At 44.8% G+C, this 57,671-nt stretch carries 43 protein-coding genes and 7 tRNA genes (2 of these 50 only partly in view); 41 read left to right on the top strand and 9 right to left on the bottom strand.

The genetic code is table 11. The features are described from left to right. The 4 genes in view from ABQ275_RS19380 to gatC are tightly spaced (at most 21 nt apart) and all read right to left on the bottom strand, a layout consistent with a single transcriptional unit that may run on beyond the window. Nucleotides 1-54, bottom strand: the 5' portion of a protein-coding gene (locus tag ABQ275_RS19380) for a riboflavin synthase (protein WP_349314807.1). It extends 555 nt beyond the left edge of the window; only the first 54 of its 609 coding nucleotides appear in the window; it begins with the start codon at nt 52-54; the stop codon falls past the left edge of the window. Between the two features lie 21 nt (nt 55-75). Then, nucleotides 76-636: a cob(I)yrinic acid a,c-diamide adenosyltransferase gene (locus tag ABQ275_RS19375; protein ID WP_349314806.1), complete on the bottom strand. Its 561-nt coding sequence runs from the start codon at nt 634-636 to the stop codon at nt 76-78. Nucleotides 637-651: 15 nt separating this feature from the next. Beyond that, the gene (locus ABQ275_RS19370) at nt 652-1,371 is read right to left on the bottom strand and encodes an ABC transporter ATP-binding protein (RefSeq protein ID WP_349314805.1); all 720 of its coding nucleotides are present in this window, start codon (nt 1,369-1,371) and stop codon (nt 652-654) included. A gap of 5 nt (nt 1,372-1,376) precedes the next feature. Further along, nucleotides 1,377-1,667 (bottom strand): Asp-tRNA(Asn)/Glu-tRNA(Gln) amidotransferase subunit GatC, encoded by a 291-nt coding sequence (gatC, locus tag ABQ275_RS19365; RefSeq protein WP_349314804.1) that lies wholly within the window; start codon nt 1,665-1,667, stop codon nt 1,377-1,379. A gap of 156 nt (nt 1,668-1,823) precedes the next feature. On the opposite strand from gatC, the gene trpS reads away from it, so the two are divergent. From trpS to ABQ275_RS19330, 7 genes are all read left to right on the top strand, one after another. Then, nucleotides 1,824-2,828: a tryptophan--tRNA ligase gene (trpS, locus tag ABQ275_RS19360; protein WP_349314803.1), complete on the top strand. Its 1,005-nt coding sequence runs from the start codon at nt 1,824-1,826 to the stop codon at nt 2,826-2,828. Nucleotides 2,829-2,876: 48 nt separating this feature from the next. Continuing rightward, on the top strand, nt 2,877-3,512 hold the full coding sequence (locus ABQ275_RS19355) for a deoxynucleoside kinase (protein WP_349314802.1): 636 nt from the start codon (nt 2,877-2,879) through the stop codon (nt 3,510-3,512). 194 nt (nt 3,513-3,706) lie between these two features. Beyond that, on the top strand, nt 3,707-4,495 hold the full coding sequence (locus ABQ275_RS19350) for a hypothetical protein (protein ID WP_349314801.1): 789 nt from the start codon (nt 3,707-3,709) through the stop codon (nt 4,493-4,495). Continuing rightward, on the top strand, nt 4,471-6,540 hold the full coding sequence (locus tag ABQ275_RS19345) for a helix-hairpin-helix domain-containing protein (RefSeq protein WP_349314800.1): 2,070 nt from the start codon (nt 4,471-4,473) through the stop codon (nt 6,538-6,540). Before ABQ275_RS19350 ends, ABQ275_RS19345 begins: the two co-directional genes overlap by 25 nt. Before the next feature lie 325 nt (nt 6,541-6,865). Next, entirely contained in the window at nt 6,866-7,180 is a 315-nt protein-coding gene (locus ABQ275_RS19340) for a DUF3467 domain-containing protein (protein ID WP_127040585.1), read from the top strand. Between the two features lie 10 nt (nt 7,181-7,190). After that, the gene (locus tag ABQ275_RS19335; protein WP_349314799.1) at nt 7,191-8,264 is read left to right on the top strand and encodes an Ldh family oxidoreductase; all 1,074 of its coding nucleotides are present in this window, start codon (nt 7,191-7,193) and stop codon (nt 8,262-8,264) included. A 78-nt stretch (nt 8,265-8,342) separates the two neighbouring features. After that, nucleotides 8,343-9,662 (top strand): aspartate kinase, encoded by a 1,320-nt coding sequence (locus tag ABQ275_RS19330; protein ID WP_349314798.1) that lies wholly within the window; start codon nt 8,343-8,345, stop codon nt 9,660-9,662. 117 nt (nt 9,663-9,779) lie between these two features. Here the strand turns inward: ABQ275_RS19330 and ABQ275_RS19325 are convergent, their stop codons facing one another. From ABQ275_RS19325 to dinB, 4 genes are read right to left on the bottom strand one after another with little or no spacing between them, the layout of a single operon-like run. Further along, on the bottom strand, nt 9,780-10,241 hold the full coding sequence (locus ABQ275_RS19325) for an RES family NAD+ phosphorylase (RefSeq protein ID WP_349314797.1): 462 nt from the start codon (nt 10,239-10,241) through the stop codon (nt 9,780-9,782). A 19-nt stretch (nt 10,242-10,260) separates the two neighbouring features. Beyond that, nucleotides 10,261-10,713 carry an antitoxin Xre-like helix-turn-helix domain-containing protein gene (locus tag ABQ275_RS19320; RefSeq protein WP_349314796.1) on the bottom strand — a complete coding sequence of 151 codons (453 nt, stop codon included), beginning with the start codon at nt 10,711-10,713 and terminating at the stop codon, nt 10,261-10,263. A 43-nt stretch (nt 10,714-10,756) separates the two neighbouring features. Next, nucleotides 10,757-13,708, bottom strand: coding sequence for a DNA polymerase III subunit alpha (gene dnaE / locus ABQ275_RS19315; protein ID WP_349314795.1), 2,952 nt, complete (start codon nt 13,706-13,708; stop codon nt 10,757-10,759). Nucleotides 13,709-13,728: 20 nt separating this feature from the next. Further along, nucleotides 13,729-14,943, bottom strand: a complete 1,215-nt coding sequence (gene dinB, locus ABQ275_RS19310; RefSeq protein WP_349314794.1) for a DNA polymerase IV — start codon at nt 14,941-14,943, stop codon at nt 13,729-13,731. Between the two features lie 314 nt (nt 14,944-15,257). On the opposite strand from dinB, the gene ABQ275_RS19305 reads away from it, so the two are divergent. Next, nucleotides 15,258-15,926 (top strand): SdpI family protein, encoded by a 669-nt coding sequence (locus tag ABQ275_RS19305; RefSeq protein WP_349314793.1) that lies wholly within the window; start codon nt 15,258-15,260, stop codon nt 15,924-15,926. Nucleotides 15,927-16,030: 104 nt separating this feature from the next. Here ABQ275_RS19305 and ABQ275_RS19300 read toward each other — a convergent pair whose 3' ends face one another. Then, complete coding sequence (locus ABQ275_RS19300) at nt 16,031-16,477, bottom strand: hypothetical protein (protein WP_349314792.1); 447 nt, start codon at nt 16,475-16,477, stop codon at nt 16,031-16,033. Nucleotides 16,478-16,587: 110 nt separating this feature from the next. On the opposite strand from ABQ275_RS19300, the gene ABQ275_RS19295 reads away from it, so the two are divergent. The 33 genes from ABQ275_RS19295 to ABQ275_RS19135 form a co-directional block, all read left to right on the top strand. Next, on the top strand, nt 16,588-17,340 hold the full coding sequence (locus ABQ275_RS19295; RefSeq protein ID WP_349314791.1) for a LexA family transcriptional regulator: 753 nt from the start codon (nt 16,588-16,590) through the stop codon (nt 17,338-17,340). A gap of 201 nt (nt 17,341-17,541) precedes the next feature. Further along, the gene (gene rpsU, locus ABQ275_RS19290) at nt 17,542-17,739 is read left to right on the top strand and encodes a 30S ribosomal protein S21 (protein ID WP_089920815.1); all 198 of its coding nucleotides are present in this window, start codon (nt 17,542-17,544) and stop codon (nt 17,737-17,739) included. Nucleotides 17,740-17,827: 88 nt separating this feature from the next. Next, nucleotides 17,828-18,757 carry a tyrosine-type recombinase/integrase gene (locus tag ABQ275_RS19285; RefSeq protein WP_349314790.1) on the top strand — a complete coding sequence of 310 codons (930 nt, stop codon included), beginning with the start codon at nt 17,828-17,830 and terminating at the stop codon, nt 18,755-18,757. Nucleotides 18,758-18,919: 162 nt separating this feature from the next. Continuing rightward, the gene (locus ABQ275_RS19280) at nt 18,920-19,219 is read left to right on the top strand and encodes an HPF/RaiA family ribosome-associated protein (RefSeq protein WP_349314789.1); all 300 of its coding nucleotides are present in this window, start codon (nt 18,920-18,922) and stop codon (nt 19,217-19,219) included. 232 nt (nt 19,220-19,451) lie between these two features. Continuing rightward, a tRNA-Thr gene (locus ABQ275_RS19275) sits at nt 19,452-19,525 on the top strand. Nucleotides 19,526-19,612: 87 nt separating this feature from the next. Further along, nucleotides 19,613-19,694: transfer RNA gene (locus ABQ275_RS19270), tRNA-Tyr, on the top strand. 199 nt (nt 19,695-19,893) lie between these two features. Continuing rightward, nucleotides 19,894-19,966: transfer RNA gene (locus tag ABQ275_RS19265), tRNA-Gly, on the top strand. Between the two features lie 20 nt (nt 19,967-19,986). Continuing rightward, nucleotides 19,987-20,058 (top strand) — tRNA-Thr (locus ABQ275_RS19260). A 111-nt stretch (nt 20,059-20,169) separates the two neighbouring features. Then, nucleotides 20,170-20,243, top strand: a tRNA-Lys gene (locus ABQ275_RS19255). A gap of 72 nt (nt 20,244-20,315) precedes the next feature. Continuing rightward, nucleotides 20,316-21,503 (top strand): elongation factor Tu, encoded by a 1,188-nt coding sequence (gene tuf / locus ABQ275_RS19250; protein WP_349314788.1) that lies wholly within the window; start codon nt 20,316-20,318, stop codon nt 21,501-21,503. 101 nt (nt 21,504-21,604) lie between these two features. Then, nucleotides 21,605-21,675 (top strand) — tRNA-Trp (locus ABQ275_RS19245). A gap of 109 nt (nt 21,676-21,784) precedes the next feature. After that, nucleotides 21,785-21,985, top strand: a complete 201-nt coding sequence (gene secE / locus ABQ275_RS19240) for a preprotein translocase subunit SecE (RefSeq protein WP_349314787.1) — start codon at nt 21,785-21,787, stop codon at nt 21,983-21,985. Beyond that, nucleotides 21,986-22,552, top strand: a complete 567-nt coding sequence (gene nusG / locus ABQ275_RS19235) for a transcription termination/antitermination protein NusG (RefSeq protein ID WP_349314786.1) — start codon at nt 21,986-21,988, stop codon at nt 22,550-22,552. A gap of 392 nt (nt 22,553-22,944) precedes the next feature. Next, nucleotides 22,945-23,388 (top strand): 50S ribosomal protein L11, encoded by a 444-nt coding sequence (rplK, locus tag ABQ275_RS19230; RefSeq protein WP_349314785.1) that lies wholly within the window; start codon nt 22,945-22,947, stop codon nt 23,386-23,388. A 44-nt stretch (nt 23,389-23,432) separates the two neighbouring features. After that, nucleotides 23,433-24,122 (top strand): 50S ribosomal protein L1, encoded by a 690-nt coding sequence (gene rplA / locus ABQ275_RS19225; RefSeq protein WP_349314784.1) that lies wholly within the window; start codon nt 23,433-23,435, stop codon nt 24,120-24,122. A 59-nt stretch (nt 24,123-24,181) separates the two neighbouring features. Beyond that, nucleotides 24,182-24,709, top strand: a complete 528-nt coding sequence (rplJ, locus tag ABQ275_RS19220; RefSeq protein ID WP_349314783.1) for a 50S ribosomal protein L10 — start codon at nt 24,182-24,184, stop codon at nt 24,707-24,709. 121 nt (nt 24,710-24,830) lie between these two features. Continuing rightward, on the top strand, nt 24,831-25,202 hold the full coding sequence (rplL, locus tag ABQ275_RS19215; protein WP_349314782.1) for a 50S ribosomal protein L7/L12: 372 nt from the start codon (nt 24,831-24,833) through the stop codon (nt 25,200-25,202). Between the two features lie 220 nt (nt 25,203-25,422). Next, on the top strand, nt 25,423-29,232 hold the full coding sequence (gene rpoB, locus ABQ275_RS19210) for a DNA-directed RNA polymerase subunit beta (protein ID WP_349314781.1): 3,810 nt from the start codon (nt 25,423-25,425) through the stop codon (nt 29,230-29,232). Nucleotides 29,233-29,354: 122 nt separating this feature from the next. Continuing rightward, on the top strand, nt 29,355-33,650 hold the full coding sequence (rpoC, locus tag ABQ275_RS19205) for a DNA-directed RNA polymerase subunit beta' (RefSeq protein ID WP_349314780.1): 4,296 nt from the start codon (nt 29,355-29,357) through the stop codon (nt 33,648-33,650). Between the two features lie 114 nt (nt 33,651-33,764). Then, a complete protein-coding gene (locus ABQ275_RS19200; protein ID WP_349314779.1) occupies nt 33,765-34,460 on the top strand; it encodes a DUF4397 domain-containing protein in 696 nt (231 codons plus the stop codon). A 181-nt stretch (nt 34,461-34,641) separates the two neighbouring features. Next, on the top strand, nt 34,642-35,253 hold the full coding sequence (locus ABQ275_RS19195) for an OmpH family outer membrane protein (protein WP_349314778.1): 612 nt from the start codon (nt 34,642-34,644) through the stop codon (nt 35,251-35,253). 85 nt (nt 35,254-35,338) lie between these two features. Next, nucleotides 35,339-36,763 carry an amino acid permease gene (locus ABQ275_RS19190; protein ID WP_349314777.1) on the top strand — a complete coding sequence of 475 codons (1,425 nt, stop codon included), beginning with the start codon at nt 35,339-35,341 and terminating at the stop codon, nt 36,761-36,763. 604 nt (nt 36,764-37,367) lie between these two features. Beyond that, a complete protein-coding gene (locus tag ABQ275_RS19185) occupies nt 37,368-37,973 on the top strand; it encodes a DUF4254 domain-containing protein (protein WP_349314776.1) in 606 nt (201 codons plus the stop codon). Between the two features lie 11 nt (nt 37,974-37,984). Continuing rightward, entirely contained in the window at nt 37,985-39,022 is a 1,038-nt protein-coding gene (locus ABQ275_RS19180; protein WP_349314775.1) for a glycosyltransferase family 9 protein, read from the top strand. Between the two features lie 109 nt (nt 39,023-39,131). After that, nucleotides 39,132-39,202 (top strand) — tRNA-Gln (locus tag ABQ275_RS19175). Between the two features lie 477 nt (nt 39,203-39,679). Further along, nucleotides 39,680-41,149, top strand: a complete 1,470-nt coding sequence (locus ABQ275_RS19170; RefSeq protein ID WP_349314774.1) for a sialate O-acetylesterase — start codon at nt 39,680-39,682, stop codon at nt 41,147-41,149. 49 nt (nt 41,150-41,198) lie between these two features. Next, nucleotides 41,199-44,441, top strand: a complete 3,243-nt coding sequence (locus tag ABQ275_RS19165) for a TonB-dependent receptor (protein WP_349314773.1) — start codon at nt 41,199-41,201, stop codon at nt 44,439-44,441. A 43-nt stretch (nt 44,442-44,484) separates the two neighbouring features. Continuing rightward, entirely contained in the window at nt 44,485-46,449 is a 1,965-nt protein-coding gene (locus ABQ275_RS19160; protein ID WP_349314772.1) for a RagB/SusD family nutrient uptake outer membrane protein, read from the top strand. Between the two features lie 47 nt (nt 46,450-46,496). Continuing rightward, entirely contained in the window at nt 46,497-49,616 is a 3,120-nt protein-coding gene (locus tag ABQ275_RS19155) for a SusC/RagA family TonB-linked outer membrane protein (protein WP_349314771.1), read from the top strand. Between the two features lie 32 nt (nt 49,617-49,648). Continuing rightward, on the top strand, nt 49,649-51,544 hold the full coding sequence (locus tag ABQ275_RS19150) for a RagB/SusD family nutrient uptake outer membrane protein (protein ID WP_349314770.1): 1,896 nt from the start codon (nt 49,649-49,651) through the stop codon (nt 51,542-51,544). 51 nt (nt 51,545-51,595) lie between these two features. After that, nucleotides 51,596-54,625, top strand: a complete 3,030-nt coding sequence (locus tag ABQ275_RS19145; RefSeq protein WP_349314769.1) for a glycoside hydrolase domain-containing protein — start codon at nt 51,596-51,598, stop codon at nt 54,623-54,625. Nucleotides 54,626-54,668: 43 nt separating this feature from the next. Further along, a complete protein-coding gene (locus ABQ275_RS19140) occupies nt 54,669-55,916 on the top strand; it encodes a hypothetical protein (RefSeq protein ID WP_349314768.1) in 1,248 nt (415 codons plus the stop codon). Between the two features lie 12 nt (nt 55,917-55,928). After that, on the top strand, nt 55,929-57,671 hold the 5' portion of the coding sequence (locus tag ABQ275_RS19135) for a DUF5107 domain-containing protein (RefSeq protein WP_349314767.1). 1,362 nt of this gene lie beyond the right edge of the window; 1,743 of the gene's 3,105 nt are visible here — the first part of the coding sequence; its start codon is at nt 55,929-55,931; its stop codon lies beyond the right edge, outside the window.

Raw genomic sequence — 57,671 nt, 5'->3', positions numbered from 1 at the left:
TTCTTCCCTGGTAGCTATTACTTCTCCCGATATTTCTATTATTCCTGTGAACATAGCGCGAATTTAAGGAAATTTCTACACCCTTGGTTTCCAGGGGATCTCGGCTACACCCAGTTTATGTCCTACCCAACGGGCCAGTACAAACAGGTAATCGCTGAGCCGGTTGATATACTTCAATACAAGTGGTTCTATAAACATATTATGTTCCTGCATGCCTACACAAAGGCGTTCTGTACGGCGACAGATACAGCGGGCAACATGACAGGTAGATACGGCTACGTGGCCGCCGGGCAGAATAAAGTGTTTCATGACAGGAAGCTCTTCATTCATCCGGTCTATATTGGTTTCCAGCAGCGTAATGTCTGCTTCATGGAGGTCAGGTATCTTCAGTTTTGTTTCTTTATCGGGATCACAGGCGAGTGCGGCGCCAATGGTGAAGAGACGATCCTGTATTTCTTTCAGCAGCAGTTTGGTATCGGGATCGGCTATATGATCATTGACCAGGCCGATGTAAGAGTTGAGTTCATCTACCGTACCATAAGCATCAATGCGTACATCGCTTTTTGGAACCTTTGTTCCGCCAATAAGAGATGTTTTTCCTTTATCGCCTGTTTTGGTGTAAATCTTGAATGACATCTGGATGGGTATCTTTTAAGGAGTTGTTACAATATGGCTGGTTACTTTCTCATTCACCCTGTCGGATTCTATAATGCCATCACGCAGGCGTATAACGCGTCTGGCGTGATCAGCAATATCTTCCTCATGCGTTACCAGTACCACTGTGTTGCCGGAAGCGTGGATGCTGCCGAAGATCTCCATAATTTCTACAGATGTTTTTGAATCGAGGTTACCGGTAGGTTCATCTGCCAGGATCAGGGAAGGATCATTTACCAGGGCGCGGGCAATGGCCACACGCTGGCATTGTCCACCGGAAAGCTCGTTGGGCTTGTGTTTATAACGATCGCCCAATCCCACTCTTTCCAGCATGATGCGGGCTTTTTCTTCTCTGTCCTTTTTATTTACGCCTGCATAAATGAGCGGTACTGCCACATTTTCGAGAGCAGTGAGGCGGGGCATCAGGTTGAACTGCTGAAATACGAAGCCAATTTCCTGTCCGCGTACATTCGCCAGGGCGTTATCTTCCATCTTGCTTACATCGTGTCCGCTCAGGATATACCTTCCGTTGGTAGGCGTATCCAGGCATCCCAGGATATTCATCAGGGTAGACTTTCCGGAGCCGGAAGGTCCCATCAACGCCACATACTCGTTCTTGAAAATGTCAAGAGAAATCCCTTTGAGAACGGGGAGTTCATTTTTTCCGAGGAAATAGCTTTTTCTGATATCTTCCAGGTGGATGACGGACTTTTGCATGTGGGTTATTTCTTTATGATTTTCGGCACTTTGAAATATTCTGTGGTGGCTGACGGCGCATTTTGCAACCCTTTTTCCCTGCTGATGGAGGGGATGACTTTATCTTCCCTGAAAACATTATAATCATCTGTCAGGTGTAATAAAGGTTTTACATTCGTTGTATCCAGCTCATTCAGCTTCTCCACAAAAGTGATCATCCGCTGTAGGTCTCCGCGGATATCCGCCTTTTCCTGCTCGTTAAAATCCAATCTTGCCAGATCAGCCAGTTGTTGCACCATGGCGTCGTTCACTTCCATAATCAAATTAAATCAAAAGATAATGAATTATAAATGGTAAATATGATAGTACCCCAAAAATAGGGATAAACGGTGGGAATTTTGTCTATTCCCCGGAAAGACAATTTCGGTGATGTTCAGATAATTTCCCCTTTATATTTTAAATTGCGCCCTGTTATGGCTACTGAAAAAGAAATTGTGGTGAGCGGCATCCGCCCCACCGGTTATTTGCACTTAGGCAATTATTTTGGCGCGATCCGGAATTATATCCGGATGCAGGAGGATTTTAACTGCTATTTTTTTGTGGCAGACTGGCATTCACTCACTACCCATCCTGATCCGAAAGATCTGCCGGGTAATGTAATGCGGGTGCTGGCGGAAAACATTGCGTCCGGCCTGGACCCTGAAAAGGTGACCCTGTACGTACAAAGTGATATACCGGAAATTTCAGAACTCTACCTGTTGATGAATATGCTGGCTTATGTCGGCGAACTGGAAAAAGTGCCCACCTTCAAGGATAAAGTACGCCTGCAACCGGAAAATGTAAACGCCGGATTACTGACCTACCCCGTGCTGATGAGCGTGGATATATTGATCCAGCGTGCGGTGAAAGTGCCGGTAGGTAAGGATCAGGGCCAACACCTGGAAATGGCGAGAAATTTCGCGCAGCGTTTTAATCATCGTTATGGTGACCTGTTCCCGGAACCGGTAGCCTTCAATTATGGCGATAACCTCGTGCGTGTGCAAAGCCTGGATGGTAAAGGAAAGATGAGTAAAAGTGAAAATGAGATGGCTACCCTGTACCTGTCTGATGAAGATGATAAGATCCGGCAGAAATTGAAGAAAGCTAAAACGGATAGTGGTAGCGGCGTTCCGGGCGAACCTATGCCGGAATCGGTGCAGAATCTTATTGAGTTGATGAAATTAGTATCAACACCGGATACCGTACAATTCTTTGAAGATGCCTATAACAACGGGTCTATCCGTTATGGTGATATGAAAACGCAACTGGGGGAAGATATGGTGAAATTCATTGCACCTATCCGCGAGAAAGCAAAAGATTTGCAGCAGGATACGGCATACCTGCGGGAAATTATGAAAGCGGGTGCTGAGAAGGCCAGGGCAAATGCGGCACAGACTTTGCACCAGGCGAAAAAACTTATCGGTATAAATTATTATTGAAAAAGTCACTACTTGTAGCTATTTTCAGTATTCACGACCTATCATCGCATGGCAAAACAGAACAAGATTAAACATATAGCCATCGCCGGCAATATTGGCGCCGGCAAAACTACGCTCACTGAAATGCTTTGCAGGCATTACAAATGGCATCCGCAATATGAAGATGTAGAGCATAATCCTTATCTGAATGATTTTTATGAAGACATGCCCCGCTGGTCTTTCAATCTCCAGGTATATTTTCTCAACGGCAGGTTAAAACAACTGCTGGAAATTCAGCATGGAAAAGAAACCGTGATCCAGGACCGCACCATTTATGAGGATGCGCACATTTTTGCGCCCAACCTTTATGAAATGGGACTGATGACGAAAAGGGATTTTGATAACTATTTCAATTTCTTTGAAACGCTGAAAAGTATGGTGAAACCACCGGACCTGCTGATCTATCTGCAGGCATCCGTACCTACACTGGTAGCGCAGATTCAGAAAAGAGGCAGGGAATACGAAGAGAATATCCGGCTCGACTACCTCAAACGCCTGAACGAATATTACAATAACTGGATCGAGAAGTACAAAGAAGGGCCATTGCTCATCATTAATGTCGATAAAAATAAATTTCCCGAAAGCGACGAAGACCTGGGCGAAATCATCTCCAAGGTTGATTCGCAGCTGTACGGATTGTTCTAAATAATTTGCATGAAAAATGTCCTGGCGGGGTAATCCCTGACCAGGACATTTTATTTTCTCCCCGTTAAGATCCTGTTAACAAATTACTCCTTCCCATTTTTTATTTTCGTTTTTGTAGAGATGACAGATAGTTGTTGTTAACCCGGATACGTGAAGTATCTGCCATTGTTTTATTGTTTAAACCCATTCATGAAATGAAACAGTTCATGTTGACCATTGTTTGTATCCACAGCATAGCGATGCTGTATGCCCAGCCATTTTGGGCGCCCCTTGGGAACGATGTGGGCGCCGGTGTCTATAGCCAACATTTCCAGGATGTATTCACAGCCAGTCAGAATCCGGCGGGGTTGTCGTGCCTGCGGGGGTTGACCGCCGGTATATATGGAGAGCGCCGTTTTATGCTGCAGGAAGCGCCGTTCTATATGGCGATGGCAGCCGTTCCTGTGGGCGCAGGTGCATTTAGTGCAGGGGTGACCCGGTTTGGTAGCAGTGCTTATTATCAGCAGAAAATAAGCGGCGCTTATGGAAGAAGTGCCGGCCGTAAAATAGGCGTGGGGGCGCAGTTCAATTACGAATCGGTTGTGTTGCCGGGGTATGGCAGCACTACTGCGTTTTCCTTTGATGCCGGATTGCTTTGGCACGTCAGTAAAAAACTGCATACCGGCTTGCATGTATACCGGTCGCAAGGGATGCCACTGATCTATAGTGCCGGTGCGGGTTTTGAAGCCTCACCTGATTTTCTGCTGACGACGGAAGCTGTAAAAGAAGGAGATGGTACCGCCTTTGTAAAAGCGGCGACCTGCTACCGGATAGCACCGCAGTTGGCGCTACTGTTGGGAATGGCCACCCGCCCGCCTTATAATAATGCCGGGGTATACTTTCTGATCCATGCATTGCGTATAGGTGTTTCCGTTAGTATTCACCCGCAACTGGGCATCACACCATCAACCACTATCATATGGCAACAGGCACCGGCAGAATAATTTTTTGCATGTTGCTGGCACTATGCAGCCGGCTGATAGTACAGGCCCGGCAACAGGAGGAGGCGTTGCCCGCCACACTTGAAAGTGAAGTGGAAAACGAAGCAGCAGGAACAGATGTAGTGCCGGAAGACGATGCCGACTGGCAAAGACTGCATGCATGGTCGAAGCACAGGATCCAGCTGAACGAAGCAGATGAGGCCACGTTGCAATCACTGGGCTTACTGACACCGTTGGAGATCAGCAACCTGTTGCAATACCGGCAGCTGCTGGGTGATCTGCTCAGTATTTACGAGTTGCAAGCCGTTCCGGGTTTTGAGCCGGAGGTGATACAACGCATCCTGCCGTATGTGCGCGTAGGCAACGATCTGGAACCACACTACCGGCTACAGGACTACTTCCGAAAAGGCGATCACGTGTTCCTGCTGCGGTATGGCCGGCCACTGGAAAAGGCAAAAGGGTATCTGCGTATAGACAGCACCCCACCTCATTATAGCGGGAGCCCGGATAAAGTGTTTATGCGTTACCGTTATAGTTTTCCGCGTTATACCAGCTGGGGGATTACGATGGAAAAAGATGCAGGAGAGTCCTTTTTTACAGGCGCACAAAAGCGGGGTTTTGATTTCTATAGTGCGCATTTATTTATACAACATTATGGGAAGATAAAAGCACTTGCTTTGGGCGACTTCACTATAAATATGGGACAAGGACTGCTCAACTGGCAGGCGCAGGCCAATGGGAAAGGAGGCGCCGTTATGCAGGTGAAGCGGGAAGGAGAAATATTGCGGCCATACACATCTGCGGGCGAATATTATTTTTACAGGGGCGCGGCTGTAACCTTGCAACAGCATGCCTTCCAGCTAACCGCCTTCGCCTCTCTGCGTAAGCTGGACGGCACCATACAGGAAGTGGATACCCTGATGGATGAGCTAACCGCTTCCGCTTTGATCAGCACCGGCTACCACCGCTCTCCCCAGGAAATAGCAAAACGGGCTTCCCTGCAACAGATCAGCAGCGGCGGTAATATCTGTTATCATGCCCGCAGGTGGCAGGTAGGCGGCAATGTGCTTTTCCACCAGCTCACACCACCCCTTCAAAAGAAGCAGGCGCCTTATAACCAGTTTGAGTTCAACGGTAAACAATTGCTCAGTGCCAGTATTGACTATGCCGGTAGCTGGAAAAACGTACACCTGTTTGGCGAAGCTGCCATGAGTGATAATGGCAAACCTGCTCTGGTACAGGGCTTACTCACCAGCGTGGCGCCTGCGGTAGACATGGCGCTGGTATACCGTTATTACGATAAGGGGTATCAGTCGTTGTACGCCAAAGGCTTTGGCGATAACTATCGAACCATCAATGAAAGCGGTTTGTATACTGCTGTTACTGTAAAAATGAATACACATTTACAGGTAGATGCTTTTGCAGATATCTTTCACTTTCCATGGCTGAAATATCGTGCAAACGCACCTTCGGGAGGGAAGGAACTATTGCTGCGGGCCACTTATACGCCCGATAAACGCAAGGCGCTGCTGGTGCAATATAAGTACCGGCAAAGCGCAGAAAATACCTTGTTGCCAGGCAATCCCGTAAAGGTACTTTCAGATATAACGTCTACACACATACGAATACAGTGGAACATGACAATGAATAAACAACTGGAAACTAAAACAAGGTTGGAGCGCAGCAGTTATCAAACCGTATCAGGCGCACAACAGGGCTGGATGATTTACCAGGATGCCAGTTACCGGTTCAAATGCATACCATTCAGTATAAATGCCAGGGTAGCGTACTTTTTTACCGGCAGCTACGATACCCGTATCTATGCTTATGAGCGTAGCGTGTTGTATGAAAATGCCGTATCCATGTTATATGGTCGGGGATGGCAATATTACCTGAATGTAAAATGGAAAATTAACCGGCAACTATCGTGTTGGTTCCGCTTTCATCAAACTGTATACCCTGGTGTCAGCAGTATCGGTAGTAGCTGGGATGCTATTGAAGGTGATAGAAAAACGATGTTCCAGTTCCAGGCATTGCATTCATTTTAAATATAGCAGATATGGAGGGTCTTGCCGTTTTATAGGTGCGATATTCCCTGTTTTTAGCCGGGGTTTTAACCCCCGTCCTTGGTGAGACGACAGGGGGGGCGTGATAACAACACACCCATCCACCAAAAGGGGAGCTTTCCAGGGTATATTGATCCGTAACACAAGACATTCCACTGAGAGGGCAGCCGGAATTGTCTGGAAGTGATACTATAAGCACCCGGAAGTGGTAGTATTATCGGGGTATTTGGCCTTTTAGCAGTTAAATAAAAAAAGAGGGCTCTTTTGAGTCCTCTTTTTCTATTTTTGTACCGCTAAATCATACAATATGGAAAATCAGCATGAAGAACAGAATCAGCTTAATATAGAGTTGAATGAAGAAATCGCAGAAGGGCAATATGCTAATCTTGCTATTATTACCCATTCCAACGCGGAATTTGTGGTGGATTTTGTGAATGTGATGCCTGGTTTGCCTAAGGCGAAAGTAAAATCCCGTATTATACTGACTCCACAGCATGCAAAGCGTTTCATGAAAGCGATGCTTGATAATATTAAGAAGTACGAATCTGTACATGGCACTATCCAGGACCAGGAACCGGTTTCTGTACCTATGAATTTTGGTGGTCCAACTGCACAGGCATAATTACGACTTAATGGAACATATCTATTCTTATCATCACTTAAGGGAGTTTACCCGGGAAGTTTTTATTCATATGGGATGCTCTTTGGAGCATGCCGCATTAGCCAGCGAAGTGTTGGTGTCGGCAGATTTGCGTGGCATTGATTCGCATGGAGTGGCCCGTTTGTCGGGGTATGTGCGTTTGTGGGAAGCGAAGCGGATCAATCCCCGCCCGGATATCCGCATTGTACATGAAACGCCCAGTACTGCCGTTGTAGATGGAGATGCGGGTCTGGGATTGGTGGTAGCACCTTATGCCATGGAAGTAGCGATGAAAAAGGCGGCAGCCGTAGGTACCGGCTGGGTAAGTGTAAAAAACTCGAACCACTTTGGTATTGCCGGTTACCATGCCATGAAAGCACTGGACCAGGATATGATAGGCATGGCGATGACAAACGCCAGCCCGTTGGTAGCGCCTACTTTCGCCAAAGAGCGGATGTTGGGTACCAATCCTATTGCAGTAGCTATTCCGGCAAAGGAGCAACCTCCTTTTGTTGCGGACTTTGCCACCACTACGGCCGCCAACGGCAAACTGGAAATTTTGCAGCGCAAAAATGAAGAAGCGCCTGTTGGCTGGATACAGGATAAAGCCGGTCATCCCAGCACCAATCCCTACGAACTCAAGGATGGCGGGGCTTTGCTGCCTTTAGGCGGCGACCGCGAACACGGAAGTCATAAAGGGTATTGTTTGGGAGCAATTGTTGATATATTTTCGGCCGTTCTTTCGGGAGCCAACTATGGTCCGTGGGCGCCACCTTTTGTGAGCTTTCTGCCATTGGCACCTGATCCGGTAGGAGAGGGACTGGGGCATTTCTTCGGCGCTATGCGTGTAGATGCATTCCGGCCGGCAGATGAGTTTAAAGCACATATGGATACCTGGATCAGCCGTTTCCGCAGCGCCACGCCGATTGAAGGTCAGCAGGTGCTGATACCCGGAGATCCTGAAAGGGAAATGCAACACTACCGGCTGGAAAATGGTATTCCCGTTGTTGCACCTGTAGTAAAAGACATGCAGGAAGTAGCCGCTAAATTTAAACTGAATTTTTAAATTTCAATCATTCATATAAACCACCTGGAATAAGGCTGTGCCGGATTTCAGGTAGATAGTAAAAATAAACATACTCAGATGAAAGTGTTAAAATTTGGTGGAACCTCCGTAGGAAAACCAGAGCGTATGCAGTCGGTAGTACAACTGATCACAGCAGATAAAGATCAGAAGATTGTGGTGCTGTCTGCTTTGTCAGGCACCACGAATTCTCTTGTGGAAATCAGTCAGTCACTGTCCGAAGGGAAAAAGGAAAAGGCGAAACAGCAAATAGATAAGCTGGAGAAGCATTACCGGGATTTTTGTGATGACCTGGTGAAGAAAGACCAGGGGCGCGCCAATGCCAAAGCTATCGTTGATGAACACTTCGAATTTCTGAACATCATCCTGAGGATCTCCTTTAATGAAGCACTGAACAAGGATATCCTCGCACAGGGTGAATTATTATCTACCCGCCTGTTCTGTGTATTCCTCGAAGAAGCCGGCATTCCCGCAGTATTGCTGCCCGCGCTCGACTTTATGAGCATCGATGAATATGAAGAACCTGAAATCCCGAAAATAAAAATCAAGCTGGCTAACCTGATCAGTCAGCATAAGGATCAGTATATCTTTATTACGCAAGGTTACATTTGCCGCAATGCAAAGGGCGAAGTAGATAACCTGAAACGCGGTGGTAGTGACTATTCTGCTTCCCTGATCGGTGCTGCTATCCAGGCTTCTGAAATACAGATCTGGACAGACATTGACGGTATGCATAACAACGATCCGCGTATCGTAAAGAAAACTTTTCCGATCGTACAGTTGTCTTTTGATGAAGCAGCAGAACTGGCCTATTTCGGCGCCAAAATCCTGCATCCTGCTTCTATCTGGCCTGCACAGCATTTCAATATTCCCGTGAAATTGCTGAATACCCTGCAACCGGAAGCAAAAGGTACCATCATTACAGAAATGCCTAACGGCAACGGCGTGAAAGCGATTGCTGCCAAAGACGGCATTATCGCCATCAAGATCAAATCCAGCCGCATGCTGCTGGCATATGGCTTCCTGCGCAAGATCTTCGAAGTATTTGAGAAATACCGCACACCTATCGATATGATCACTACATCTGAAGTAGCCGTATCTATCACGATCGACAACCAGCTACACCTGGATCAGATCCTGAAAGAATTACAGCCTTTCGGTACTGTAGAACTGGATCATCATCAAACCATTGTTTCTATTGTGGGCAATGAAGTAGCAGCTACTCCTTCTATCATCACCAAGTTATTTGATGCCCTGGATGAAATTCCATTGCGCATGATCTCTTATGGCGGTAGCAGGCATAACATCTCTATTCTGATCAATGGTCAGTTTAAAGAAAAGACCTTACAGGCGCTGAATAAAGGATTGTTTGGACTATAAAAGGATTTTTTGATTTACGATTTTTTGATTTTGAGATTTCGGGGTTTTGTTTCCATAATCTATATTCTGTGGAAACAAAACCCCGAAATCTCAAAATCAAAAAATCGTAAATATTTTTTATGCTTTTTTAAGCCGTTGATCAAACAAAAACGGCTGTGTATTGAGGACGGTAATTGTTTCTGCATCGGGATGTTGGGGATTGATGAGATAATTAAACTCTTCTGCAATTACTACAGACGGAATTTTCAGTACCGCATACCTGGCTGTTTCCGACCATTCATCGCCGATACATTGCAGTTCGGGAAAGGGTGCGAGCGATTGCCAGCCCGAAGGTAGTTCCTGTTTGGTTAAGGTTTTGATGGCAATATCATCCGGAATCTGAATGGTGGCGATGCAAAAATCCTGTACAATATTTTTCAGAGGAATATGTACCAGCACTTCCAGTGCAGCTAAAGCCCTGCTGCCTGCAGTATATACCATGGAATGCCCCGGGCTGTTCCAGCGGCCACCGTACAAACGTGCACCTGTTCCACTCAGATCATTGATGTAAGCGCACTTACTGATCCTGTATACTTCCATGAGGGAATGATTCGTTAATTTATGCAAATAGCCCGTGCTCAATGCGTCCCAGCTCATCCTGGATAAGCTGGAAGCCAAAAGTGGTGTCTAAAAGCGAAATAGGGAGTTGATAGTTAAAGGCAGGTAATGGAGTTCTCATCCATTCCTTGAAATTTTCGAGGTCACCGAATACTGCTGTACCTCTCTGATATAAGCGGGATAGTAAAATGGCACGTTCAGACGTGTCGGCAGAAAGCTTGGCATCGTCTGAATACCGTTGTAAGGTTCTTTCTGAAATATGCAGTACCTGCGCCAGTTCTGATAAGGAAAAGGAAAGCTGGCGGCTCAGGTTTAACAGGGCTCTTTTAAGGATGCCACTCCGGGAAAGCTGGATAAAATCAAAATATCCGCTACCGGCAACATAAGCGGCCCCCGGATCCTCCACGATCATTAATGCATTCTCCTGCACGTGGTATCTTTTAATATGTTTCATAATACCCGACATTTGACGCAAAAATACAACAATTTGTCCGGTATCAGAACTTTTTATCTTCAAAGTACCCAATCTTGCGCATCTGATTGACTTCCAACGTTAAAACCTTGTACTCCGACACCACTTTCCCCTGTAAAATATAAAAACCACTCTTCTGAAGGGGATATTGCCGCAGGCTGTCGGGGAAATGAACCGTATCCACAAAAGTACCTTCCCGGTCCAGGAAAGTGCCGAAACACATCGGCTCCCCTTTGGAAGTGCGCATAAATTTAGTGGTGACGAGGTATCCCAGGGTAGTCACATACTGACCGGTATATTTTCCGAACTCACGGGCAGGCATATACGTAGTTTGGTCATGTTGCAGTACTTCAAAGGGCGAATCCAGGGGGAAGCCCAACAAGTCTATCTCATCAAAAGCATCTTCATGTGCATGGTAAGCCAGCGCAGGTAGCTCACAGGAAACGGTGGCCGGCCTGAACAGCGATATGGCATTTGCACGGTGGGGATCTTTCTGTTTTACCAGCAGACTGCTTTTCCACAGCAATTCTTTTTTAGTATGACCGGTAAAATTAAAGCAGCCGATACGGATCAGTAATTCCAGTTGTTCCGGCCCCGGTGCTATTCTTGCCGTAAAATCTTCCAGGTGTAAAAACGGACCGTGGTGTTGCCGCTCTGTCAGGATACGCTCTGCCAGCGCCTGTTCCAGCCCTTCCAGGTGGATGAGCCCTACATATACGTCCTGTCCTTTTATTTTCGTAGGGTAGTCACTGTTATTAATACAGGGCGGATGTAATTGGATACCTGTTTTTTTCAGTTCCCTGAAATACAGCTCCCGGTTATAGAAGCCGCCAAAGTTATTGATCACCGCCACCATGAACTCTGCGGGGAAATAAGTTTTCAGGTACAGGCTCTGATAGCTTTCCACAGCAAAGCTGGCGGAATGTGCTTTTGAAAAAGAGAAGTTGGCAAAGCTGGCTATCTGCCGCCATATTTCGCAGGCCACCTCATAGTTGCGGCCCAACAATTCGCAGTTGGTAAAGTACCGCAACTGGATCTGTTCAAAATCTTTCGTTCCCCTGTATTTGCCTGCCATGGCCCGGCGCAGCGTGTCGGCATCTGCCAGTTCCATATTGGCAAACTCGTGTGCTACTTTAATAACATCTTCCTGGTATACCATGATCCCAAAGGTATCGCTCAACAGTTCTTTGATAATCGGGTCCAGGTAGGTCACCTTATCAGGATGACGGTAGTTGTGTATATATTGCTTCATCATGCCCGATTGTGCTACACCGGGACGGATAATAGAGCTGGCGGCTACCAGTGAAAGATAGTCGTCGCATTCCAGTTTTTGCAGCAGTTGCCGCATGGCAGGCGATTCTATATAGAAGCAGCCGATGGTGTTTACTTTTTTCAGGTTTTCTCTTACACGCGTATCTATCGTAAATGCTTTTACGTTGTGGATATCTATATCTACATGTTTGTTTTCCTTAATGATGTCGATGGCATCACGGATATGCCCAAGTCCGCGCTGGCTCAGGATATCAAACTTAAAGAGTCCGATACGCTCTGCCTGCCACATGTCCAGTTGCGCGGTGCAGAAGCCTTTGGGTGGTAAATAGGTGGTGCAGTAATGATGAATGGGTTCCTCGCTGATCAGGATGCCGCCGGCGTGGATGCTGAGGTGGTTGGGAAATGATTTTCCCTGATCCATCAGTTTGCTGAAGTGCAGGATCTTTTGCTGGATACTGTCTTCCGTTAGTTTGATATTAAAACTGTTCTCCAGTATTTTATCGATTTCTTTTTTAGGCAGCCCATATATTTTCCCCAGTTCACGTATGATGGCATTGGTTTGAAAGGTGGTAACCGTGCCCAGTAATGCTGTATGGGATTTGCCGTATTTCTGAAAAACATATTCAATGATTTCATCGCGGTCGCGCCAGGAGAAATCAATATCAAAATCAGGTGGGGAGCTGCGATGGGGATTCAGGAAACGTTCAAAGTAGAGGTTTAGTTCTATGGGATCCACATCCGTAATTTTCAGGCAATAGGCAATGATGGAATTGGCGCCGCTGCCGCGTCCTACATAGAAAAAGCCGCGTTCCTGTGCATAGCGGATAATATCCCAGGAGATGAGAAAGTAGGCTTCAAAATTCAGTTGCGCTACAATGGCCAGTTCCTTTTCGATGCGGCGGGTAGCTTCTGCATGGCCTTCCCCGTAACGGTACTTCATGCCTTCAAAGGCCAGCTGCCGCAGCAGTTGCCGGTCTTCTTCCACACTGTTGAGAAAATATTTTTTATTATGGGAGATGTGAAGATTCATTTCCACACTACATGCTTCCATCACCTGTAGTGTGTTTTGTACAATGTGCGGATAAGCTTCGAAATGCTCTACCAGCTTTGCGGGAGAAATGAATTTCTCATCGGCATGAGCGGTAGTATGGGGTTCCAGCTGGGTGATCAGGATATTCTGATCTACTGCACGCAGCAGGCGATGCAGTTCATAATGCTCATCATCCTGGAAGGTGATGGGGTGCATGATCACCAGTTTATCTTTTATCGCCAGGGTATCTACCCGGAATAATTTATTGATTTCACGGGGTTTGATACCCAGTAGTTCATGGGGCGCTAATGTAGCAGCAGGGCGGTTCCCCCAGGCATAGATCACAAAAGTGTGGGGCATAACAGGCGCCTGGTCAGGAAAAGGAATTTCCTGTTGCAGGTGTGCGGAAAGAAAACTGTTGATGTGATACCAGCCTTCCTGGTTACGCGCCAGTAAAATATATTTAAAGTCGGCTTCATTCCTGCATTCCAGTCCCAGTACAGGTTTTATGAGAAAGTTGCGGCATCGTTCTGCAAACTCCCAGGTATCGGAAGTGTTGTTGATATTGGTGAGCGCCATTGTTGTAATGCCCAGCTCATGTGCTTTTTCGAGGAGCATTTCCGCGGGCATGGTGCCATAGCGCAGGCTGAAGAATGTTTTGCAGTTGAGATACATAATATTACGGATAGATGGTTTTAGCCTTTGAAATACGGCATGATATCTTTTTTTAGTGCCGGTTGTTTCTTTTTATCCGGTGGTACCACATTGGTTCCTTTCATCAGGAATTCCCAGCCAAAGCGGTTTTTGATCTGGTCGATTGCCTGGTATAAGGCAATCATTTCCTGGCTGTCGTCGAAGAGACTGATCTGGTAGTTGCCTTGCACGAGGTGGCTGAAGCGCACGCCTATGAGGCGAACCAGCAGTCTGCGGTCGTATAGTTTTTTGAATAGTTCTTTTACTTTTTCCAGCAGCACATGATCTGAGCAGCAGTAAGAAATAGACATTTGTTTGGTGACGGTTTCAAAATCCGAGTAGCGGATTTTCAGGGTAACGCAGCCGGTGAGCTTATTCTGTTGCCGTAATTCGAAGGCAATTTTTTCCGTCATGCGTACCAGTTCTGCATGGAGGAATTGCATGTCAATGGTGTCGGCGGGAAAGGTACTTTCTGTGGAGATAGATTTTTGTTCGTAGAAAGGAATTACCGGTGATTCATCTATGCCGTTGGCTTTTTTCCAGAGAGCGATGCCATTTTTCCCCATCCAGGCTTCCAGCAGGGAGATGGGGACTTCGCTCAGTGTTTTTACGGTTTCTACGCCACGTTGTCTTAACTGGGCGGCTGTTTCGCGGCCTACCATGGGTATTTTTTCTACAGAGAGGGGTGCCAGGAATGATTTTTCTTCACCAAAAAGTATTTCCAGTTGGCCGTTTGGTTTGGCTTCATCGGTGGCTACTTTGGAGACCAGTTTATTGGAGGCGAGGCCAAATGAAATGGGTAGACCGGCTTCCCTGATAATGGTTTTCCGCAGTTCAGAAGTCCATTTCAGGGAGCCGAAGAATTTATCCATGCCGGATAGGTCGAGATAGAATTCATCGATAGATGATTTCTCATATAGGGGAGCTTTTCCAGCGATGATATCGGTTATTTCCCGTGATTTTTTGCTGTAGAGATCCATGTCGCCGCTGCGCACAATAGCGTGTGGACAAAGCCGCAGCGCGGTTTTCATGGGCATGGCGGAATGAATGCCATACCGCCGGGCTTCATAACTGCAGGCGGCTACCACTGCGCGGTCGCTGCTACCGCCTACCAGTAATGGTTTGCCCTGTAGGCGGCTATCCTGTTGGCATTCCACTGACACAAAAAAACAATCCAGATCAAAATGCGCAATAGCACGCTGTTGTAACGAAATCATATATTTTCCGGTTAGGGGTATCGATAAAAATCCATTCCCATTAATAGGCTGTAAAAAGCGATACGGATGGCAGGCCGGGCAGATAGATGGCGGGGTGCGGGCCAGCGGGGTCTGCCAGCCGGAATCACTTTTTTGCTGGGCTGCTAAGATACTAACAAATTTAGTATTACTAAATAAATTAGCAAAATTATTATCGCCTTATATTCAATTTTTATACTTTAACACAACATAACAGGCACGTAAAATGTAGTAGATAAGAGAATGGAAATGAGGGAAAAGTGAAAAGTGAACGATAACTTCTAAACGATCTTCCCATGAAAAAAACGGATTATGCTAAAGAATTCTTAATTCTCGCTTTATTGCTTTTACCGATGGCTTACCTGGCCATCATCTGGAATTATTTACCAGCTATTATACCAATTAATTTTAATGGAGCCGGGGTTCCGGGAAGAGTAGGTGGCAAAAGCGACTTTCTGCTGCTGATGATCTTCCTGTTCTTTACAAACGGCTTGATCTATTTCCTGTTCCGTTATATTCCAAGAACGGAGGACGATGATCATGTGCCTACGGCAGTGGAGCTGAAAGAGTATTATCGTATACGTTATATGATTCACGCTTACCTGGCGGTATTTACCTGCATCATTATCTTTATGGTGAGCAAGGGACAGCCATTTGCCATGGAACGTTGGGCTTTTGTGGGAGTGGGACTGCTGATAGCCGCTATCGGCTTTTATCTCCGGAAACTGGAACCTAATCACTATGTGGGGGTAAGAACGCCCTGGACGCTTCAGAGCAATGAAATCTGGACAGAAACCCATCGCATGGCGAGTACCTTATGGTTAAGTGCGGGGATTGTTATTATAATAGCGGGGTTCTTTCTACAGCTGATCACCGGGGTTTTTGTGATTTTCTTTGCCGCCATCGTATTAGCAGCACTACCATACATTTATTCTTTCCGGTTATATAATAAGGATAAAGGATAACCAGCATTTAGGGATTTATTGATTTAATTATTTGAAATGCAGCGAAGATCTACTGAAAATCTCCGCTGCATTTCAAATAATTAAATCAACAAATTTCAAAATATTTAAAACCAGCCCCTGCCTAATGCTTCGCGGAAAGGCCATGGGATGAGTACAAATACGAGGATCAGGGCAATACCGTAGAATATAAGCGCCAGTTTGTGTTTTTGTGCATCAGTAGCAGCTTTCTTTACTTTGGCTTTACCAATATGTACGAGGATAAAGGCGATGATGGCGAGGACTTCATGTTCCACCGTGAAAAACCGCAGTGTAGCATCTTTCATTGTAGCGGCCATGTCTCCCATACCGGCTTTCGCCAGCGGACTGAAAAAGAAGTACAGTGCGAGTCCTGCCAGCAGCTGTAAATCAAAAAAGATCATGAAAAAGAGTCCTGCTTTATTATCGGTAGCGGTAAAAGGTGTTTTTCCGGTAACGCCTTTCAACGCACGGATAACGGCCCATATCCCTGCCAGCACAATAGCCCATCTCAAAAATGAGTGTAGATGTAACATAGTTAGTTGGATTTATACCGGGCAAAAATAAGCGAAGCACCTTGAATATATTTGGGAATTTATAAAATTATTTGCTAATTTTGTTAGCAAGGTACTAAATTATTTAGGTTATGTCCGTAGTATGCCAGAATTTGAAATACCTGCGTAAGCAAAAAGGCTGGACGCAGCAAGAGTTTGCCGACAAGATGGGCATCAAGCGTTCTTTGCTGGGTGCATACGAAGAAGAGCGTGCAGAGCCAAGAACAGAGATCCTGGAACAGGTCAGTGATATGTTCCGGGTATCTATTGATGACCTGCTCCGGCGTGATCTGGGTTCCCAGAAAGACAATTTCCTGGAGAGGCGCCGTCAGCAGAAGCTGGGTAGTGCCCGTCAGGCTATTCAGTTTGTGCCGGTGAAAGCCGCTGCCGGTTACCTGGCAGGCTATAATGATGAGGAGTATATCGAAGAACTGAATACTTTTACCCTGCCGATGCTGGGCGCCGGTGATTACCGGGCTTTTGAAATTGCAGGGGATTCCATGCTGCCGGTTACTTCCGGATCCGTGATCGTATGCCATAAAGTAGATGGTTGGGATGATATCAAGAATAATGAAACCTATGTGGTCATTACTTCCCGGGAAGGCATCGTATTTAAAAGGATACTCAAAAGCAACCGCTCCAAGGCAAAGGTTACGCTTGTGTCTGATAATCCGCAGTTTGAGCCTTATCCTGTAGAAATGGAGGAGGTGCTGGAGCTATGGCAGTCTGATGCCGTTATCAGTAAAGCAGGGCAGCAAAGCCGTATGAGCGTCAGCCACCTGGCAGATATGGTCAGCCACCTACAGGACCAGGTGAGCCTGTTAAAGAAGAAGATCAAAGACTAGAGAAATATTTGGAGATTTTGAGATTTGGTTATTTAATTATTTGAGATGCAGCGGGTTATGATATTTTAAATAGGTTATTTATCCGCTGCATTTTCAAATAATTAAATAACCAAATCTCAAAATCCCTAAATCTTCAAGTCTTTTTTGTTTTTATAAAATGTTATTTTATCTTTGCGTTCCTAAAAATAAGAGGCAAAAATTATGTTGATCATTGATTCTAAAGATTGCGAGAACATAGACAAGGCGCTTAAAAAGTATAAAAAGAAGTTTGAGAAAGCACGCATATTATTGCAGCTGAGAACGCGCCAGTCTTTTACGAAACCATCTGTTAAACGTCGTAACCAGGTGTTAAAAGCCGTTTACAAACAGCAGTTGGCCAGTGGTAAATTTGAAGATTAATATTGTCTTAGCCATCGGCTAGGGACACTCAAAATATTTGATGATTGTAAGGTTATTGTATAACTTTACAATCATCAATCTTTTTGCGTTGAACGAAGAATTATACTCCTTAGCCGGACGATTCATCTCCTACCTTGAGCTAGAGAAGCGATATTCAGGTCATACCTGTACAGCCTATCGTAATGACCTCTTCCAGTTTATTGATTTTATTACCCTCAATTATGGTAGCACCCCTGTTGGAGACCTTACCCATGTAATGATCCGCAGCTGGTTGGCCAGGTTAATGGAAGATACCATGACCGCCAAAAGTGTTAACCGCAAGATTTCCACACTCAAGTCTTTTTTTAAATTCTGCCTGCGGCAGGAGTTGATCAAACAGTCGCCCATGATTAAAGTGGTGGCGCCGAAGATCAGCCGCCGGTTGCCGGGATTTATTGAAGAAAAAGGCATGCGTGCACTGGAAGATAACCGCAGTCCTGCCGACCTTCAGATCTTTACAGATGATTTCGAAGGCATTACCCACCGACTTATTTTTGAAATCTTTTACCAGACCGGCATCCGTTTGTCGGAGCTGATTTATCTGCAGGAGTTCCGTGTTGATAATGGCAACCTTAGCATTAAGGTGATGGGTAAAGGAGGGAAGGAGCGGGTGATCCCCATCAGTCCTGCCTTAGGCGCGCAAATCAATGCTTACACGGATTTAAAACGCAGTAACCTGGAAGTGTTTGAGCGGGGAGTACTCCTGGTGCATCCGCATAGCGGCAAGCGTTTATATCCTAAATATGTATATCTCATCGTACATAAATATCTTACAGATCATCAGATCACAACTTTAAAGAAGAAAAGTCCGCATGTGCTGCGACATACTTTTGCTACACATCTTGCCAATAATGGAGCAGACCTGAATGCTGTAAAAGAGTTGTTAGGACATTCCAGTCTTGCTGCTACACAGGTTTATACACATACTACAATAGAGCAATTAAAGAAGGTTTATAAGCAGGCGCACCCGAAAGCATAGTGCGCTGATTTTTCATTTTAACAAAATATTACGCATCGGATCATAAAGGCATCACAAAAGTGACTATATTAGTAACAAGTTCTTTAACATCAAAAGAGAATGCCTATGACTATGGTTTACTAACTAGAACCTAGATTGTTAAATATTTTAAAAATTAGAGCTATGAACGTTCAAATTCAAACTGTGCATTTCGATGCTGATTCAAAATTGATTGATCACGTGAACAAAAAAATCCAGAAGCTTAACATTTTCTATGATCGTATTGTCAGTGTAGATGTATTTCTCAAATTGGATAATTTAGCGCATCAGGTTAAAGATAAAATTGCCGAAATCAGAGTACGCATTCCCCGCCAGGATCTCTTTGTCAAGCACGAATCCAAGTCCTTCGAAGAGTCCTTTGATTTAGCTTTTGACTCCCTTGTTAGCCAGGTCAAAAAGCAAAAGGAAAAGAAATTTCAATAAAACCTTAAATTAATTTTGGAAATATTAATCTCTTTGCTACCTTTGCCATCCCGATTCAAAAAGAGGGTCGGTAAGGTAGCAAAGTTCTTTATGGTAGGGCGTTTTAGCGGAAACAAATAAATTTTAAATATTTGTAACAAACTGAAAAAAAGATTTTGAGAATTGATTTTTTCTCTTAATTTTGCGCTCTCTTTCAACGAGTTACTTTTTGAGAGAATGTTTTTTGAAAGATGCCAGCATAGCTCAGTTGGCCAGAGCTACTGATTTGTAATCAGTGGGTCGGGGGTTCGAATCCCTCTGCTGGCTCACCGGTTTTTATTTGGGTATTTAAAGATTTAGATATTTTATTATTTAAATACCTGAATAACCAAATGACAAAATCAAAAAATGTTAGGGCAGGTTCCAGAGCGGCCAAATGGGGTGGACTGTAAATCCACTGACTACGTCTTCATAGGTTCGAATCCTATCCTGCCCACAGAAACAGCGTGTTCCGCTTTTGCCCTTCGCAGAGGCGGAACATAGTTGTTGAGAGGAGGTGAGTAATTCAGAAGTTATAGTTGTTATTATACCCTAGCCCTGTGGTACAACAGCCTTTAAAGCTCTTTTTTTTATTCTATAATTCATAAAAGTGGAAAGTTGCTGAACGGTGTTCCGGAAACTTAGTGAATTAAAATGCGGGAGTAGCTCAGTTGGTAGAGCGACAGCCTTCCAAGCTGTAGGTCGCGGGTTCGAGCCTCGTCTCCCGCTCGTATTTGAAGCAATTTCAAGCTGTTGTAGCTCAGGGGTAGAGCACTTCCTTGGTAAGGAAGAGGTCGTGAGTTCAATTCTCATCAACAGCTCACTGAATTTTAGAAGAATAGTTGAGTGATTTTTTTCGCCCTCAACAAACTCCATAAAATTCGAATTTCGGAATTCGAATTTATAGATTCCGCACTCCGAAATTAAAACTTAGCGTTGTAGCTCAATGGAAGAGCGACCCATTTTTATTTGGGGTAGGGCATGAGTTCAATTCTCATCAACGGTACAAGTTTGTAAAACCGTTTTTTTAAAACAACAATCAATACAATCTTTACAAACCATCTAAAAAGAAAATACAATGGCAAAAGAAACCTTCAAGCGGGATAAACCCCACGTAAACATTGGTACCATCGGCCACGTGGATCATGGTAAAACTACTTTGACTGCTGCCATTACCACAATTTTGGCAAATAAAGGTCTGGCAGAGAAGAGAGGATATGATGAGATCGATGCTGCTCCCGAAGAAAAAGAAAGAGGTATTACTATCAATACAGCTCACGTAGAGTATCAGACACTTGCTCGTCACTACGCTCACGTTGACTGTCCTGGTCACGCGGATTATGTGAAGAACATGATTACCGGTGCTGCCCAGATGGACGGTGCTATCCTCGTGGTGGCAGCTACAGATGGTCCTATGCCGCAAACAAGAGAGCACATCCTGCTGGCTCGCCAGGTAGGTGTACCTCGTATCGTAGTATTCATGAACAAAGTTGATCTGGTAGACGATCCGGAACTGCTGGAACTGGTAGAGATCGAAATCCGTGATCTGCTGTCTTCTAACGGCTTTGATGGTGATAACGTTCCTGTAATCCAGGGTTCTGCAACCGGCGCTCTTGCTGGTGACGAAAAATGGGTGGCTGCTATCGACCAACTGATGGAAGCTGTGGATTCTTACATTCCGCTGCCTCCGCGTCCGGTTGATCAACCGTTCCTGATGTCAGTAGAAGACGTTTTCTCTATCACAGGTCGTGGTACAGTAGCAACTGGTCGTATCGAACGCGGTCGCATCAAAGTTGGTGAGAACGTTGAGATCGTAGGTCTGCTCGATGAGCCGCTGAAATCTACTTGTACTGGTGTTGAGATGTTCAAAAAACTCCTCGACGAAGGTGAAGCAGGTGATAACGCTGGTCTGTTGCTGCGCGGTATTGAGAAAACTCAGATCCGTCGTGGTATGGTTATCTGCCAGCCAGGTACTATTACACCGCACACTGAATTCAAATGCGAAGTATACGTACTGAGCAAAGAAGAAGGTGGCCGTCACACGCCGTTCTTCAACAAATACCGTCCTCAGTTCTACTTCCGTACTACTGACGTAACAGGTGAAGTTGAATTACCAGCTGGTGTTGAAATGGTGATGCCTGGTGATAACGTTGGTTTACAGGTAAAACTGATCCAGCCTATCGCAATGGATAAAGGTCTGAAGTTCGCTATCCGTGAGGGTGGTCGTACAGTAGGTGCTGGTCAGGTTACTGAAATCCTGAAATAAGCAACTCCTAATATTTGAAGCCATTAGCTTTGGCGATTAAATGTCAGTATTTTTTAATAGATTTGCTGGCTGCTGAAAGCTTACTGCTAATGGCTTTATACACGGGTATGGTGCAATGGTAGCATACGGGTCTCCAAAACCTTTGATCTGGGTTCGAATCCTAGTACCCGTGCAAGGTTTAATAAATAATTAAATGGTTGAATTGTTGTTATTACAAAATAAAACAAGTCAACCATTTTTTAGGCTTTAAACAATTGACCATAAATAGTTAACTTTATACAATGAATAAGATCAGAAACTATTTCCGCGAGTCTTATCATGAGTTGGTTTACAAGGTGTCCTGGCCTACGTGGCAAGAACTTCAGTCATCTACCATGATTGTGTTGATAGCAACTATTTTTGTTACTGCACTGGTATGGGGTATGGATGCCGCTTCCAATTTTGTGTTATCACATTATTACGAAATATTCAAAGCTAAATAAATGGATGCAGCCGATATTCCTGCTCAGGAAACAAAGTGGTATGTACTCCGCGTTGTTAGTGGCAAGGAAAAAAAAGTGAAGGAATACCTGGATATTGAAGTGCGCCGATCCGATTGGGGTAATACGATCTCCCAGGTTTTTCTGCCGGTAGAGAAAGTTTATAAAGTGGTTGCCGGTAAAAAGGTGATGCGCGAAAAGAACTTTTACCCGGGTTATATTATGATCGAAGCCGTAGACGGCAAAATGTCCGACGAAGTAATTCAGGCCATACGCAATGTATCCGGCGTGATTCACTTCCTGGGTAAGGATAAACCTATTGCCCTCCGCAAAGTGGAAGTTAATAAGATGTTAGGTAAAGTGGATGAACTGAGCGATCAGGGATTGACGATGAGCGAACCTTTTATTGTGGGTGAAACCATCAAGATCATTGATGGACCATTCAACGACTTCAACGGTGTGATAGAAGAAGTGATCGAAGACAAGAAAAAACTGAAAGTAACCGTGAAGATCTTTGGCCGTGCTACGCCGGTAGAACTGAACTTCATGCAGGTAGAAAAGCTTTCTTAAATTTTTATACTGACTTTATTGAAAAGCGTTCCGGTCTTCGGGACGCTTTTTTGGCGTTATCCGGTGCCAATATGAAGCGGGTGGCGGGGAAGCTGGTTTTTGTAACGTATATAATAAGATGGGAAAGTTGCCCGGTAAGGGGTTATTTTATAAATTGGTGATTTAGGTGTACCTTCGCGTACCTTGAATAATAAGGAATTTTCCCGGGAATGCAATGGATTTGTAAAAAAAAGGCCTCTATAAGCAAAAAGGATGCCCAATTTCAAATAGTTTTTGTCAATTTCATATTATTATTTACCTTTGCATCCCCTTTAAAAGGTTATTTTAGTTCCTTTTAGTTTTGGGAGTTCTCTGTTTAGCAGCGAACGCTTAACCAAATTAAATCAAAAAACATGGCAAAAGAGATTTCAACGTACGTGAAATTGCAGGTGAAAGGCGGCCAGGCCAACCCTGCTCCTCCAATTGGCCCCGCACTGGGTTCCAAAGGTGTGAACATCATGGAGTTTTGCAAACAGTTCAATGCCCGTACCCAGGATAAAATTGGGAAAGTATTGCCTGTATTGCTGACTGTTTACACTGACAAATCATTCGACTTCGTAATTAAAACGCCTCCTGCACCTGTACAGTTGCTGGAAGCTGCTAAATTACAGAGTGGTTCAAAAGAACCTAACCGTAACAAGGTGGGTAAGGTTTCCTGGGATCAGGTAGAAGCTATTGCACAGGATAAGATGGCTGATCTGAATTGCTTTACGTTGAACAGCGCCATGAAAATGGTTGCCGGTACTGCACGTAGCATGGGTATTACTGTTGATGGTAAAGCCCCTTGGGAAAACTAATTGTTTCACCCTGTTAAGGCAGGAACTTTAAATCATTTCGACAAATGGCAACTAAAAAGAGAAAAGTCGCTCAGGCTAAGGTGGACAAAAACAAGGTGTACACCCTGAAAGAAGCTGCTAACTTAGTTAAAGATATTAACTGTACTAAATTCGACAGTTCTGTCGATTTACATATCCGCTTAGGCGTTGATCCTAAGAAAGCTGACCAGGCTATCCGTGGTATGGTAACGCTTCCACACGGTACTGGTAAGACTAAAAAAGTGTTAGTGCTTTGCACGCCTGACAAAGAAGCAGCCGCTAGAGAAGCTGGTGCTGATTTTGTTGGTTTGGATGAATTTATCCAGAAGATTGAAGCTGGTTGGACAGATATCGATGTAATCGTAGCTACTCCTGCTGTAATGCCTAAAATCGGTAAACTGGGTAAGATCTTAGGTCCCCGTAACCTGATGCCAAACCCCAAAACCGGTACTGTTACCAACGACGTAGCAGCAGCAGTGAACGAAGTGAAAGGTGGTAAAATTACCTTCAAGGTTGATAAAGCTGGTATCATCCACGCTTCTATTGGTCGTGTATCTTTTGCTTCCGATAAAATTGAACAGAACTCACAGGAGCTGATCAACGCTATCATTAAGCTGAAACCAGCTACTGCAAAAGGTACTTACCTGAGAGGTCTGTCTATGGCCAGCACCATGAGCCCAGGTATTGTAATTGACACTAAATCTGTTCAAAACTAATTGATCACGAGTTGTAGCCCGTTATCTGTAAGGATGGGGCTTGCTACAAACGTTATAATATGAATAAAGATCAAAAAAATGAAGTGGTTGAGCTGCTGAAAAGTAAGTTCTCTCAATATAGTAACTTCTATATCACCAACACGGAGTCATTGAGCGTTGCACAGGTGAATACCCTGCGGAAGGTTTGCTTTGACAAGCAAGTGGAAATGAAGGTGGCTAAAAACACCCTGATCCGCAGAGCACTGGAATCACTGGATAGCAAAAAATACGAAGGTGTTTTTGATTCCCTGAGTGGTGTAACTGCACTGATGTTCTCTGACAGCCCGAAAGAGCCGGCTTTGATCATCTCTGCTTTCCGTAAGGCCAACAACAAACTGGAAAAACCTGTACTGAAAGCTGCATTCGTTGCGGATGAAGTATTCATAGGCGACAACCAGCTGGTTGCATTGACCAACATCAAGACCAAGAACGAGCTTATCGGCGAAGTACTGGGTCTGTTGCAATCTCCTGCAAAACGCGTGATCGCTGCTTTGCTGGAAAAAGGCAAGAAAGACGAAGTTGCGGTGGAAGCACCGGCAGCAGAGTAATTGGGATTTATGTATTTAGTTATTTTAATAACTAAGTAACAAAATTCCAACATGAACATGGCTTCCAAGTCACAATATAATCAACAACAACATTACAAACATTACATTAAAACATTATAAAATGGCAGACGTAAAAGCATTAGCCGAACAATTAGTAGGTTTAACTGTTAAGGAAGTACAAGAACTCGCCGATGTACTGAAATCTGAGTATGGTATTGAACCAGCTGCTGCTGCAGTTGTTGTAGCTGCCGGTGGTGGTGAAGCTGCTGCTGTTGAAGAAAAAACTGCTTTCAACGTAGTATTGAAAGCTGCTGGTGCCAGCAAACTGAACGTTGTTAAAATCGTTAAAGATCTGACCGGTTTAGGCCTGAAAGAAGCGAAAGAACTGGTTGACGGCGCTCCTAAAGCAATAAAAGAAGGCGTTAGCAAAGCTGAGGCTGAAGACCTGAAAGCTAAGCTGACTGAAGCTGGTGCTGATGTTGAAATTCAGTAATTCTTTGCTTAGTATACATCTTTTTAAAGGTCAAAAGTGCTTTTGCACTTTTGGCCTTATTCCCTTTGGGAAAGTGTCTTTTTCAGAGAGTCAAAACGGGGAATCACTACTGAGGTGACTTTGACAATGTGCAGAAGGCATAATTTAATTAGGATGGATATTGCCAAAGAAATCTTAATTTCCCTAATTCTTATAAGTCATATAACTGCTAACTTCGAATATGTCTCTAAAAAAAGCCCAAACAAGCGAAAGAGTAAATTTTGGAAAGATCAAACAAGTTACTGAGACACCGGATCTGTTGGCTATCCAAATCCAATCTTTCAAGGATTTCTTCCAATTAGAAACCACACCAGACAAGCGAAATAACGAAGGCCTGTTTAAAGTATTTAAAGAGAACTTCCCGATTACAGATACCCGCAATATCTTTAACCTGGAGTTTCTTGATTATTTCGTGGATCCTCCGCGTTATACCATCGAGGAGTGTATTGAACGTGGGCTGACTTACTCTGTACCGTTGAAGGCGAAACTACGTCTCAGCTGTAACGATGAGGAGCATGTGGATTTCCAGACTATTGTGCAGGATGTGTTCTTAGGTAACATTCCGTACATGACTCCAAGAGGTACTTTCGTTATTAATGGTGCTGAGCGCGTAGTTGTATCCCAACTACACCGATCGCCAGGTGTTTTCTTTGGTCAGTCTGTTCACCCGAACGGAACGAAGATCTACTCTGCAAGGGTGATACCGTTCAAGGGCGCATGGATGGAGTTTGCAACGGACATCAACAACGTGATGTACGCTTACATCGACCGTAAGAAGAAATTCCCGGTTACCACCCTGTTGCGTGCCATCGGCTATGAAACAGATAAAGACATTCTGCAGCTGTTTGGCATGGCAGATGAAGTAAAAGCAGACAAGAAAAGTCTTGATAAATATGCCGGCAAGAAGCTGGCTGCCCGTGTTTTAAGAAGCTGGGTAGAAGACTTTGTGGATGAAGATACCGGTGAAGTGGTGAGCATCGAGCGTAATGAAATTATGCTGGAACGTGATAGCATTCTGGATGAAGCGAATATCGAGACCATCGTAGACATGGGCCTGAAAAGCGTGTTTGTACAGAAAGAAGAGGTGAGCGGCGATTTCTCCATCATCTACAATACATTAAACAAGGATACATCTAACTCCGAGCTGGAAGCCGTTCAGCACATCTACCGCCAGTTGCGCGGTGCAGATGCGCCGGATGATGAAACAGCCAGGGGCATCATCGATAAATTATTCTTCTCCGACAAACGCTATGATCTCGGAGATGTTGGTCGTTATAAGATCAACAGAAAATTAGGTCTTCCTACACCGTTAGACATGAAAGTGCTGACGAAGGATGACATCATCTCCATCATCAAATACCTGGTACAACTGACCAACGGTAAAGCAGAGATCGATGATATCGATCACCTGAGCAACCGTCGGGTACGTACCGTGGGCGAGCAGTTATATGCTCAGTTTGGTGTTGGTCTGGCACGTATGGCACGTACCATCCGTGAAAGAATGAACGTTCGTGATAACGAGGTATTTACGCCGGTAGATCTGATCAATGCGAGGACCCTGTCTTCCGTGATCAACTCCTTCTTTGGTACTTCCCAGTTGTCACAGTTCCTGGATCAAACGAATCCGCTGTCTGAAATCACCCACAAACGCCGTATTTCTGCGCTCGGGCCCGGTGGTCTGAGTCGTGAAAGAGCAGGCTTTGAGGTACGTGACGTTCACTATAGCCACTATGGCCGTTTGTGTACTATTGAAACACCGGAAGGACCAAACATCGGTCTGATCTCCACCCTTTGCGTACACGCCAAAGTGAACGAAATGGGCTTTATCGAAACACCGTACCGCAAGGTAAGAGAAGGTAAAGTAGATATGCATAAAGTGGAGTTCCTGAGTGCTGAAGAAGAAGATTCCGTGAAGATTGCACAGGCAAACGCCCCACTGGATGAGAAAGGTTATTTCATGTTTGATAAAGTTAAGTCCCGCGAAACCGGTGACTTCCCGATCCTCGATAAAGAAGATGTGGAATTCATGGACGTGGCGCCTAACCAAATTGTGGGTTTGAGTGCATCATTGATTCCGTTCCTGGAACATGATGATGCCAACCGTGCGTTGATGGGATCAAACATGCAACGTCAGGCCGTGCCACTGCTGAATCCGGAAGTGCCTATCGTAGGTACCGGTCTGGAAGGTAAAGCAGCACGCGACTCCCGTTTGCAGATCACTTCAGAAGGTAAAGGTGTGATTGAATTTGTGGATGCAAGAGAAATTCATGTTCGCTACGAACGTGATGAGCTGCAGAAACTGGTGAGCTTTGAAGATGACCTGGTGATCTATAACCTGACCAAATTTGTAAAAACGAACCAAAGCACCTGTATCAACCTCAGACCTTGCGTTAAGAAAGGTCAGCGCGTTACTGAAGGCGACTTCTTAACAGAAGGTTACGCTACCCGCGGTGGTGAACTGGCATTGGGACGTAATATGAAAGTGGCGTTCATGCCATGGAAAGGTTACAACTTTGAGGATGCGATCGTAATTTCTGAGCGTGTTGCACGTGAGGATCTGTTTACCTCCATCCACATCGATGAATATGAACTGGAAGTACGTGATACCAAACTGGGTGAAGAAGAACTGACCCCGGATATTCCGAACGTGAGCGAAGAGGCTACCAAAGACCTCGACCAGAACGGTATCATCCGTGTTGGTGCACACATTAAAGAAGGGGATATCCTGATCGGTAAAATTACTCCACGTGGTGAATCTGATCCTTCTCCTGAAGAAAAGCTGTTAAGAGCGATCTTTGGTGACAAGGCTTCTGATGCAAAGGATGCTTCCCTGAAAGCGCCTCCATCAACAGAAGGTGTGGTAATCGACAAGAAACTGTTTAGTCGCGCGAAGAAAGATAAGAACTCCAAAACCCGCGAGAAAGCAGCTATTGAGAAACTGGAGAAAATTCACCAGAAGAATGCAGAAGATGTGCTGGAAGTGCTGATGAGCAAGTTACTGGTATTACTGAAGGATAAAACCTCTCAGGGTATTACCAATACTTACGGTGAAGTATTGATTTCCAAGGGCTCCAAGTTCTCTCCGAAGAACCTGGTAAATGTTGACTTCATGAACGTGAATCCGCTGGGCTGGACAACAGACGAAGTGGTAAACGATCAGATCAACACCCTGCTGCATAACTATAATATTAAGTTCAACGAAGAGTTGGGCCGCTACAAACGTGAGAAGTTCAACATCTCTATTGGTGATGAACTGCCTGCGGGCGTACTGAAACTGGCGAAGGTTTACCTGGCCAGCAAACGTAAGCTGAAAGTGGGTGATAAGATGGCGGGACGCCACGGTAACAAGGGTATTGTAGCCAAGATCGTGCGTGACGAAGACATGCCGTTCCTGGAAGATGGTACACCACTGGATATCGTACTGAACCCACTCGGGGTACCTTCCCGTATGAACCTTGGACAGATCTACGAAACCGTATTAGGTTGGGCTGGTCTGAAACTGGGCGTACGTTTTGCCACACCGATTTTCGATGGTGCTACAACGGAAGAAATAGCTGATTACATTACGGAGGCAGGTTTACCAAGCTTTGGTCACACCTACCTGCACGACGGTGAAACGGGCGATCGTTTCCACCAGAAAGCAACCGTGGGTGTTATCTACATGCTTAAACTGAGCCACATGGTGGATGATAAGATGCACGCCCGTTCTATCGGACCGTACAGCTTAATCACCCAACAGCCATTAGGTGGTAAAGCACAGTTTGGTGGTCAGCGTTTTGGTGAGATGGAAGTATGGGCACTGGAAGCATATGGTGCCGCTAATATCCTGCAGGAACTGCTTACTATTAAATCAGATGATATCGTTGGTCGTGCCAAAGCATATGAATCAATTGTAAAAGGAGACAACATTCCTAAAGCGGGTGTGCCTGAATCCTTCAACGTATTGATCCATGAGTTACGTGGTCTGGGTCTGGATCTGAAATTTGACTAAGAGCTTTTAGCTACCAGCCGTTAGCAGCAATGCTAATGGCTGATAGCTTGGAATATTTCGCAGGAATAAAATTTTTGTCGCTGGCTTATCACCAACGGCTAACAGCTAAAAGCTAATAACAGATGGCTATCAAAAAAGAAAATCGTCCTAAATCAAATTTTAACAGCATCACCATCAGTCTGGCTTCTCCCGATGTTATTCTGGAGCGTTCATACGGTGAGGTGCTGAAACCTGAAACCATCAACTACCGTACTTACAAGCCGGAACGTGATGGTTTATTCTGCGAGCGGATATTCGGCCCTGTGAAGGATTACGAATGTTATTGCGGAAAATATAAGCGTATCCGTTATAAGGGTATAGTGTGCGACCGCTGCGGTGTGGAAGTAACGGAGAAGAAAGTACGTCGTGAAAGAATGGGACACATTCGTTTAGTGGTTCCCGTTGTACATATATGGTATTTCAAATCACTGCCTAATAAAATCGGTTACCTGCTGGGAATGTCTTCCAAAAAGCTGGAAACCATCGTTTACTATGAAAGATATGTAATCATTCAGGCAGGCGCGAAACAGGAGAAAGGTATGAACTACGGTGACTTGCTCACTGAAGAAGAATACCTGGATATCCTGGATACCTTACCCAAAGACAATCAAATGTTGCCGGATGAAGATCCGAACAAGTTTATTGCCAAGATGGGTGCGGAAGCGGTAGAAATGATGCTGGCCCGGATTGATCTGGACAGTCTTTCCTATCAGCTGCGTAATCAGGCTGCTACTGAAACTTCCCAGCAACGTAAAGCGGAGGCGCTGAAACGTTTGAGCGTAGTGGAAGCTTTCCGTGAAGCAAATGGTCGTGTAGAAAACCGTCCTGAATGGATGGTAATGCAATATATTCCTGTGGTACCTCCGGAACTGCGTCCGTTAGTTCCTTTGGATGGTGGCCGTTTCGCGTCTTCCGACCTGAACGATCTGTACCGCAGGGTGATCATCCGTAACAACCGTTTGAAACGTTTGATCGAGATTAAAGCACCTGAGGTGATCCTGCGTAACGAAAAACGTATGTTGCAGGAAGCAGTGGATTCCCTGTTCGATAACTCCCGTAAATCCAATGCGGTGAAAGCGGAAGGTGGTCGTGCACTGAAATCACTGTCAGATGTATTGAAAGGTAAACAAGGTCGTTTCCGTCAGAACCTGTTAGGTAAACGTGTGGATTACTCCGGTCGTTCTGTGATCGTGGTAGGTCCTGAGCTGAAACTGCATGAGTGTGGTTTGCCTAAGGACATGGCGGCTGAGCTGTTTAAACCATTTATTATCCGTAAACTGATTGAAAGAGGCATCGTTAAAACGGTGAAATCAGCTAAGAAGCTGGTAGATCGTAAAGAAGCGGTGGTTTGGGATATCCTGGAAAACGTATTGAAAGGTCACCCGGTTATGTTAAACCGTGCCCCGACCCTTCACCGTTTGTCTATACAGGCCTTCCAGCCTAAGCTGGTGGAAGGTAAAGCGATTCAGTTGCACCCGCTCGTGTGTTCTGCGTTTAACGCGGATTTCGATGGTGACCAGATGGCGGTGCACGTGCCTTTGAGCAATGCTGCTGTACTGGAAGCCCAACTGTTGATGCTGTCTTCCCATAACATCCTCAACCCACAGAATGGTACGCCTATTACCCTGCCTTCACAGGACATGGTACTCGGGCTGTATTACATTACCAAGGGTAAGAAAACAATCGGTGATGTGGTGGTAAGAGGAGAAGGTAAAGCTTTCTATTCTGCCGAAGAAGTAATCATCGCATTAAATGAAGACCGCATTGATCTGCATGCACACATCCGTGTTAAAGCGGATGTAAGAACTGCAAGCGGTGAGCTGGAAAGAAAACTGATCGAAACAACGGTGGGTCGCGTACTGTTCAACCAGTTCGTACCTAAAGCTGCCGGTTATGTAAATGCCCTGCTGACCAAGAAATCACTGCGTGAAATCATCGGTGATATCATCAAAGCAACAGATATTCCAAAGACTGCGAAGTTCCTGGATGACATCAAACAATTAGGTTTCCGCATGGCGTTCCGCGGTGGTCTGTCATTTAACATTAATGACCTGATCATCCCGGATGTGAAGCAGAGCATGATTGATGGTGCTGCCGGTGAAGTAGACGAAGTTTGGGATAACTATAATATGGGTCTGATCACCAACAACGAACGCTACAACCAGATCATTGATATCTGGTCACGTGTGGATACGAAGGTGACAGAAGCCCTGATCCGTGAGCTGGCAACAGACAAGCAAGGTTTCAACTCAGTATACATGATGTTGGATTCCGGTGCGCGTGGTTCCAAGCAGCAGATCAAACAGCTGGCTGGTATCAGAGGTCTGATGGCCAAGCCGCGTAAGAGTGGATCTACCGGTTCCGAGATCATCGAAAACCCGGTATTGTCCAACTTTAAAGATGGTTTGAACGTATTGGAATACTTCATCTCTACGCACGGTGCCCGTAAGGGTCTTGCGGATACGGCGTTGAAAACAGCGGATGCGGGTTACCTGACCCGCCGTCTGGTGGACGTTGCGCAGGATGTGGTGATCAACGAAGAAGATTGCGGAACCCTGCGTGGTATCGCTACTTCGGCGCTGAAAGATAATGAGGAAGTGATCGAAACATTATACGATCGTATCCTTGGCCGTACTTCTCTCCACGATGTATTTGATCCTCATACAGAAGAGCTGATTGTTGCCGGTGGCGACCAGATCACTGAAGAGATCGGACACAGAATTGAAGAAAGTGCGATCGAAACCGTAGAGATCCGTTCCGTACTGACTTGCGAAAGTCGTCGCGGTGTGTGTGTAAGATGCTATGGTAAGAACCTGGCAACCGGTTATACTGCACAAAGAGGTGATGCCGTGGGTATCATCGCTGCACAGTCTATCGGTGAACCGGGTACACAGTTAACACTGCGTACGTTCCACGTAGGTGGTGTGGCTGGATCTACCTCTGTTGAATCCGGCTTACAGGCTAAATTTGACGGTACCGTACAGTTTGATGGCTTACGTACTACCACCTATGAAAACAACCAGGGTGATAAAGTACAGATCGTTATCGGCCGTACCGGTGAGCTGCGTATCATGGATGTGAAGAACGACCGTTTGCTGGTAACCAACAACATTCCTTACGGTTCTACCTTATTGGTAAAAGACGGACAGAAAGTTGAGAAAGGTGATCAGATCTGTACATGGGATCCGTTTAACGCTGTGATCGTGTCTGAGATAAATGGTACCATCCGTTTCGACAGCATCATTGAAGGTATTACCTTCCGTGAAGAAGCCGACGAACAGACAGGTCACCGTGAGAAAGTGGTTATTGAAACAAAAGATAAAAACAAGATCCCATCTATCCTCGCAGAGGGTAATAAAGAGGTGAAATCATACAACTTACCGGTTGGTTCGCACATTGTTATCGCTGAAGGCGATAAGGTGAGAGCAGGACAGGTAATCGTGAAGATTCCTCGTGTGATGGGTAAACTGCGCGATATCACGGGTGGTCTGCCACGTGTTACGGAGCTGTTTGAAGCACGTAACCCGAGCAATCCTGCCATCGTTTCTGAAATTGATGGTGTGGTAGCATTTGGTAACATCAAACGTGGTAACCGTGAAATCATCATCGAAAGCCGCGAAAGCCAGATCAAGAAATACCTGGTTCCATTAACACGTCATATCCTGGTACAGGATGGTGACTTCGTGAAGGCCGGTACTTCGCTGTCTGACGGTTCTACTACCCCTGCGGATATCCTGTCTATCAAAGGACCGTTTGCCGTTCAGGAATACCTGGTAAATGAAATCCAGGAAGTATACCGCTTACAGGGTGTGAAGATCAATGATAAACACATCGAGGTAATCGTTCGTCAGATGATGCGTAAGGTAAACATCGAGGATCCTGGAGATACCCGCTTCCTGGAAGGTGATACCGAAGATAAATTTGAATTCTTTGAAGAAAACGATATGATCTTCGATAAGAAGGTTGTAACGGAAGCAGGTGAATCTGCCAACCTGAAACCTGGTCAGATAGTGACCCTGCGTCAGGTGCGTGAAGAAAACTCCCTGTTACGCCGTGCAGATAAACAACTGGTAGAATTCCGTGATGCAAGTCCGGCTACTTCCAGCCCGCTGTTGCAAGGTATTACCAAAGCGTCTTTGGGTACCCGCAGCTGGATCTCTGCTGCTTCGTTCCAGGAAACTACGAAAGTACTGTCACAGGCTGCTATCAACGGTAAAATCGATGATATGATGGGTCTGAAGGAGAATGTGATCACTGGTCACCTGATCCCTGCCGGTACCGGTTTACGTGAATTCGAAAACATGATCGTAGGTTCTAAAGAAGAATACGATATCCTGGCATCTTCTAAAGAAGTATTCCAGTTTGATGAAGAAGAATAGGACTTCCGTCCTGAAAATAAATGGAAAAAACCTCTGTCCGCCGGACAGAGGTTTTTTTTTACTTTCTCTCATAAATCTGTTATTCCCCTGTCGTAATTCTTTACTTTTGGATGCATGAAACAACTGACTCTTTCTGTTATTATCGTATTGGCACTGCTGGCAGCTTGTAAAAAGGACAGTGATAGTTCTATACCTGTTACCCAATCCAATTTCCTGTTTTTTAACGGTGTACCGGGTACCGCACAGTTCGGCGTGCTGCTGGATACCATGGTACTCAGCAGTAACATTGGCTATGGTGAGAACACGGGCTATAAACAATACAGGGCGCAGAAATACAACATCTACTTATATAATACCCTTACACCCGGCACTTTATTACCAGGGGGAGAAATCAACCTTCGGAACGGGCGCTTTTTCTCTGCATATCTTTCTGTGGATACTGTGGCAAAGCAATACTTGTTGCGGACTACAGAAGATGATATTTCATCTTTAGGAAAGGGTACTGCCAAATTCAGGATCATGAATCTGAGTCAGACATTCAAAGCCAATCAGTCGCCTTTAGGCATAGATGTGTATTCGGATACTTTTCCCCGCATCTTTACCAATATTACTTTTACAACACTTACGCCTTTTGCTGCGGTGGGGGGTGACAGTGCCTACACCTTAAATTTCCGCAGACCGGATACACCGGTGGTGGTATTGAAAAAATTACCTTTTCAAACGGAGACCGGTAAGGTATATACGCTGATAACCAGCGGGAATGCCCTGGATACGGCTACTTTCAGAATCTTCACGATACAACATAACTAATCAGCCGCTTCATACGAACGCTAACGTACATGTACATACGCTGGCAACAGGGGAAATAAGGGAATAATATTCGTTAAAACCTAGCTAAAAATAGCAAACAGAATATGAAAATCCGGTAAAAACCTTATTTTAGCCCTTCCATTTTAAAAATGTATTTAAAGGAGTAAATCTACCTATCAACATGCGCACTCGTAAACAATTTGTGACTAACGGATTATTAGCGGCACTATCAGCCGGTTTATTTATGTCTTGCCAGGGAAATAAATCTGGTAGCAGCTCACCAGCAACTACACCAGCAGCGAACAACGGCTCCCTGGCAGCAGCCAGTTTCAAAATTGCTTACGTAGATCTGGATTCACTGGAAGCGCATTTTGAATATTTTAAGGAGAAGAGAGGTCAGCTGGAGCAAAAACAACAGGGAATGGATAACCAGTTGAAAGGTAAAGCACGTGCTTTGCAGAGTGAATACCAGGACTTACAACGTAAAGCATCCACCCTTACCCAGGAACAGGGCGAAGCTGCACAACGTAGCCTGATGGCCAAACAACAACAACTGGAACAGGAAGCGCAGAACCTGCGTGCTACTTACTCAGAGCAGGAAGCCAAATTCAACGAAGAGTTACAGAATAGGCTGGATGCTTTCCTGAAAACTTATAATTCCGACAAACGTTTTGCATATATCTTTTCTTACCGTAGTGGCGTGAGTAATATCCTTTACAGGGATCCTGCCTACGATGTTACGGCAGATGTTATTAAAGGGATGAATAGCACGGGTGCTCCTGCAGCCAAATAAGCTGACTGCTGGCAAAGCATGAAATTTTTGTCTACCTTATAGTCCCGGTTCCCCACAACGAACCGGGATTTTTTAATTCAGCCATATGAGTATCAACCAAACTAACTCGTTCAAACCCTCGCTGGGCTTGCTGGACGCCACGATGATCGTAGCCGGTTCCATGATTGGCTCCGGTATTTTTATTGTTACTGCGGAAATAGCGCGCAGCGTAGGAGGCGCAGGATGGGTCACCGTCATGTGGGTGCTGGCAGGTCTGATTACCATGATAGCCGCCATGAGCTACGGGGAATTATCCGGCATGTTTCCAAAAGCAGGCGGACAGTATGTATACCTCCGGGAAGCCTATAATCCTTTTATCGCATTTCTGTTTGGATGGACACAGTTCGGAATTATCCAGACCGGCACCATCGCCGCAGTAGCAGTAGCTTTTGCCAAATTTACCGCCTATCTGATTCCCGCTTTCAGTGAAAAAAACATCCTGTGGGATGCGGGCATTGTGCAAATTTCTGCTGCACAGATTGTAGCTATTGTTTCTATCATCTTACTAACTTTTATCAATACCCGGGGTGTAAAACACGGGAAAATAATACAAACTGTATTTACACTGGCGAAGTTGTTATCCTTGTTCGGGCTGATCATTTTCGGTTTCGGGCTGGGTGCAAAACAGGAGATCTGGCAAGCCAACTGGCAGGACCCCTGGAACCATTTTTCCATGGAGGCCGTGAATGGCGCCACTGTCACCAAAGTATTGTCCGGACTGGCTTTCTTTGGCGCGATAGCTGTATCAATGAAAGGTTCACTGTTTTCCAGTGATGCCTGGAACAATGTAACTTTCATAGCCGCTGAAATCAAGCATCCGGCGAAGAATATCGGGCGCGCGCTTTTTCTGGGTACGCTGATAGTAACCATCATTTATGTTAGCTGCAACCTGATGTACCTGGCTGTATTGCCTTTACATGATATTGCCTTTGCCGCCAATGATAGGGTGGGTGTAGCCGCTGCGGAACAGATATTCGGCAGTACCGGTTCCCTTATCATCGCCGTGATGATCATGGTATCTACTTTTGGCTGTAATAACGGATTGATCTTATCGGGCGCCCGTATTTACTATACCATGGCGGAAGACAAGCTATTCTTCAAAAAAGCCGGTGTGCTGAATAAAAACAGCGTACCGGGTTATGGGTTGTGGATTCAGTGTGTGTGGGCATCTTTACTATGTCTTACCGGCAGGTATAATGATTTGCTGGCGCTGGTAATATTCGGTGTGCTGATATTTTATGTACTCACTATCCTGGGTATTTTTATCCTGCGGAGAAAACGCCCGGATCTGGAAAGACCTTACAAAGCCTTTGGGTATCCCATCCTGCCTATGGTGTATATTATTGTAGCGTTGTCGCTGGCTGCTTTACTGCTGGTTTTTGAAACAAACTATACTTTGCCGGGACTTGGGATCATCCTGCTGGGTATTCCGCTTTATTTTATCGCGATGAGCCGCAAGGAGAAGGTCTGACTTTGCTAAATATGACAAAGAAAATCGAAATTTAACACGAACGTTGTATGTAAAACAGGGGTCACTGCACATTTGGTAGCAGTGGCCCCTGTTAATTTGCATATAGACAAACGGATAGGTGTGAATAGATTTACCTCCTTAATGCCAACGTTTGAAGCAGAAAACCCTTTGTTATCATTGATAATATTACAAGTGCAGAGCAGCATTGCAGCGTAGAGATCAGCAACGAATTGTTAACAACGCAATTGGATGTTATTGAGTTTTTATGGACCCTCAAAATGTGATTAGCCATCAGCGTAAGTAATGCCACAGCTAAAAATTTACCTATAAAATATTTATTGCCAACAAACGTATGATGTTTTAACAACATCATTATGTAGAGTATTTGAAAATATCAGGTGGTATACCTTGACGACATCTCAACCCCAAGATAACCATTAAAAGCCTACACGATTTGCATTCTCGAACATTCACATGACAATCTTTTACAACAAGCGTATGGTTTCCACCATGCGCTTCTTTTTTTAGTTCCTTTGCTTCACTACAGGAGTTCCCGCTATGAAATATCCGTCATCTGTAATCTGTAATTCTTTATTTTTGCCGGATGTTTACAGCACTATCCCACAAAATATTTAACCAGAGCATACTGGACTATCACCAGTATAACGATGTACACCAGGCTATCAATAATCCATATGAAAAAAGTAGTATAGAACATTTGCTATACCTGAAAAACTGGATAGATACCGTACAGTGGCACCTGGAGGATATTATCCGTGATCCTAAAATAAACCCGGTAGCGGCCCTGGATATTAAACGCTGGATCGACCGTTCCAACCAGGAACGTACAGATGTAGTGGAATATATAGATAGTTATTTTCTGGAGCAATATCGTACGGTTATGCCTGCGGCAGCTGCAACAGTGAATACGGAAAGCCCTGCCTGGGCAATAGATCGCCTGTCTATACTGGCGTTGAAGATATATCATATGCAGGAAGAAGCTACCCGTGCAGATGCGGATGAAGCGCATCGTACTGCATGTCAGCGTAAACTGGATATCCTGCTGGAACAGCGTACAGACCTGAGTACTGCGATAGAAACATTATTGCAGGACATTGCAGCCGGTAAAAAATATATGAAGGTGTACAAGCAGATGAAGATGTATAACGACCCTTCTTTAAATCCTGTTTTATACAAGGGTGAAAAATAAATCAGCAATCATTGGGTACCACTAAAACCATACTGGCTTTACGTTTTTCGGCATTGGGAGATGTAGCGATGACCATTCCTGTTATGAAACAGGTATTGGAAGAGCATCCGGATGTATCGATAGTTTTTGTAACGAATAAGAACTGGGGAGCTTTGTGTGCGGGTATTCCGCGGCTGATATTTTTTCCGGCAGATGTAAAAGGCATACACAAAGGCGTACCGGGATTATTCCGTTTATTCAGAAGTATCCGCAAGGCGCATAAAATAACGGCGGTAGCTGATCTGCACAATGTATTGCGCGCACAGATTGTCCGTACTTTTTTCCGTTTGACCGGCACGCCGGTAGCGGCTATTGACAAAGGGCGTGCAGCCAAAAAAGCACTGACACGGCGGGAGAACAAGGTATTACAACCACTTACCACTACTATTGAGCGGTATGCTACTGTTTTCCGGCAGTTGGGCATTAGTTGTACAATGGGCGTTAAACCCGTTTTTCCGCCCCAACCGCTGGCTGCAACCACGCAGTCGGTTATTGGTCTGAAGGAGGGGGAGAAGTGGGTAGGAATGGCTCCTTTTGCCACTTACCGGGAAAAGATGTACCCTTTGGAGAAAATGGAAGAGGTGCTGGCTACGCTGGTGCAGGAACCGGGGCATAAAGTATTGCTTTTTGGTGGTGGAAAGCGGGAAGTGGCGCAGCTCACGGAGCTGGCTGCCAGGTATCCGCAAGCAGTGATGGTAGCAGGGCGTTTTTCCCTGCAGGAGGAAATGGCGATCATCAGTCAGCTGGATGTAATGATCAGTATGGATTCTGCCAATATGCACCTGGCATCGTTGTTTGGTGTGCCGGTGGTATCGGTGTGGGGAGCAACGCATCCCTTTGCCGGCTTTATGGGCTATGCACAGTCGCCTGACAATGCTGTACAGATCACAGATCTGCATTGCAGGCCATGTTCTGTATTCGGCAACAAGCTCTGTTTCAGAGGGGACCACGCCTGCATGGAATGGATCAAACCTGAACAGATAGTAGAAAAGGTAATAAGTGTTGTTTGATGAAATGCTTTGCTAGTAAGGTTTTGCCAGTATATTTTAAAAATATTGCAAGTTTTTTTTGCAGAAATAAAAAAAGTTATACTTTTGCCATCCCAAAGAACAAGGGAATTGCCCAATAGTATAATGGTAGTACGACAGATTTTGGTTCTGTTTGTCTAGGTTCGAATCCTGGTTGGGCAACAAAAAAAAGGACAAATCGGGTTTTACCGGTTTGTCCTTTTTTTATCACCCGATAATATCATTTCCCTCCTGAAATTCCAGTTAACATATTATTACCCTCACTGCTGTAATGAATAATACCGTAATGAATACGGGCCGCAGAAACGTTAATAATCCCTACCGGTTTAAATCATCTAAACTCCTTAAGATAGTATCATAATAGGATATATTGGGTAGCTATCTTTGAAATCATCCACAAAGCAATTGCATACAATAGCATAATGTGGTGTAGTGGGTGGCATCCCGCATCCGCCAAAAGAAAGAACTCGGAAAGAACAATATATCATTCATAAAGCGTAGAAATTTTTATACTGTAAAGATCCGTGGAGGATCGTTAATAGTACGCATCGGGGTAACAAATCCTTTATTAAATGTAGTTATAATAAATGTGGTCAAAACGTTGACCGCACAGGGTATTATTTCAAAGTACTAAAATATATGAAGCAAACCGCCGTGTTAATTTTGTTGCTGTTGGTCAATATCTGCACGTATGCAGATGTAAGGATGCCTCATATTTTTGGTGACAACATGGTATTGCAACGCGATAAACCTATCCAGATTTGGGGTTGGGCAGATGCAGGTGAAAAGATAACCGTTTCTTTCCATCAGCAAAAAAAGAAAGCCACTGCTAATAAACAGGGCAGGTGGTTGATAAAACTGGAAATTGAAAAGGCAGGAGGCCCTTATACATTGCAGGTAGAAGGGAAGAACAAGGTCATGTTTAATAATGTGCTGGTAGGTGAAGTCTGGTTTTGTTCTGGTCAATCCAATATGGCGCTTCCGGTACATTTAATAACAAACGCGGTAGCAGAGGCAGATAGTGCAGATTATCCACAGATTCGCCACTTCTATGTGCCCAATAAGATCAGTGCAACACCGGAAGAGGATATTGAGGCAGGCGCATGGACTGTTTGCAATCCATCTACCGTCAGTAATTTCACTGCGGTTGGTTATTTGTTTGCGAAAGAACTTTCCCGGAAACTCAACGTGCCCGTAGGTATCATCAATTCGTCCTGGGGCGCCACTGTATCTGAAACCTGGACCAGCCGTGAGGCGCTTGCGGCGGACGATGCGTTTAAAGAGCTGATGGCAGCAACACCTCCATTGGATTCGTCACAGGGAGATCGTTATCAGGCATTTTCCACCAATCCGAGTTGTTATCCTTCACTGTTGTTCAATGCGATGGTACACCCGTTCCTTAACTATGGTATTAAAGGTATACTATGGTACCAGGGCGAATCCAATGCGGGAAGGGCATATCAATACCGGAAGGCTTTCCCTTTACTGATCAGGGATTGGCGCAACCATTGGAAGGAAATACTTCCTTTTTATTTTGTACAGATTTCATCATTTAATGCGGGTAATGGTGATAGTCAGCATGGTAGCACCTGGGCAGAATTAAGAGAAGCCCAGACCATGGCCTTATCGATTCCGAATACAGGGATGGCCGTTACAATTGATATCGGGAGTGCTACAGAAATCCATCCGCAAAATAAACAGGATGTGGCCAGAAGGCTGGCTGCTACAGCATTACATGAACTATATAATATTCCCCAGGTTCATAGCGGACCTGCCTACAAAGCAATGAAAACAAAAGCGGGGCAAGCCATTATCACCTTTAACGATATCGGAAGCGGCTTAATGGTGAAGGACAGGTATGGTTATATTAAAGGATTCGAAATAGCAGGCGCCGACAGGAAATTCCACTATGCAAAAGCTTATCTGGCCGGCGATTCCGTCATAATTTATAATGAGCAGGTGTCCGAACCATTCAGTGTCAGATACGGTTGGGCAGATGACGCAGGAGCATGTAGTCTGTATAATATAGAAGGTTTTCCCGCAGGACCATTTAGAGTGGACAACTGGCCGGAGATCACCAGCGGTGTAAAATATTCAATTTGTGAATGATAATAGCTGACAATTTTACTTTAACCAAATCAACCAGTAATTTCTTATCATGATAAAAATCCCTTTGCAGAAATCAGGTGCATATATCCTTATGCGTATCTTTTTCATCATCGTATTTTTAGTAGCTGCTGTATCGGATATTAATGCTCAGGAAAGAAGGATATCAGGAACACTAAAAGATATAAAAGGTGAGCCAATCCCCGGAGCAACGGTTTCGTTAAAAGGTACATCAAAATGGGTGGTTACCGACAGCCTGGGAATGTTTTCCACGACGGTGACAGGTGATGATCCAAAGCTCGTTTTTTCCTTTATCGGATTTGCGGTAAAAGAAGTCAGTGTGAATGGTAGAACCGTCATTCATGAAGTATTGCGGGAAGATATTTCGCAACTTGATGGAGTGGTGGTAGTAGGTTATGGCACACAGAAGAAACTGACCGTAACAGGTGCAGTATCATCCGTGGAAAGTAAAGAGCTGAAACAAACTTCCGCCCCAAATTTTAGTGCAGCCCTGGCAGGTCGCCTCTCGGGTTTGTCTTCGTTGCAGGTTTCCGGTCAGCCGGGATATGATCAGGTGAATCTATACCTGAGAGGTGTGGGCACAATGAATGATGCCTCTCCTTTAATCCTGATTGATGGTGTGCCCCGCTCCAATATCAGTTCGCTGGATATAAATGAAGTAGCGTCTGTTACAGTGCTGAAAGATGCATCGGCAACAGCAGTATTCGGCGTACGTGGTGCAAATGGCGTGTTGATTATTACAACCAAGCGCGGCACCTCTTCCGGCCCTCCGGAAGTAAATGCTTCCGTTACTTACTCACAACAGGAGGTATTTAACAGGCGCCCGCATATTGATTCATGGGATTATGCCGGGCTTGAAAACCAGGCTTATATTAATGATAACTGGAGCCAGGAACTCAGAGATGATCAGTTGCCCTACCCGAAATTTATGATCGATAAGTATAAACAGGGTGGCGATTTTTTCTATCCCAACCGGGATGGATTTAAAGAAGCAATCAAGGACTTTGCACCGCAGGTACGTTCTAATGTATCCCTGTCGGGGGGTAATGACAAAGCTAAATACTTTGTTAACATGGGGCATCTGTTCCAGGGTGGTTTGCTTAAGACCGAAGATCCCGGTGTACTTGGATACGATCCTTCATTAAAGCTCAACAGGTTTAATACGCGGGCGAATTTTGATTATAAAATATCAAAGTATCTGAAAGGATGGTTAAACCTTAGCACGGTGATTGAAAAAGTCAATTCACCCAATAGCCAGTATTTGCAAAGGTATGATAACACGGTGCTGATGGGCGATATCTTTAGTAAGATCAACGAACAGAAGCCGATGTATCCCGGTCCTTACGTGCCTGAAGGGTCCGTGGATGCCCTGGGCCGTGAATTACCTACTTATCCATACCCCATGGCGGTTATTCAGCAGAGCTACCTGGGGAGCCTGGCATATGTGATCAACAGGTATGGTTATGCAAAAGAAACACGGATGAACCTGGAGAGCACAGCCGGATTGGAGCTGGACCTGAGTTTCCTTACAAAAGGACTCAGTACAAAGTTTATGATATCTTATGATACCTATCCTATGACGACTACCTATTCAGCCCTGAGTTCTGTTACCTGGAGGGCAACCGCTGTACCGGCAAAAAATGAGACACAAACATCTTATTTCGCACAGATCGATCCTGCGCTGGACTGGCCTTCACTAATGGTAGCAAGAAATGCATCGTCTTACTATAAAATGAATATGCAATATGCCATCAACTATGCACGAACATTTGGCCGGCACGATGTAGGTGGAATGGTCACATTAGTACGTGACAACTGGGTTAATAATTCTAATTCTCCTGACCTTCCTTACAATGTGCTGGGTCTCGCGGGGAGGGCTACTTATGCTTATGACTCCAGGTATCTCGCTGAAGTCAATGTGGGATATAACGGATCAGAACAATTTGCACCGGCCAACAGGTTTGGTTTCTTTCCCGCTGTTTCAGGTGCCTGGATAGTGAGCAATGAAAAATTCATGGAAGCATTACGACCCACAATTTCCAACCTTAAAATAAGAGGATCTTATGGTCTTTCCGGAAATGATAAAATGGGTGGTCAACGATTCCTGTATCTCGATCAAACTGTTCTTGGCGGGATACCTGCCGATGGCAATCCTTATGGTTTCCCTTCTTTAGGAAATGGACAGGTACTTAATCAGATAGGGTTGGGCAACCCCGCCATTAGCTGGGAAGTAGCTAAAAAACAGAACTATGGCTTAGAGGTAGGAATCCTGGGAGACCTGAATTTCTCGATCGATTATTTCAGGGAGAACCGTACCAAGATACTCATCTCCCGGTCTACTGTTCCTATGTTACAGGGATATCCCCTGAGCGGACTTCCTAAAGTAAACCTGGGAGAAATGCAGAATTACGGGATGGAATTGGAAGCATCTTACAGGAAGAAACTTTCCAAAGATTTACAGCTCTCACTAAGGGGATTGTTCTCCTTTAGCCGCAATAAAGTGATCAAATCCGATGAGCCAAAACGGCTGGATGGTTCCTATTATCAGTATCGCATGCAGGGCTTCTCTTTATACCAGAACTGGGGTTACCAGATTAACTGGGAGGATCGCGGCGGTTATTTCCATGATGCGGATGATATTATTAATTATAAAAATGAAAAGGGAGAAGCGATTGCTTATGCCACGGGAAGCCCACGCCCCGGAGACTTTAAGTATAAAGACCTGAACGGTGATGGTATTATTGATCAGAAAGATCTTGCGCCCATTGGTTATTCCCCTATTCCTGAAATCAACTATTCAACGAATGTTAGTATCGGATATAAAGGATTTGATCTCACGGTATTGTTCCAGGGAATAGCGAATGCTTCTGCGATGTATTACAGCGGTATGCTGGAAACTACCGGTCAGTTCACACCTCTGCACATGCAGGCCTGGACGAAAGAACGGGAGGCCAGCGGCGCTCCATTTGTTTATCCCGCGCTGTCTTCTTTGGGCGGTAGTGTAAGCGTAACGGGGAACGACTTTTTTATCCAGAACAGAACGTATTGCCGGATAAAGAATGCCGAGTTAAGCTATACTTTTCAACAGTTCCTGATGAAGCGGAAGGATGTTAAAACAATGCGTCTTGCTATCAGTGCAAATAATTTGTTTACATGGGATAAACTGAAAGTCAATTCAATTGACCCTGAGAATGCGCCCGGTCAGCAAAATAGTAATGGACTTGGATTCCCATTGGTAAGAACTTATAGTGCTGCGTTGTCTATTACGCTGTAAGCTGCGTATAAACATCGTGTATAAACATATTAACAGTAATAACATGAGAAATATAATACTCTTCTTATTCTTTGTGTCAGCTCTTCATTTATCCTGTACAAAGGTTCTTGATATAACACCCGATGGGCGTACCTCTATAGAGGAAGCTTTATCCACAAACGAAGGAACGGGAGCATTTCTTAACAGGTGTTATGCCAACATTCCGCAATTGGGGTATAACTGGTTTTATTTTGGAGACCTGCCTACAGCCGTGTCTGACGAAGCATATTCCGCTAAGGAATATAATGGGGTCATGTCACATTATTATGGCGGACAAAGTAGCGCGGCGTATCACGATCTTACAGGAGTGGGAGATGGGATACAGCAATCCGCCAACCTTGGAGACCAGTGGAACAGGAATTATCAGCAGATCCGTTTATGTACTGACTTTATTGACAGAATAGGTACTGCTACTGTTACCAATCCAAGCGACAGGGTGAAATGGGAAGCAGAAGCGCGTATTCTGCGGGCGTTTTTCTATCTGCAATTAATTCAATGGTATGGACAAGTACCCGTGCTTGATAAAGTGTATTCTGCAAATGATGATTTCAGTACCCTGAAAAGGAATAATGTATATGATGTTGCCAAGTTTATAGTAGCCGATTGCGATCTGGCGATTGCAACGGATGATTCACATTTTGGCGGAGAAGCATGGAGGATCACCAGTGGTGTGAGCGAACGTCAGCGGGTAACAAAAGCAGTTGCCAGTTTTATTAAGGCAAAGGCCATGCTTTTTGCTGCCAGCCCCCTGCACGGTGGACAAGAGCATTGGGAAGAAGCATACCAGGTAAGTAAAAAAGCATATGAAGAAGTGGCTGCCCACGGCTATAAGTTATACGATAAAGTGCAGAATGTGGTGGAATATGGGAAAGGAAATGGCGCTGCTTACCGGGAGTATTTTAATGAACCATATAATTGTACTGCTGCCGATGTAGACCATGAAACGATCTGGCAGAATGCTAAAAGGTTTGCTACTTTTTCCAGCTGGTTTGCGGATGGATTATGTTGGGTTGGAGGACGCGGAACAAACTATATGATTGGAGAATGCCCTTCCCAGGAGTTGGTAGATGCTTATGAAATAGTTGAATTCGAAGACAATGATCCCGCCAAAAAAATTCTTTCGGCGCGGCCACTGCTGAACCTCAAAAAGCCATACCTGGATCCGGACAGACACCTGCTTCCTAATTTTCATCCGGATATTGCGGTGAATACAACATCGGCCAGGTTTACTTATGACGAGAGAATGGCAAACGTTCCTGTCAATTATAAAAATATAGACCCTTACGGACCTTATTGGAACAGAGACCCCAGGCTGGCTGAATCAATCAGTACAAATGATTCGCAGATGAAAGGAGATCCTTTTGATGATAATACGTTTATAGAAGCATATATCGGGGGAAGAGAAGAACTGCGGTTAGCGACCAATAATCCAATGAATACAAAAACAGGATACTACACCTGGAAGTGGGCAAAACCTCATAATGGCCTGATGAAGAATGTGATTATGTGGTCCTGGAAATCCGCACGCCTGGGAGAATTGATGCTCAATTACGCAGAAGCTGCCGCTGAATCCGGCCACCTTGCAGAAGCAGTAGCCATGGCAGATGCCATCAGAGCCCGCGTAGGAATGCCATCCCTGGCAAACAGCGGAGCAGATGTGAATAACCAGGAAGATGTTATCATGAGAGTACGGAATGAAAGAAGAGTAGAACTGGCACAGGAGAATATCAGGTATTTTGATCTGAGACGCTGGCAGTCTCCCGCTGGTGATCTTAGTACTACCTGCAAGTACTTTACAGCCATGGAAATAACAAAAACAGGAAACACCTATGGCTACAAGCGCGTGCCGATTAACAATGCACCGAGAGGAGGCTGGGAAAACAAGTATTTGTTATTACCACTACCGGTTACGGAAAGCACCAACATGGAAGGACTAACATCAACTGTCTGGCAAAATCCGGGATGGTAACAACAACATAAAAGAAACTGTACCTAAGAAAATTTAAATAACAGGATATGCTGCAATTAACAAGAAAAATGCTGCGGTTGATTGTTCTTGTACTGATTTGCTTTAACAGCATGTTATACGCACAGGACAATACCGGTTCACTTATGGTAGAGGGGATCATCCGGGATGATTTCGGAAATCCCGTCAATAATGCCATCGTCCGGTCAGAGATGGGGAAGAACGAAGATTTTACGCATATGGATGGCAAATTCAGCCTATCGATAAAAGACGGAAGTAAAAGTATTATCCTGAGTTGTTATGGTTATACAACGCAGCAGATAAACATCGAAAACAATACGCCTTTAGAAGTACAGCTCAAAAGAGATTACTTACATAAAGACGCTGTTGTTCATAACTGGTACATCCGGGAAGTAAAAAACAAGAGCGCCAGTGCTATCTCGACTATAACGGGAGAAGAACTGGAACATATACCGGGCGCATTTCTGACTTCCAGGTTAACGGGGAATTTGACAGGGCTTACCACTACAGAGTACAGTGGTATCCTGACCCAACCTACCATTTCCAGGAATGTAAGAGGTATTAGTTCGGTGAATACAACGGAGCCTTATGTGATCGTTGATGGAATACCCAGCGACAACAATGCTTTCGAAAATATTCTTCCATCCGAAATTGAAAGCATAAGCCTGTTGAAAGATGCAGCAGCATTGTCTCTCTACGGATTACAGGGGTCCAATGGCGCCCTGGTGATCACCACTAAGCGTGGCCACGCCGGCAAATTGAAATTCGGTGTGAACGTGGAGCAAACTTTCCAGCAGATGACGCAAAAGCCATATAGGATTAACTCATGGGACTATGCGGAATTGAAAAATACCGCCGCCTTAAATGATGGCCTGTCACCGCAGTTTACCGCTGCGGAAATCCAGAAATACCGTGACCACGATGACGAATTATACCCCAATAACGATTACTATAATTCGTATTGGAAAGATTGGTCTGCCAGGCAAAACATAAGTGTAAATGCCACCGGCGGAAATGATCTGGCAAAATATTTTACCAGCATCAACTTCACGCATATTGGTGTGCCCTTTGTCACGGATGATTCAAACGAAAAATATGATCCGGGCGCAAATTATTGGCGGATGGGTTTCCGCGGTAACCTGGATATGAATCTCACAAAAAATTTCAGCGCATTTCTGCTGATATCCGGTAGCATCATTAAAGAGAACTATCCGGGATCTGTTAATTCACCTAACAGCTTATATCCTACGCTCTTTAATTTTGCTCCTTCCATGTATGGCCCGCTGGTACCACAAGACAAGGAAAAGTTTGACCTGTCCGCCGGTCAGGTGCTTACAAACAGTAAAGGCAGCAGTTCTGTTTATGCGCTTTTAAACAAGTCGGGGTATGCCTATTACCTGACAACACATGTGAATACTCAGGTGGGTTTGAAATACGATTTAAACCGCCTGACGCAGGGATTGAATATTACGGGAAATGTGGGATATGGATTGTATTCCTACATTGGCCAGGTGGCTACCCAGTCTTACGAACAATATCAGCAACCCAACAGAGATGAGCTGAAGTTTATCCGGTATGGTAGTTCTGTAAACGGGCCACTTACCGTTGCGCCTGCACCTTCACAGGGTAGTTATACCATGGACTATCGCATCAATTTAAATTATCAGCGTGATTTTGGAAAACATGCCATTGCTTCCACCGCTTATTTTAATTATGCTACCAAAATTCTTCCTACATGGCAATCGTCATCCGCAGCCAGTATGTTCCCTTACCTCCATCAGAGCAATGGACTACATATAAGTTATGGCTTTGACAATAAATATATTGTTCAGTTAAATGCCGGATATACAGGGTCAGACGGATTTGCGCGCGACAGAAGATACAGCTTCACCCCTTCGGTGGCAGCGGCGTGGGTGGCTTCAAATGAAATGTTTTTAGCGAACAATACCTGGCTGACTTATCTTAAACTGAGAGCGTCTGCGGGTTATACGGCTAATGATCGCTTTAATGGCAACAGGCTTGCCTATATGGATAACCTGAGTCTGCAAGGGCAGGAATTAGGTGTTGGTAATCCCTACCTGGTGGCAGAAAAAACTTTCATGCAGAACTATGGTTTTGACCTGGAATTATTCAACCGGGTGGTCGTATCATTAGACGTGTTTTCCAATAATACTGATAACATGATTCTGACTGATAACAGGATTCCTGCATTTGCGGGCGTATATAATTATCAGCTCGCCAATGCTGCGTTGTTGAATATGGGGAAAATGACGAATAAAGGTTTTGACCTGGGAGTGGATTACAATAAGCAATTCAACCGGGACTTTTCCGTATCCGCAGGTGTAAAGTATAGCTACGCAAAGAATAAAATACTAGCCACGAATGAAATCAGGAAACCGCAGCCCGAATTTGCTTCGGCCTATTATTATACCGGGAACCCGGTTGGCCAGCTAATAGGGTATGAGGTGGACTATGATTACAAAAATGCAGATGGAGTAGCCAATGGTTTTATCAATGATGCAGCAACACTTACCAAATATAAAACCATGTATGAAACCGGCGGAATTGGTACGCCCCGTCTTGGAGACCTGATATATAAAGATTTGAACAATGATGGAAAGATAGATGAGCGGGATTATGCGCCTATTAAAGGAAGTACGGTGCCCTCGGCTATTTTTAGCTTTGTAGGTGGAGTTAAGTTTAAACAGATGGAACTAAACTTTATGTTCCAGGGTATTGGAAATAAATACGTGAATATCGGCAATGCAACCGGTATAAATGAAACGTACCACGAAGGCATATTCAGCGATGCCCATTTAGAAAGCTGGACTCCCGAGCGTTATGCAAACGAAGACCCTATCAGCTTCCCGGCGCTGGGAGATAAAGTTTCTACCAGTCACCAGCCGAATGATTTTTTTGTGCAGAACACTTCGTTTATTCGTTTACGTAATGTGGAATTGGCTTATACCTTACCGCAGGCTATTTCTGGAAAAATAGCTGCGCAAAAAATCAGGATCGCTTTAAGTGCACAGAATCTTTTTACATGGACCACGCTAAAGATGACCAGGCATTTCGATCCGGAAACACCTGATCTGACTTTGCTTCAGCCTTTCAGGGCAGCCAATCTGGCTATCCGGTGTGTGTTTTAATCAAATTATATCTACTTAAAAAATATTTAAGCATGAGAAAGATACCTGGTTTTTTATTGATCCTTTCTTGTCTTTTTTCTCCATCCTGTACGAAGATGCTTGATACACCGAATGATGGAAGGATCGAGATGAAAGATATTTTCATGTCACTGGCACGAACAAGGGATTACGTAAATTCCTGCTATGATTATCTTCCGGCGGTGGGTGGTTTTTATCCGGGGGGAACACTCCTGGCCGCTTATTCCGATGAAGCAGAAGATGCCAAAAATCATGGGAACAGTGCGATACAGGCCTGGTATGAAGGCAGGATGTCGCCGTCAAACAACTTGTTGGCCAACAGCCAAAACTCGTATGAACGATTTTGGCAGGGGATTTACCGGTGTAATACTTTTTTACAGAATATCCAGGATACCGTGAATATGAAAACCCTCTTTCTTTCTGAGCAGGAGAAGGGGGGCATGATAGCACAGGTTCGCACCTTGCGGGCATTTTATTATCTTGAACTGATCCGCAGGTATGGGGGAGTACCCATTTTATCCGGCCGCTATACGGTTGACCAGGATCTGAGTAAAGAAGAGCGCGCCTCTTTCGCGAAGTGTGTGGATTATATTATTGCTGATTGCGATGCGGCGTTGAGTAGCCCGGAGCCCACTGCGGGAGCTGTAGGCGGATTCAGGTGGCGTCCGGCGAGTGATGCAGAAGTAACGACAGTGACGAGAGCGATGGCTTGCGCTATTAAATCAAGAGCGGCGTTATATGCTGCCAGTCCATTATGGGCGGCCGATCACAATGGTGCTGCCACTGCTTACACCTGGGATAAGGCGGTGCAGATCACCAAGGAAGCACTGGATTTATGCCTGGCAAATGGCTACGAATTATATACTGTAAAAGATGGTAATGCCGAGAACGCATACGGCAGTTATTTTCTGACGATGATGCAAAGTAGCGGTCTGGATAAAGAGTCTATCTACCAATCAAGAGCCAGGGCTTCTGTATGGAGTATGCAGGGATTACCTATCATCAAGGGCCAATCAACGGCAGGGGCAGGTCCTACACAGGAACTGGTAGATGCCTATGAATTGTTTGACGAGGGCACTGCCACGTCGGTTCCACTCCTGAAACTGGAAGAACCTTATATTGGGGGAGATCATACAAAACCCAATTTTAACCCCGCCGCCTTGGCGGCACCTTTTAACTATAGTGAAACCTCTTCCGCTGCTATGTATACAAAGCGGGATCCGCGTTTATTGACCTCTGTTTATTATGACAGCACTTTTCTGAACCGTGCTACAGTAGTAACGACCGTTGATACACGTATCGGCGGCAACTGTGAAATTTCCAGCGTAAATACAAATCAACGAAATACCAGAACAGGCTACTACATCCGGAAAGGAAATAATTACCGGTCTGACCAGGATAATGACCAGGATGGATTTATAAGGATTTTCCGGTTGGCCGAATTGTATATGAACTTTGCAGAAGCTGCCTATAATTCTTCTTACGGGGTAAACGGTGTTGTTAATTTAACCAATCCGGTAACGGGTGTGCCTGCGTCTAACGCGGCAAACACCGCACTGGAAGCGGTGAACAGGGTTCGTGAAAGGGTTGGTATCGCCGCACTACCTGGCAATATTTCTACAGCTGCATTTGAATTGCGGTATCGCAATGAACGGCGTATTGAATTTGCATTTGAAGAATTCCGGTTCTTTGATGTAAGACGTTGGCAAGCACCCGGAGGAAATCTTGCTGCCAGCGACAAAGTAGTAAGTGGTATGAGAATCGCGGCAAATGGTGCTTCCTTCACCAGGTTTGTATTTACAGAAAGAAATACGTTCGAACAAAAATATCTCAGGCTTCCTCTTGACTTCGCAGAAATTTCAAGGGTGCGGGAACTGACAGGAACTGACTGGCAGAACCCGGGATGGTAGCCTGTTTTCATAAGAGAATTTAAATTCAGTACATCAGCAAAATTATTTAAGATGGGAATGTTAGCAAAGCAAGCGTGGCTATTATGTCTGACGATGATATTATTTTATACGTCAGTGGCGCAGGAAAAATTAAAGTATTCAACGCCGCCCATACCATGGGAAGCACCACTCGGCAGTCATCGCGCTGTTGTGGAGGTGTCACGGTCTTCACCAGCCGTACATCTTAACTTTGAATGGCGCAGGCATGATAAAGATGTCAGTGAACGGAGATTTATTATTGTGCATGAAGATGGCAAAGACACGGTAGCAAATATTTACCGTGTACAGGTAAACGGTGATCGCTGTGAGTTGGTTTTCGGTCCTGTAAAGCCAGGTAAATATTATTTTTATTACCTGCCTTACCAACCTTCGAAAGGAGAAGGATATTTTAGTAGTGACTATCTCCCGAAAGAAGCTAAGCCGGATGATGTATGGGTAAATGAAAACAAGATCGGGAACGGTAAATATCAAAAGCTGGCTAAAGCCACTTTGCTGGGCGTTGAATCCCGTACTGATTTTGACTCTTTTTTCCCGATGGAAGTAACTGCCAGTGTAGAGGAGAAAGAAAAACTATCGCAGAAGGCTAAACGAAATTTTATGTTGTTCCCGGAAGACAGGAAATTTCCCATCCGGATGCTCGATAACATTCCCTCGCGTTGGCTGGGCCGCTTTCCTGTTGATAAATTTTCGGGAGAAGCCAGCCGTAATGAATATTACACTTTCCAGGTAGGTTTATGGGCTTTGAAAGATGTAGCAACCGTAAAGGTGCAGTTTAGCGCCTTGAAAGGAGATAAATATGTGTTACCAGCTTCCGCACTCACCTGTTTTAATACAGGAGGAACAGACGCTTTCGGTAAACCGTTTACAAAAAACCTGCACGTAAAACAAACCATGGTGCAGCCTTTATGGATTGGTGTGGACTTACCTGAAAATGTGCCCCCTGGCGTATATACAGGTTCACTCACAGTAACCACCGCAAATGCAGAAAAGCAGGAACTTCCCATACAGATTACGGTAAATAACACTTTGCTTGCAGATAGGGGGGACGCAGAAACATGGCGTCACTCCCGCCTGCGCTGGCTCAATTCAACCGCAGGAATAGATGAGAAAAACGTAGCGCCTTATCGTTCTGTGAGCATGTTGGAGAAAGGCGGTGTGGACCTCACCGGAAAGCGCATCTTTTTCGATGCCAACGGTATGCCGTCTTCTATAAAAGTTTATGGAGAAGAGGTGTTAGCAGCTCCTGTTAGTCTATCTGTTTTTGCCGGCGGAGGAAAGATAAAATTTGAGGGAGATGGTAAAGCGGAGCGGATCAATCAGGCAGAGGGAATTGTTTCTAACCTGTACCGGCAAACATCGGGACAGCTAAAATTATCTACCCGATCAGATATTGAATCGGATGGCTGGATGAAATACACCTTTGAAATTGAAGCGTTGGAAGACGTGAACATGACGGATGTAAGATTGAACATCCCCTACCGGAAAGAAGCTTCTAAATATATAATGGGTATGGGCCTGGTTGGCACGGAAACACCGCTCTCGCGCGATGCCAAGTGGGACGGACCTTACACCTCTTTTCTGGCAAAAGAAACCCCTGGAGGGCTGCTCAGGTATGATAATGGCCCCGATCTGAATTATGGGCCATTTGATGCCTTTTGGCTTGGAAGCGCACACGCAGGTTTGCATTGTGAGTTAAGGGGTGCGGCATACACAGGCCCTATGCTGAGAGAGTTTAAAGCAACCCCGCCTCCCAGTTGGTATAATCAGGGTAAAGGCGGTTTCCAGATCAGAACAGAAGGGAAACAACTAAATGCTACCGCATATAGCGGAGAAAGGATGTTGCAAAAGGGTGAAAAAATTGTATTCGAGTGCGCACTGCTCATTACGCCTGTAAAACCATTGGATACCCACAATCAATTTGCCACACGCTATTTTCAGAGTACACCCGATCCTGTTCCACGGGAAGAAGATCTGAAAGCCGGCGCAAACGTGATAAATGTTCATCACGCTAACAAGTATAACCCTTATATAAACTATCCTTATATCGCCGTTAAGGAAATGAAGGAAATGATAGATAAGTCGCATAGTAAGGGACTGAAAGTAAAGATCTATAATTCAGTGACGGGTATCTCCAATTATGCCACCGAAATTTGGGCATTAAGAAGTCTCGGAGATGAAATTATGCGGGGAGGAGAGAGCAAAGGGTATATGTGGTTAAGAGAGCACTATATTGAAAACTACGCTACTATATGGTATCAGCCACTTGCCAATGGTGATATTGATGCTTCTGTATTCATCACCGCCCAACCATCCCGGTGGTATAATTATTATGTGGAAGGATTGAAGTGGCTGGTGAAAAATGTAGGGATAGATGGGATTTACCTGGATGATGTATCCTACGGGAGAGATATGATTAAACGTATCCGCAAGGTAGTAGCGCAGGACAGACCCGATTTTCTGATGGACCTGCACTCTCACCGCTGGTTTTCCGGTGGTCCGGCTTTGCAGTATACCGAGCTTTTCCCATACCTCAATAAACTGTGGTTCGGAGAGGAGTTTAAATATGATCAAATGCCGCCGGCCAACTGGATGGTAGAAACATCAGGTATACCATTTGGTTTGATGGGAGACATGTTAGAGGGCGGAGGTAACATCTGGAGAGGTATGTTGTATGGGATGTCTTCCCGGTTAGGATGGTCTGGTAATCCTACCGAAGTATGGAAGCTATGGGATGATTTTGGAATAGCTGATGCAAAGATGATTGGTTATTGGGAAAACAAAACTCCTGTAACAACTTCTGATAAAGCTGTTTTGGCAACTACTTATGCTAAAAATAAAAAAGCCCTCATAAGCATTGCCAGCTGGGCTCCGGGCGCAGCATCCGTTACCCTGAACATTGATTTTAAACAGCTGGGAATAGATCCTGGAAAGGCAAAGATAACTGCGCCTGAAATGAAAGGTATACAAACAGGCAGATCTTTCAGAAATGGTGAATCTATTACCGTTGAACCGGAGAAAGGATGGCTGTTGCTTGTTGAGTAAGCTCTCCTTTCACATCTTTCATTTTTAAAACCGTTGATCAAACATGATACTAAATATCACGAAAGCAGTTCTTTTATTCGCTACATTTTTGGTGATGAGCAGTGCTGTAAGCAGTTGCAAAACAGATGGTACAGATCCGGGCGGCAGTCAGGCAGTAGATTCTGTTAGTCCGCAGTCAAAACATAGTTTTAATGTTGGCATTAACAGAACAGATTTGTATTGGGTGGAAGGTGGTCCGGCTGCTCAGACCCGGTTGTTGAATTCGATCAAATCCGCAGGTTGTGAATATGTCCGTTTTACGTTGCAGGGAGATCAGTATAAAGAAGCCGTGCGTGATCATATTCTTTATTCTAATAAAATAGGTATCAAGCCGTTGGTTTGTATTATGCTGGGAGGAATAGTCGATATCTATCCTCCCGGAACGCAGTTGGTGAACCGGTTACAACCCGGTGAAGAACGCATGTTCTGGGATGGTTACCCTGTATCGCAGATGGATGAAGTACGCTTCGACACTTTTATGACTAACCTCCTGACCTATTGGCAAGAGGCAGGTTGTGTGATCGATGTACTTGAATTAGGCAACGAACTTAACTGGATTGATTTTAATGGTGATTTTCCGCGCTATCCGAATGGAGAAGGCAAAATCTTCGACAATAGCTATACCTGGAACACATTGCCCGATTCTGTGAAACATTTTGCCAGAAAAGCCGGCTATGCTGCAAAGAAAACAAAAGAACTGGCTTCCCGGATATTCGGTAAAGATGGGCCAAAAGTAATTGTTGGCGGATTGAGTGCCGGCAATCTGAACTATAAGGGCTGGATGAAAAGTGTGGGCGCCTCGGTCATGGATGCGGATGTAGCACTTAATATTATGCAAGGCACCTTTAAAGATCAACCAGCTGGTAGCGAAAATTATTTGAAGGATGTAGACGCCGTTTGTTTGCACTTGTACCCTTATGATGATTGTGCGTTTGTGGAAGACAATGCCGGCAAGGCGGATACCACGGCCATGATCAATGATGTAACCCAGTATTTTGACCGGTGGATGCCCAGGATAAAAAAGGTGACCAACCTGCCGGTTTTTATTACTGAATTTGGGTATGAAACAAAGACCTACGGTATAGAAAATGATTGGAAACGGGCGGAGCAATTTAAAGCTTTTATTACCGGTATGGAAAGAACAAAAGATAAGTACAATTGGTCGGCGCTTTACGTCTATAACTGGGACCTGGGAAGTTTTCAGATATACAACAACAAGCCAATGCCTTCGGCCGATGCTATTTTTAAGTAAAAAGGAATGATCATGAAGACGCGCAGCATAATTTCTCTTTGTTTTACCATTTTGTTTTCCACAGTGGTTTATGGACAGGAAATGGATGTAATGGTAAAAGAATATAAAAAAGTATTTACCACTTACCCTTTCTCCGATCCTAATCCCATTCCCAATCCGCAGGGCAACATATATCCATATACTTTCTTCGACGGATACACTAACATTCCGGAACAGAAAGAATGGAAAGTGATAGAGATAGAAAACCAATACATAAAAGTAATTATACTCCCGGAGGTTGGTGGGAAAATATGGACTGCCATAGAAAAATCCACCAACCGCCCATTTATTTATAATAACCAGGTGATAAAATTCCGCAATCTTGGAATACGGGGACCGTATACCAGTGGCGGCATTGAATCCAATTTCGGGATTATCGGACATACGGCAAACGTTGCTACGGCAATAGACTACACCATTAAGAAACATGATGACGGAAGTATCGGTTGCATCATAGGAACTTTAGACCTGCTGACACGCACCACCTGGAGAACAGAAATCAACCTGCCCAAAGACAAAGCCTATTTCACCACTAAAACCGGTTGGCATAACAGCACCTCCATTGAGCAACCTTATTATCATTGGCTGAATGCAGGAATGGCAACCAAAGGCAATGTGGAATTCTTATACCCTGGTTCAGCTTACATAGAGCACGATGGATTAATAGGAGACTGGCCGGTTAACAAAACCAATAAAAAGCACATAAACTTTTATGAGAATAATGATTTTGGAGGACCTAAATCATATCACGTAGCTGGAAAATATGCAGATTATTGGGGAGCTTACTGGCATGATTATAAATTCGGTATGATACGATATGGCGCACGTGACGGGAAAGCAGGAAAAAAACTGTGGATATGGGGATTGTCAGACCAGGGGATGATCTGGGAGCCGCTGCTCACCGACAAAGATGGCCAGTATTGGGAATTACAATCAGGCCGGCACTTTAATCAGAATGCCGTTGCGAGTGTTTATTCACCGTTTAAACATACTGCGTTTACACCCTACGGTACAGATACATGGACAGAATACTGGTATCCGATTTTACAGACAGCAGGCGCCCAGGAAGCTAACGAATACGGGGCATTGAATTTTAAATATGAAAAAGGCTGGCTCAAGATCTACTTCTCAGCAGTACAACATATGGATGACTACCTGGAGTTGAAAGATAACGGGGAAACCATTTACCGCAAGAAGGTAACGCTGGCGCCTATGCAGGTGTTCAAAGACTCTGTAAAAGTAGGCTTACCCACAGCCTCCTTGAAGGCAGTATTGGGTGAGAATAAACTGATACATTCATTCGATACCGCTGCCGGTAACCTGGCGCGTCCGCTCAAAGCTCCGTCAGACTTCAACTGGAGCAGCCAGTATGGACAGTACCTGCTTGGAAAAAGTTTCATGGATCAAAAGAAATTCACCGAAGCAGCAGAGAAGCTCGCCAGCTCCCTGAAACTGGACCCTAATTATCTCCCTGCATTAGTCACTTCATCGGAGCTCATGTATCGCAACATGAGATACAGTGAGTCGTTGGATTATGCCAGAAAAGCGTTAAGTATTGATGCACATTCCGGCGCGGCTAATTATTTTTATGGTGTTATAAATAAGCAGCTTAAAAATTTTACGGATGCGAAAGACGGCTTCGAACTGGCTGCACTTACAGCTGAATACCGCAGTGCTGCTTATACGGAATTAGCCGCTATTTACCTGCACGATCAT

This window comes from Chitinophaga sp. MM2321, from assembly GCF_964033635.1.
Lineage (GTDB): Bacteria > Bacteroidota > Bacteroidia > Chitinophagales > Chitinophagaceae > Chitinophaga.
The sequence above is the reverse complement of the archived record's forward strand: the minus strand, read 5'-3'. Positions and strand labels throughout refer to the sequence as shown.

Coding starts and splice junctions, on each gene's coding strand:
- ABQ275_RS19195 (WP_349314778.1), top strand. CDS start 34,642: ATGCGCACTCGTAAACAATTTGTGACTAACGGATTATTAGCGGCACTA.
- ABQ275_RS19150 (WP_349314770.1), top strand. CDS start 49,649: ATGAGAAAGATACCTGGTTTTTTATTGATCCTTTCTTGTCTTTTTTCT.
- ABQ275_RS19160 (WP_349314772.1), top strand. CDS start 44,485: ATGAGAAATATAATACTCTTCTTATTCTTTGTGTCAGCTCTTCATTTA.
- nusG (WP_349314786.1), top strand. CDS start 21,986: ATGGATGCAGCCGATATTCCTGCTCAGGAAACAAAGTGGTATGTACTC.
- rplK (WP_349314785.1), top strand. CDS start 22,945: ATGGCAAAAGAGATTTCAACGTACGTGAAATTGCAGGTGAAAGGCGGC.
- gatC (WP_349314804.1), bottom strand. CDS start 1,667: ATGGAAGTGAACGACGCCATGGTGCAACAACTGGCTGATCTGGCAAGA.
- rpoB (WP_349314781.1), top strand. CDS start 25,423: ATGTCTCTAAAAAAAGCCCAAACAAGCGAAAGAGTAAATTTTGGAAAG.
- rplA (WP_349314784.1), top strand. CDS start 23,433: ATGGCAACTAAAAAGAGAAAAGTCGCTCAGGCTAAGGTGGACAAAAAC.
- ABQ275_RS19370 (WP_349314805.1), bottom strand. CDS start 1,371: ATGCAAAAGTCCGTCATCCACCTGGAAGATATCAGAAAAAGCTATTTC.
- ABQ275_RS19165 (WP_349314773.1), top strand. CDS start 41,199: ATGATAAAAATCCCTTTGCAGAAATCAGGTGCATATATCCTTATGCGT.
- ABQ275_RS19145 (WP_349314769.1), top strand. CDS start 51,596: ATGGGAATGTTAGCAAAGCAAGCGTGGCTATTATGTCTGACGATGATA.
- rplJ (WP_349314783.1), top strand. CDS start 24,182: ATGAATAAAGATCAAAAAAATGAAGTGGTTGAGCTGCTGAAAAGTAAG.
- rplL (WP_349314782.1), top strand. CDS start 24,831: ATGGCAGACGTAAAAGCATTAGCCGAACAATTAGTAGGTTTAACTGTT.
- ABQ275_RS19355 (WP_349314802.1), top strand. CDS start 2,877: ATGGCAAAACAGAACAAGATTAAACATATAGCCATCGCCGGCAATATT.
- ABQ275_RS19155 (WP_349314771.1), top strand. CDS start 46,497: ATGCTGCAATTAACAAGAAAAATGCTGCGGTTGATTGTTCTTGTACTG.
- ABQ275_RS19140 (WP_349314768.1), top strand. CDS start 54,669: ATGATACTAAATATCACGAAAGCAGTTCTTTTATTCGCTACATTTTTG.
- ABQ275_RS19320 (WP_349314796.1), bottom strand. CDS start 10,713: ATGAAACATATTAAAAGATACCACGTGCAGGAGAATGCATTAATGATC.
- ABQ275_RS19330 (WP_349314798.1), top strand. CDS start 8,343: ATGAAAGTGTTAAAATTTGGTGGAACCTCCGTAGGAAAACCAGAGCGT.
- ABQ275_RS19300 (WP_349314792.1), bottom strand. CDS start 16,477: ATGTTACATCTACACTCATTTTTGAGATGGGCTATTGTGCTGGCAGGG.
- ABQ275_RS19375 (WP_349314806.1), bottom strand. CDS start 636: ATGTCATTCAAGATTTACACCAAAACAGGCGATAAAGGAAAAACATCT.
- ABQ275_RS19335 (WP_349314799.1), top strand. CDS start 7,191: ATGGAACATATCTATTCTTATCATCACTTAAGGGAGTTTACCCGGGAA.
- ABQ275_RS19350 (WP_349314801.1), top strand. CDS start 3,707: ATGAAACAGTTCATGTTGACCATTGTTTGTATCCACAGCATAGCGATG.
- ABQ275_RS19325 (WP_349314797.1), bottom strand. CDS start 10,241: ATGGAAGTATACAGGATCAGTAAGTGCGCTTACATCAATGATCTGAGT.
- secE (WP_349314787.1), top strand. CDS start 21,785: ATGAATAAGATCAGAAACTATTTCCGCGAGTCTTATCATGAGTTGGTT.
- ABQ275_RS19305 (WP_349314793.1), top strand. CDS start 15,258: ATGAAAAAAACGGATTATGCTAAAGAATTCTTAATTCTCGCTTTATTG.
- tuf (WP_349314788.1), top strand. CDS start 20,316: ATGGCAAAAGAAACCTTCAAGCGGGATAAACCCCACGTAAACATTGGT.
- ABQ275_RS19170 (WP_349314774.1), top strand. CDS start 39,680: ATGAAGCAAACCGCCGTGTTAATTTTGTTGCTGTTGGTCAATATCTGC.
- dnaE (WP_349314795.1), bottom strand. CDS start 13,708: ATGTATCTCAACTGCAAAACATTCTTCAGCCTGCGCTATGGCACCATG.
- trpS (WP_349314803.1), top strand. CDS start 1,824: ATGGCTACTGAAAAAGAAATTGTGGTGAGCGGCATCCGCCCCACCGGT.
- ABQ275_RS19295 (WP_349314791.1), top strand. CDS start 16,588: ATGTCCGTAGTATGCCAGAATTTGAAATACCTGCGTAAGCAAAAAGGC.
- ABQ275_RS19345 (WP_349314800.1), top strand. CDS start 4,471: ATGGCAACAGGCACCGGCAGAATAATTTTTTGCATGTTGCTGGCACTA.
- ABQ275_RS19280 (WP_349314789.1), top strand. CDS start 18,920: ATGAACGTTCAAATTCAAACTGTGCATTTCGATGCTGATTCAAAATTG.
- rpsU (WP_089920815.1), top strand. CDS start 17,542: ATGTTGATCATTGATTCTAAAGATTGCGAGAACATAGACAAGGCGCTT.
- dinB (WP_349314794.1), bottom strand. CDS start 14,943: ATGATTTCGTTACAACAGCGTGCTATTGCGCATTTTGATCTGGATTGT.
- ABQ275_RS19200 (WP_349314779.1), top strand. CDS start 33,765: ATGAAACAACTGACTCTTTCTGTTATTATCGTATTGGCACTGCTGGCA.
- rpoC (WP_349314780.1), top strand. CDS start 29,355: ATGGCTATCAAAAAAGAAAATCGTCCTAAATCAAATTTTAACAGCATC.
- ABQ275_RS19185 (WP_349314776.1), top strand. CDS start 37,368: ATGTTTACAGCACTATCCCACAAAATATTTAACCAGAGCATACTGGAC.
- ABQ275_RS19190 (WP_349314777.1), top strand. CDS start 35,339: ATGAGTATCAACCAAACTAACTCGTTCAAACCCTCGCTGGGCTTGCTG.
- ABQ275_RS19340 (WP_127040585.1), top strand. CDS start 6,866: ATGGAAAATCAGCATGAAGAACAGAATCAGCTTAATATAGAGTTGAAT.